The sequence below is a fragment of the Paraburkholderia ginsengiterrae genome (assembly GCF_001645125.1).
Classification (GTDB): Bacteria; Pseudomonadota; Gammaproteobacteria; order Burkholderiales; family Burkholderiaceae; genus Paraburkholderia; species Paraburkholderia ginsengiterrae.
The window spans coordinates 172,443-215,618 of record NZ_LXKA01000011.1 but is presented as its reverse complement, the minus strand read 5'-3'; the positions used below and the strand labels follow the sequence as shown (position 1 = coordinate 215,618).

The following is a 43,176-nucleotide window of genomic DNA, read 5'->3' as shown; positions in this document are numbered from 1 at the left end:
CCAGATGATCCAGATACGCGTCAAATTCGTCGACATCCTCTCTCATTCCGGTCGCCCGAAGTCTTTATTATTTAATACTACCAGGTATCACTCCACAGTAAATAGCTTTTGTGACACAGTAAGATTAGCGAACTGGAGCGCAATAGACCCATTTATCCCTGACGGACACAACTGTTGTTCAATCGTGGTCATTTACCCAAAGGGCTTGTTTGCACACGACCGGCTTGACTACCGCGGTCTACGGTTCGCAGTCTGTTAGCCGAATGGAAAAGGATCATTTCCAGGCGGACGCGTTGTCCCGGTAGTTGTGGTGATATTGTCCAGATTATGAATGGAATGGACTAGTACGCGACCTTTGTTAGTAAGAAAGTGGACCCGTCTCATTGAATGAGATGAATCCATTGCGCGGCAGCGATACGTGATTGAACCGGTTCGAACGACTGTGGGAAAAACCATTGGGCGATTGGACCAGGTTCTTTCGCGGCGCATCCGTGATCTTCGCGAGCACTGCGCGTGAGAGGAAGACTTCCCGATCCAATAGCCCATTGAACGCTGGTAGCGTCGCGGACTCTTATGAACCCCGCCAAGCAACGGACAACTGGAACGGCAGAACCGAAGCTCGCACACTCGCCGGAGCCGGTTTCCGCACGGGAGGCAGACACTTCTGTACAGACAACGTCCAAAGAAGCCGACTTGCCACTTCGCCTTGCTATCGGCCTGATCGGAATGCTGCTGGCGTCGCTGCTGGCAATATTGAACGAACAGGTCACTGCGGTGGCGCTGGCCGATATTCGCGGCGCGTTCTCGATTGGAAATGACGATGGGACCTGGCTGACCACTCTATTCGAGGCTACGAACGTAGCCACGATGGTATTCGCTCCGTGGTTTGGGGTGACGCTCACGCTGAAGCGATTTACGATTGGCGCCGTGCTGGCCGTGATGTTCCTTGGATTTCTTTGCCCCTTTGCGCCGAACCTGCTTACGCTATATGTGTTGCGTACGCTGCAGGGCGTAGCCTGCGGATGTCTGCCGCCGATGTTGATCATCGTGGCGCTTCGATATCTTCCCCCGAAAGTCAAGTTATATGGACTCGCGGGATACGCACTCACCGCGACCTTCGGACCGGCGCTCGGCACGCCTCTCGCAGCCTTATGGACGGAATACGTCAGCTGGCGAATGGCATTCTGGCAAATCGTGCCGCTTGGCATCGTATGCTGCGTGGCGATCCAGCAGGGTCTTCCGCCAGATCCGCTCAAACTGGAACGGTTCCGTTCATTTAACTGGAGCGGATTCATACTGGGATACCCCGCTATCGCCATGCTCGTCATTGGTCTTCTGCAGGGCGATCGCCTTGATTGGCTGAATTCCACGTTTATCTCCACGATGTTTTGTGGCGGAGCGCTGTTGTTTGTGGCGTTCCTTATCAACGAGTGGTTTCATCCACTGCCGTTTTTCAAGCTTCAACTGCTTGCCCGCCGAAACTTCGCGCACGGGCTTCTGACGCTGGTAGGCGCCGTTACGCTGCTGGTTGGCGTCGCCGCTATACCCGGCCAATATCTCGCCCAAATCCACGGTTACAGGCCGCTGCAAACCACGCCGCTGTCTTTGCTCGTTGCCATTCCCCTATTGATTGCGCTACCTGCGACCGCCGCCGTCCTGAACCTCCGGCAGGTCGACCACCGCTGGGTCATGGCCATTGGACTTTGCCTGATGGCCACCACGTGCTTTTTGGGGAGTTTCATGACCTCCGAGTGGGTGCGCGAGAATTTTTACTGGCTTCAGTCGTTACAGATCGTTGCACAACCCATGGTGATCATGGGGATCCTGATGGGTGTCACGACAGGCCTGGCCCCAACGGATGGGCCGTTTGCCTCGGCCATGTTCAATACGGTCAAAACATTTACGGGTGCTGCGGCAACCGCTCTCATTGAAGGGCTGGGTACTACGCGCGATCATTTTCATTCGAGCATGCTCGTGGACCACTTAGGCAACAACGCGCTGGTGACGGGCCAAAGCATCGGCGCAATTGATGATCTCGGCGAACTCGCGCACCGGATCCACGAGCAGGCCGTAGTACTGACATCGGCGGATCTCTATCGCGTGATGGCCGGCATCGCCGTCGCCTTTCTTTTCGTTGTTCCGGTGTTACCCGTGCGTATTTATCCGCCATGGTGCACTACGTCGCCCTCTTCCCGCTAAGCGATGGTATCTATGTCATTTGTCACTCGAATTCCTCCCAAAACAATTCGTCTTGCCGCGTATGTGGTCATACTTGGCGTGGCTGTATGGGCTTGCATCAAGCTATTTTCCGCCCCGAATAGCGAGACCACAAACGATGCCTATGTGACGGCCGATTTCACGCTGATAGCGCCCCGTGTTCCCGGCCAGCTTTCAGAGGTACTCGTCGAGGACAACCAGCAGGTAAAAACCGGCCAGCTTTTGGTGCGTATCGACGACCGCGATTTCCGCGCCGCATTGATGAGCGCACAAGCCGACGTCGCGGCAGCCAGGGCTTCGGTTGCGAACTACGACGCCGAGATCGCGCGGCAACCTGCGCTTGTCGACGAGGCGCGCGCCACGCTACGGGCAGATGACGCGACGATTGAGTTTGCGCGAGAGAATGCCTTGCGCTACCAGAATCTCTCGGTATCGGGCGCAGGAACAACGCAGGAGAAACAACATGCTTCGAGCGCGCTTGCCGAGGAACTCGCGCAGCAGGCCCACAATCGGGCTGTACTTGTTGCGACTGAACAGAACCTCGAAGTTCTGCGTACCGAGCGCGACAAGGCGGCAGGCACGTTGGCCCACGCCGAGGCCGTACTCGATCAGGCGAAACTCAACCTGTCCTATACGGAGATCCGCGCGCCCATCGACGGCAAGGTTGGACGACGCTCGGCGCGGGTCGGCGCATACGTTACAACGGGCACGCCACTGCTCGCGATTGTCCCGCTTTCGGAGGCGTATGTCCTTGCCAACTTCCAGGAAAACCAGCTCACCAACATGCGCCCCAGGCAGACCGTGCGCATCACGGTCGACAGCTTGCCGGGCGTCGTGATCCAGGGACACGTCGATAGTCTTGCCCCGGCTACAGGATTGAGCTTCGCGCCTATCGCGCCCGACAACGCAACGGGCAACTTCACCAAGGTCGTCCAGCGCGTCCCTGTCAAGATCACAATCGACCCGGGACAGCAGGCTGCGTCCGAGTTGAGCGTGGGGTTGTCGGTCGAAACAGAGGTCGCCGTTGGCAAGCGCGCCGATACGCGAATCGCAGGAGCCGACGCGAAATGAATGCGAGTGAATTCTCCATCCGCACGCCAGCGCTCGCAGTATCGCTCTGTTTCGCGCTCACGGGCTGTCTGGTCGGCCCGAACTTCGAACGTCCGCAGACGAGTACGCCTGACGTATTTAACCGCACTCAGACTGCGCAAGCATCGAGCAAACCAGTTGAATCCGAATTCGGTCAAGAATGGTGGACCCTGTTTAATGACCCGGTACTGGACTCACTGGAACAACAACTCGCCGATGCGAACCTCGACGTAGCGGCGGCGTCGGCACGTCTGCGGCAAAGCCGCGCGGAGCAACGCATCGCCGGAGCAGAGGAATATCCAACACTGGACGGCAATGCCTCGTATCACCGCGAGCGCGGAAGTCCGAACGGCATCCTCTCGTTGCTTGGCGTCACCCCGACGGGAAGTGAGCCGCAGTCAGCATCGGGCACCGCGCCGCTCGGTGTGGCGCCAATACCAGGGTCCAAAGGCTCGCCACCTTTCAACCTCTATCAGTTCGGTTTCGATGCATCCTGGGAACTCGACATCTGGGGACGGGTTCGACGCGGTGTCGAGGCCGCGACCGCTCTGTCCGATGCCTCATACGAGGACCGCAACGCAGTGCTTTTGTCGGCGCGCGCTGAACTCGCGCGAGACTACATTCAGTTGCGTGACACGCAGGCTTTGCTTCAGATCGCACGACAGAACCTGGAAATCGCCCGTGACGCAACGAAGCTTACGGAGAATCGGGTACGTGAAGGCGTCACTACGAATCTGGACGTGGACAACGCTTCCGCACAGGCTGAGTCGATTGAGAGCCTGATCCCGACGCTCGAATCGCGTTCCGAGACCACGATCAATGCGATCGGCATACTGCTGGCGAAGGAACCTGGTGCGTTACAACAGATGCTCGCCGAGCCCCGTGATGTTCCGGCACTGCCTGACCAGGTGCCCATCGGGCTTCCGTCTGAACTGGTGCAGCGCCGCCCCGACATCCGCAAAGCGGAGGATCAACTGCACGCAGCCACGGCGGCGATCGGAATGGCAAAGGCCGACTTCTACCCACGCATATCGCTGAACGGCAGCGCCGGTTTTCAGAGCCTGCAACTGTCGAATCTCGCCGGCTGGGAGTCCGGCCAGTATGTCGTGGGACCATCAATCACGCTTCCAATCTTCCAGGGCGGACGCCTCATTGGGACGCTTCATTTGCGCGAGGCACAACAGCAGGAGGCTGCGATTGTCTACAAACGTACCGTACTAGACGCCTGGCGGGAAGTGGACGACGCGCTCGTCGTCTATGACGCTGAACAGCGGCGTCGCGATCGCCTGAAAACGGTCGTGAGCCTGAACCAGAGTGCGCTCTCCATCGCGCGGCAACGATACAAGGAGGGCGCGGTCGACTTCCTCAACGTACTCAACGTGCAGAAACAGTTGCTCGATGCGCAAAGCAACCTTGAGCAAAGTAAGGCCGACGCCGCCGTCACCCTGATCACGCTATGCAAGGTGCTCGGCGGCGGGTGGGAATCAACCTACGCCAGACAGGACAGCCTTCATTGACGCGGCATTCTGCGGCAAGCGACGCGGAGCCTGCATCCTTGCGCTCACCGCAGCGACCGGAAGCTCACGCGAAGCTCTTCCGAGAAGGTCTGCGGCTGCTCCCAGGCCGCAAAATGCCCGCCTTTGGGAAGGCGGTTATAGTGAATCAGCTTCGGATACGCCTTCGCTGTCCAGCTTTGCGGGGCGGCGTAGATTTCATCTGGAAACACGCTGACGGCCACCGGGATAGCAACGTGCTTGGGAGCAAAGAAGTTGAGCTTGTTTTCCCAATACAAACGAGCCGAAGAAATTCCCGTGTTCGTGAGCCAATAGAGCGTCACGTTGTCGAGAACATCATCTCGCGTAAGCCCCTCCGACTGACCGTCAAACACGCGTGCGATAAGTGCCTGGCTGGCGGCATCGTGGTCGAGCATCCACGCGGCGAGGCCGACAGGTGAATCTTCAATTCCGTACAGCGTCTGCGGGCGGTTCGTCATCTCCTGGGCGTAGCCAAGGCCGTGCTTGTAGAAATAGTCGAGCTGATCGTACGCGTGCTTCTCATCAGCTGAGAGGCCTGCTGGCACCGGGTCGCCGAACTTGAGTGCATTTGCAACGTTGTCCGGTACGGTGGCCGGCATGTTGGTGTGAATGCCGAGCAGTTCCGGTGGCGCCAGGAGGGCCATCTGCTCAGTGACGGCATTCCCCCAATCGCCGCCTTGCGCAACATATCGTGTGTATCCGAGCCGTTTCATCAGTACGACCCAGGCGCGTGCAACGCGGGCAGGATCCCATCCCGTCATGGTCGGCTTGCCTGAAAACCCGTAGCCCGGGAGAGATGGAATCACGACATCGAAGGCGTCCGACGCAGTCCCGCCATGGCCCGTAGGATTGGTCAACGGATCGATGATCTTCAACTGCTCAATGATCGAGCCAGGCCACCCGTGCGTGATGATAACCGGCAACGCATTTTCGCTTTTCGAACGAACGTGGATGAAATGAATGTCGAGCCCATCGATCTCGGTGACGAATTGCGGCAGAGCGTTCAGCCTCGCCTCCACTTTGCGCCAGTCATAGTCGGTCGCCCAATAACGTGCGAGCTTTTGCATTGTCGCGAGCTGCACGCCTTGCGATGCATCGGTTACCGTTTCCCGCTCGGGCCACCTGGTCGCCTTGATACGCCTCTTCAAATCGATGAGTTGCGATTCCGGCGCGTGCACACGTAGTGGCCGAATAGCGGTCTTGTCACCGCCGCTCGACGGCGCGACTTCAGTGACGGCTTGATTCGTTTCCGCGAAAGCGAGTTGACTCAACGAGCCTGCAATAGCGGCCGCCGCTGCCACGCCAATAAAGCGACGGCGCGATGGGGTCTGGGGAAGAATATCGTCAGACATACAAGTTCCTGTTAGTAAAGGTGGAGCGATGAGTGCGGCAGCAACCCAACATCCTGGGGCAATCACTTTCACGATTGTCCAATTGAGCCGACTATAGAGGCAGCCAGTTGGCAAGCCTCACATCGTCACCGCCTCGACCGACCGCAAACCGCAGTCCGCAGTAGCTGTATTGATTGTGCGGAAGCAAGCCATCTGGGTAAACGCCCAGGTTAGAACAACAGTTGTGTCGGTCGCGAACAAATCCGTCGCGCTCGACGTTTCTATTCCAGAGCAAATCCCTCGGGCGTGCGTCTGATGGAACTTGGGTTGCAGAAAAGGCCTGATGTGGAGATTCATCTCGACCGGTACACCGGCGAGGTAAATCAACCGGACAAGTAATCCACGCGCTTCGCACCTGGCAGCACAGGCCCCGCCAGCGAGCGAGGCTTCTTCTTTCCCGGTCAGCAGTCGCTGTGCTTCGGGATAGTGCCGCCACCATTACCGCAGCCAGCGATGCCACCGGCGCCCCGCGACACGCTTGACGCCTATTCGGCTCATCCGGGGCAGCACTTCATTCCTCAGCCAGCGCAGCCATCTGCCGCCAGGCTCATGTCGGCGACTGCGTGCCGGCCTGCTCAGCGATGATATGGTTGGCATACCAGTCCGGCCAGTTTTCGTCATGCTGTCCGGACACTTTCTCAAACTCGCCATGCGCGGCCGCGGCCCGTCGTAGCGCCCCTGCGAACTCGATCGCCGAAGTGAACGTCGTGGCCTGCGTGTCCGTCCTTCCAGGGAGTCGAGTGGTCACCTCCTGGAAGACCCAGCCATTTCCGTCAGGATCTCTGAACGAAGCGAAAGAACCATAGCTGCGCCGCGCCGGATGCGGGCCGCTCACGCGTTCTTCCTCACCCGCATGGTGGAAAAGGCCGCCGGCGTCATGAAAGACTTCGCTCACGTCGATGGCCCGCTCGACAAGCTCTGCGCGCGCTTCGTCTATATCAGACACAATGAGATGGAGTCCCTGCGCCGAGCCTGGCTCTGCCGTTGTGACGCCCTTGCCGAAGAGAATCGAGCATTGCGAGCCCGGGGGCGTGAAATGCACAACCCGAAACTGGTCATCCTTTGCGATATCGACGTCGAGCCTCCAACCTAGCCCAACGTAGAACTGCTTGGCGCGATCGACGTCAGAGACGGGGATGACCACGACCTCAAGCTTCATGTCGGCCGTCCGCGCTGTTCCAACCGCTGTTTTGGCTTCGTTACGTGTCTGTGCATTGCTCACGTCATGCTCCTTGTGTTTTGATCATCCGGGGTTGCAACTGGATGGAATATTTCTAGCGCTGAGAACTCAATCTCGCGCTCAGTCAGATGCTCATTCGGGATTTGCCTCTCCAGAATGCCACCTGGGAGAACAGGTGGACAATCGACTGGCGGGCAAAACATTCTTTACCCGATGGAAAAGGCTTGCAGAAAAAGCCGTCTTCGTGGCGGGCCACCTTCAGACCGCGATCGTCGTCGACGAGCGGTGCCCCCTTCTTCGGCGCCAGGCGCTGTTCGGCCGTCATGACGGCCGCGAAGTACGCGTGGCCGCCCGCCGCGCCTGATTTGTTCCTCCGGATCACAAGTGTTTGTCCGCCCCGGGTATTCGAACTCGACGCCAAAGCGCCTAGATTAGACCCCTATCGGAGCCACGGGCCCGATCGGCAACAGAGCCCACTCAATTGATTCGGAGGTTCTATATGAGCACGTCACAAAAGGTCATCGTCGTTACCGGTGCGTCGCAAGGCATCGGCGCAGAAGTCGTCAAGGCTTTCCGCAAGCTCGACTATCGCGTGGTCGCCACCGCGCGCAGCATCAAGCCGTCGGAGGATCCCAACATCCTGACCGTGGTCGGCGACATCGCCGACCCCGAAACCGCCCGGCGCGTGATCAGCGAGGGCGTGGCGCGCTTTGGCCGCATCGACACGCTCGTCAACAACGCCGGCGTCTTCGTCGCCAAGCCTTTTACCCGCTACACCGCGGAAGACTATGCGGCAGTCATAGGCGTGAACCTGAACGGCTTCTTCTACATCACGCAGCTCGCCATCGCTGAAATGGAGAAGCATTCCAGCGGCCACGTCGTCAGCATCACCACCACCCTGGCCGACCACGCGATCGACGGCGTGCCGTCGGTACTCGCCTCGCTCACCAAGGGCGGCCTGAACGCGGCAACAAAGTCCCTTGCGATTGAATACGCAAAACGCGGCATTCGTGCCAACGCGGTCGCGCCGGGCATCATCAAGTCGCCGATGCACGCGGCGGAAACGCATGCGGCACTCGGCGCGCTCCATCCGATGGGTCATATGGGTGAAATGAGCGATATCGTCAACGCGATCGTGTATCTCGACTCCGCCCCGTTCGTCACCGGCGAGATCCTGCACGTCGACGGCGGCCAGAACGCCGGGCATTAAACGCGACCAGGCAATACCAGCCATATCAGGCACCATCCCGCACGACCGGACGCCGCCGCTAGCTGGCGGCCGGTTCGTCAACTACGATCAAGGAGAACACCATGCCAATCGTCACGATCCAGGTGACCCGCGAGGGCACCAGGCCGGGCGTCGACTCGGTCACCGCAGAAGAGAAAGCCGAACTCATCAAGGGCGTCAGCCACCTGCTGCTCGACGTGCTGAAAAAGCCGCTCGACGCAACCTTTGTGGTCATCCAGGAGGTGGAAACGGAGAACTGGGGCTGGGGTGGTCTACCGACTGACGTATATCGCAAGCAGCGAGGGTTGAAGTAGGGGCGTTTCGATACCACACCACGCGGCAGGATCTCGTCGATCCGCGCTAGCAGTCGCGCCTTCCAGGAGAATATCTACAGCTGGTTTGTCAGCAACGGTTCAATCGCGTTCAAGGCCGATTCGAGGATCGTCGCACGGGCATTGACCGGTGCAGGTTTCGAAGGTCGCGGATGAAAGATGCAGACCCCGCGCCTGATCCGTTGCCCGCTCAACGTGCATATCCCTGATACGCCACCTCGACGGTGCTCCCCGCGCACCACGCCTTAGCCGTTCGAGGTAGGTTCTATCGCCGGACCGTCGGCGTTTAGCGCGCTATCCGTCCAGTCGCGCAAGAATTCGATCCATGTTTTGATCTTCGCGTCGAGATACTGACGCGACGCATACAGCGCGAAAACATTCTGCGCTTGCAGCTGATAGTCCGGTAGCACGCGTTTCAGCGAGCCCGAGCGCAGCAGGGACCGCACCGTGAACGTCGGTAACGCGGCAATGCCCATTCCTTCCAGCGCCGCAACCGCCATGGCATCAGGGACGTTCACCTTGAAGCGGCCATCTGGCAGCATGAATTCGTGCTCTCCGCTCACATCTTCCAGAAGCCAGCGGTCCGCCGGAAAAATCGGCACGGCGACCTGAAGACAGGTGTGATTCGATAAATCGTCAACTGTCTGCGGCACACCGTGTATCTCGAGATACTTTGGAGACGCGCACAGAATACTGTAGAACGTGCCGAGCCGCCGTGAGATGTAGGCCGAGTCGGGTAGCGCCCCCGGGGTGACCCTCAAGGCCACGTCGTAGCCCTCTTCCAGCAGGTCGGGAACGTTCTGCGAGAGCGTGAGATCCACGGTCACTGCGGGATAACGCTCCTGATAGGCCGCAACCGCGGGGACCACATAGTTTTGCCCCAGGCTCGACAACGCGTGGACTCGCAGCGCTCCCACCGGCTTCGCATGCGCGTTCGATGCCTCAGCCTCTGCCTCCGCAACCGACGCGGTAATCGCGTAGCACCGTTGCAGATACCGCTCGCCTGCCTCTGTCAGTGCGAGACGCCGCGTCGTGCGGTTGAGCAGGCGGGTGCGCAAATGAGTTTCGAGTTCGGAAATCGACCGGGACACATAGCCAGTTGTGGTACCCAGTTGATTGGCAGCCGCCGTAAAGCTTCCCGCCTCGGCCACTTCGACGAAAATCTTCATGTTGCGGAACGTGTCCATTATCTCCGCCTCGGCATCTTGCCTGGATTCGACATGCTGTCCCTGACGCTTCATTCACAGCATAGCCCGAACCAGGTCCGGATTCTGCTGCGCCATCCTCCTGGCAATCCGTGCTCCGTGCATTGCGCCCTTGCTGGCCGGAGTCATCCCCGATTGTTTCCGCGTTAGAACAGGTTTCCCGAAAAGACTCCTTTGGGTAAAAGATGAAGATCGAGACAGATGCCTGATTCAAAGACAATCCTGTTCCCTCCCGGCACGCCGCCACGCCTGTTAGTGTGGTCCCGAAACCTGAAGTGCCAGAATGTCTGAGATCGCCTGTCCCGCCACGCCACGACCGGCCGATGCTGGCGGTGTCTCAGGCCGCGGCCAGGCCTCCGTCGATCAGATAGATAGCGAACGAAAAGGTGATGACGGACAGCACTGTGCTCGCGAGGATCGAGGTAGCGGCCTCACTACGGTATGCGCCCGCTTCGTTGGCGAACATCGCGGGAATCGTCGCTGACGGCAGTGCGCAAAGCAGGTTCAGCGAGTCGTTCAGCACAGGAGGAAGCTTGACCGCGAGCAGCGAGCACAGGATGCCGATCGCTGGTGCCCACATCAGCGGCCGTCGCACTGCAGCCGAAATGCTCGAGACGCACGCCTTAGCGCCACCGCCCTCACCGCTCGCGATCGCAAGCAGCATCGTCGTAAGCGGGATCATTACGAGGCTGGCAATCAGATTGAGCACCAGCACCGCATACAGGCTCGACGGTCCGAACATGGCCTGCAGAATCGGAATACCCATGAATGCACCATCCGGGTAGCCGCACACGAAACCCTTCAGCGTGGCGGCTTTCAGTTCACGATAGCGGTACCAACCGGTCGCAAAAGCAAGCGCGTACATGCCCATTATCGCGATGAACGTCGCGACGACAAACCGGACATCGAGCAGTTGCGAGCGCGGCGTGCCAGCCATGCCCGCCGGCAGAAGCGCGGGAAAAATCCAGTTCAGCACGAGCTTACTGATCAGCAGGCTGTCGGAATAGTTGAGCTTGCCACGTTTGCCTGCTATGAAGCCGAGCACAATGACAAAGGCGACGGGCACGAGAGGCCCCAGGATATGGTCCAGCATTTGAGTTGCTACTCCCAGGCGTCGACCTGCATGCCCCGCCGCATGTGCCGGCAGAGACGCTGCTACAGATTGCGAGGAACGCGGCACCGCCGCGCCCAGGCACTCACCGATGCTGCGCGTTCATCTCAGACGAAAATCGCGGATCACATCGGCATCCGGTTCAAGCCCAAGTCCCGGACCTCACGGAACGGCCATCGTGCCGTTCTTCGGGATGATCGCTTCACCGTAGAGCTGCGCCTCGCGGTCGAAATACCGCCACTCGACCATCGCACCTGGGCCGCCCAGTGCCGCACTTGCATGCACGTTTGCCAGCGGCCCCGGGCCGTCATAAAACGAGTGCACCATCACCGTGACGTTATGGGCGTTGGCCAGCGCGAAGACCTTGCGCAGTTCGGTCAGGCCGCCCATTTTGGCGGAGCTCGGCTGAATGAAGTCGACGGCCCCCGCCTCGAGAAGATGCTGAAAATCCGTCAGCGTCGAGGCGTTCTCGCCGGCGGCCACCGGATTACCGCCCTGCTGTCGAACCTGCGCCAGCCCTGAGTAGTTCTCGGGTGGCCATCTCGACGTCATCCCCGGCCGCTTCGCGCGCCGCACGGATACAGTCGATATCGATCTCATGCAGCTTGAGATGCCGAAAGCCGCTATCCAGCGCACGTCTGAGTTTTCCCTGACCAGCTCAGGATCGGAGTAACGGATCAGGCTTGCGTAAGCGGGCAGCGAAACGGCTTCGCTGCCGCCGAGGAGCTGGTGCACCGGCTGCCCCACAACCCTGCCGGCAATATCCCACAACGCGATGTCGATGGCCGAGAGGCCGTAGATGAAGGCTCCGCTGCGCCCGAAGACATGGAATTTCTTCTGCAGATCGAGCATCCGCTTCTCAAGCTGCGTGGCATCGCGGCCGATCATTTCAGGCGCGAGGATCGAGTCGATCACCACCTTCACCGCCGGAATGGCGGTAAATCCAAACGACTCCCCCCAGCCGACGACGCCCGTATCGGTGGTGACCTTCACGATCAGCGAGTCGACGGTTTCCAAACCCGCTTTACCCCACACTGCCGCGCCGGACCTGCCGCCCGCCGGTATAGCTTGAGGCGCAATGACACCAGGAAAAACCGTGCGCAATATCTGGCGATGAGGGCGAGCATTGCTTACCATACGGAAAGGATCAGCGTCAGCTTACCGTGACGAACTTTTCGAAGATCGAGCGATGAAACACGACAACGTTGGGGCGGGAAGTGAATCATTGCCGGGCTCGGTCGTTTATGTGGTCGACGACGACGAGTCAATTCGAGGCTCGCTAACCTCTCTGCTGATGTCGGTCGGAATTCACGTGCGGGCGTTCGAATCGGCCGACGATTTTCTAGCCGCGGAGATGCCGGACGTGCCGAGTTGTCTCATTCTTGACGTCCGGCTGCGAGGCGCGAGCGGCCTTACCCTGCAGCAGGAGCCATTCAAGGAAAGTGTTCACTTTCCGATCATATTTCTGACCGGGCACGGTGACATTGAGATGTCCGTCAAGGCAATGAAGGCGGGCGCTTTCGATTTCATGACAAAGCCGTTCAAGGATCAGGATCTGATCGATACGATCGCCGCAGCCCTGAAAAAGGATGGCGAATTGAAGCGTCAGGAAAGGATCGTTGCGGGCATCCGTCAAACATACGATTCGCTGACAGCGCGCGAGCGGGAAGTGATCAGGTTGGTCGCCGATGGACTGTTGAACAAGCAGATCGCCGACCTCCTGTGTCTTAGCGAGGTGACGGTCAAGATCCATCGGGCGCAAGCGATGCACAAGCTGAATGCGCGCTCAGTGCCCGATGTCGTCAGGAAGTTGCAGCAGGTGCAGCCTCTCCACCAGGGCGCCAGATAGAAGTTTCTGCATTCGCTGCGCTGTGGCCGTCATCTTCAGCGCTGGGATCGATCCCGGCTCATACGAACTGTCACCAAAATCATTCGAAGGTCTTATTGTCTCCTTGTCCGTGGGCCTGTAATTTGTCTAGAGGATTCGAGCTTTCCGAATCCTTTCGACGGCCTGCGAACTCTCGATGAAATCAAAGCGCTCTTCTGCAGTTATTGGGGTGGTGGACGATGACGAATCCGTCCGGATGGCGATATCCAGTTCGCTTCGATCGGCAAACTGGAAGGTCATTGCCTATTCGTCCGCCAGCCATCTTCTAGACGATACGCGGCGGTCGGAACTGAAGCTTGTTGTCGCGGATATCCACATGCCGGGCATGGACGGTTTTGCGCTGCTTGAGTCGATCAAGCTATCGAAGCACCCAGTTCCCGTCATTTTCATTACAGCCTATGAGACGCAGGAGCTTCTCGAGCGAGTCAATGCCGGCGGAGCCGCCGGTTTCTTCTCAAAGCCAGTGGACGACGCGCGACTGCTCGCGCTGATTGGCGAAATACTTTTGAAGTAAGCTAACCGAAGGTCCCTCGCGCTGGCCTGGGCGAGACCTGCGAAGGGGCCGTCATGCCGCCGCTTGCTCAAAGCATCCGAACGTATTAGACGAACATGCGACTGCACAACGCATCACATCACATCGGACGATAGAATCGCGCGGCGTTCGCGCTTACCCTTCAATCGTTGGACGAGGGACTCCTGGCTCATTCTGGCACCGTCTCAGACAGCGTGCGAGCCGCCGCGGACATGCAACTTTGGCTACACGCGCAGAGGGGCGGTTGAGTTTTCGTCATCTTTGGCAGTTCTGAGCGGCTGGATACTCCCTTCATCAATTTGCCTGTGGGGTGCGAGATGGATCAGCTTTACATGATGCGTGCATTCATTGCGGCCGCGCGGTATCAAAGTTTTAGCAAGGCCGCCGAATCCTTGAATGTGACCACCGGGTCAATATCGAAAGCGATCGCCAAGCTCGAGGGATGCATTCAGACAAGGGTCTTGCTCAGGACAACAAGGTCCGTCTCTTTGACAGAAGCGGCACAACCGTACTATCTGATCTGCTGCCGTTTGCTTGAAGAGCTCGATGAGGCAAACCGTCGCATTTCGCAAGAGCAAGAAGTCAACGGCGGAAGGCTGCGGCTTGTCGTGCACCCCATGCTGGTGAGCGAAACGTTCTCCCGCCTGGTGCGGCGCTATCGCGCCATTGCGCCCAATGTGAGTCTCGTTGTTTCCGTTCAGGATGGCGCCACGAATCTGTATGACGGCCGGTTCGATATAGCGATTCTTCCGCCTCATCTTGTGGAGCAATCCGCCGTGATTCGCCGGATGCTATTCAGGTCGCCGCGCATTCTAGTCGCTTCACCCGCTTATCTGCAGCAATACGGTACGCCAGAAACCGCTTCGAAGCTCGCCAGTCACTTTCTGCTGGTCGACCCCGAGTCGAGGAAGAAGAGCGCGGATTTCATCGATCTGTATGAGGGTGGCCGACGCGTGAGCGTATCCCCCATGTCGTCGATGGATGGTAACGAAGTGCTGCTGCGGGCGGCGGCGCTAACCGGGACCGGTATCGCCACGTTACCTGAATCCATGGTTCGCGAAGATATCGACATGGGACATCTCTTGCACATCCTGCCGGAATGCACGACATCGGACAGCAACGTTGAAATATGTCTCTTCTATTCGCACCGGGAACTGCTTCCGGCGAGGTTCAGGACATTCGTCGATTTCTGCGCCGAGTTTTTCAGAGCGCCCGCCCGACCCTTTGCCCATGATGCGATCAGGGTTCCCCAACCAAACAATCGTCATGAAGAAGTCGCAACGATGTCATGACGGTCTATTTCGCGATCGCCTGATCGTTGCCGGGATGCGATACGTTGCCTTGCGCAGGCAACGTGAACTGAAAGATGGCGCCCCCGGGAGAGTTCGACGTCACCCATAACCGTCCTCCGTGACTTTCCACGATCGAGCGGCAGATTGGCAGTCCCATCCCAAGGCCGTTGGGTTTGGTCGTAAAAAATGCCTCAAAGACGCCTTCCAGATGCCCGGCGTCAACGCCCGGTCCCGAATCCTGCACGGTAACGCAGAGTTCGTTGTCGTCGGTCTTGCCGGTTCGGATCAAAAGCGTTCGCGCGCCGACCGTCGTTGCGCTCATCGCCTCAAGGGCGTTGATGATCAGATTGAGCATCACCTGCTGCAGTTGTACCCGATCGCCATGTATCTGCGGCAGTCCTTCAACAAGCTGTACAGCGAGCTCGACGCCGGACTTGTCGGCTTCGCCTCGCATGAACGCGATCAGTTCAAGAATCGCTTCATTGATGTCGAGGCCATCTTTTCGCAGCGGTTCTTTTCTAAAGAAGGCGCGGGTTCGGTCGACGATGTTATTGGCGCGGCCGCTATCCGCGACAATCCGGTTGAGCGCCTGACGCACTTCGTCGAGATTGGGCGGCCGCGCCGCCAGCCAGCGCAAGGCCGCACTGGCATAGGCAGCCATTGCAGTGATTGGCTGCTTCACTTCGTGGGCAATCGATGCCGATAGTTGGCCCATCGTTGCCACGCGATTTGAATGCGCCAGTACCATCTGGAGTTCGAGATATCGTCGTTCGCTGTCGCGTACTTCCTGTTGCGCCCGCTTCTGGTCGGTCAGGTCGAGTATAAAAGCGACACCCTGCCCCTCGCGGTCGCCGAACGCAGCCGCGCCGACCAGCACTGGCACCCGGCGGCCGTCCTTGCGGAAGTATTCTTTCTCAAACGGTTTGGCGCTTCCGGTGGCCTTCAATTCCACCCTCGCCAGTTCGTCGCGGCTATGCCACTCAGGCGGAGTCAGATCGGGCCACCGGATACGCCCTGAGAGGAGATCCTCCCGGCTGTAATCCACAATGCGCAGAAAAGCATCGTTGGCTTCGATGACGTTGCCTTCAAAGTCCCAAATGTGGATCCCGATGATGTTGGAGTCCACCAGGCGCCGAACCCTTGCCTCGCGCTCCTGAAGATCAGCATAAAGCCGGGTGTTCTCCAGCGAAATAGCCGCCTGTGATGCCAGCAAGTCGAGCAGCGCGGAGCGGCGCGCCGTGAAAACGTGCGAAGTGGCTGTGTTCTCGAGATAAAGCAGGCCGCTGAGTTTGCCCTGTCTGACAAGAGGCAGACAGAACACAGACCGGGTCGTCCCGCGCGACAGATAGTTGTCTTCAGAGAACAGACTGGACGCCAGGGCATCGTCGATGATGACGCTCTTTTGCGTGTGGATCACGTAACGCAGGAGGTCGGCAGGGACGGCGGAATGGGCAACCGGTCCCCGGTTCAACTCGATCCCGTCGCCGTTGATGCGCGCCTCCGCCTCGATCCGGTAGCCGTCGGGCTGCTCCGGCACGATTAACAGGCCCCGATCAGCGCCTGCGGTCTGCAGCGCTATCGTCATCAGGCGCTCGATCAGGCCGGTCACCTCGATCTCGCTGGAAAGCGCCTGAGACGCCTTGAGCAGCGTTGCGGCGTCGAACTGCCGCCAATCGAAGCTGAGTGTCGATGCAGGTTTGCTCCCGTCCTGATCGGCGAGGCGGGGGAATTGCCCGTCGAGTTGCGCGACTTTGCCGTCGGCTCCCCACAGCGCGAAGCAATGACGCGCATTGTGTAAATACGCATCGGCGTTCGTCCTGAGACCACAGCCTAGATAGAAGCGCCCGGCAAGTTCGCTGGCAATGCCTTCGTGGTGTAGAAAGCCGTTTTCGCGAGCGGAGTGCGCCGCCTGTTCGTAAAGGCGCATGGCGTCGAGATCGCGGCCCTCCAGACGCGCGAGTTCCGCGCGGACAAGCGCGTAGCGGTTGTGATAGTTCTCCGGACAGTGCCCGGCCCACATTTCGAACTTCTTGAGTTTCGCTGCAAGAATGTGCCCGTAGGCTTGCTGCTGTTCCGCGGATGCCTCCGGATAGAGCGCCGTCAAAGTGAGCACATGAAAGAAGTGGTAGGTCGCTTCGATTGACAGTGCCATGACAGAACTGAGGACCGCCTCCGCCCGGTCCGCAGCCTTCAATGCGTCGGCATACCGGCCATCAAGGAAGGCAAGCATCACCTTGATGATGTGATAGACGCCGATCGCACAGCCGAAGTTTGATTTGATGATTGCCTCGAAGCAGGCTGCTTCGTCGAATGTATCGTCGTTCAGCTTCAACGTTTCGGTCGTTTTGCCCCGGAGACTGGCGACGAATTGCTGCTCGATCCGGACCAACTCGTAGACCGCGTCGTTGTGACTGTCCCGCGCGAGGGCAGCGTACTTTTCCGATAGCGTCTGCACGTCGTCGAGGACGGCCCCTTTCTCGATTGTCTGCCAAATCGCGTTGAATGCGAGGTTGCCTGCAAAAACGAGGTCGCCCACTTCCAGGCACGCGGCGGTCGCCCGTTCGAGAACCGGCAGATTATTCGCAATGTGGCACCGCCAGAAATTGACATGGGCGCCATACAGGTGAAGCAGCTTTCCATACAAGCGCCGATTGCCAAACTTTTCGTTCAGCTTTAGCGACATTTCTGAAAATTGCACCGCAGTGGGGATATCGCCGAGACGGGAGACCAGCATTAACGCGTAATTGCCGTATGCAAAACTGGAGTTGTCGGTATTGCCGCGCTGCAAGGAGAGGTTGACCGCCTTGAGGGTGAAGAGCGGGTAGAACGCGGGCCGCGCCGCAAAGGCGCAGGGCATCGCCTGAATCAGAAGGTTGACGATCGCACGGGTCGCAGGATCCGTCGCTACCGGCGCCTCGACCAGTTCGCCGATGGGACGCCCGGCCTGATTGATGCGAATGTCCCGCAATCCGCCGTCGACCGCCGCCTGGATGTCCTGATCGGTCTCGGGAAAGATGATGCCGAACTCGCGGAGCGCTGTGAGCGCGACAGTGAAGCTCTCGTCATATCGTCCGGCGAGCTGATACAACTCCATTCGCAGGCTGAAGACTTTCGCACGGTCGAGATTGGAGCGCGCCCTGGCGAGCATCATGTCGGCCAGAGCGTCGGCTTTCACAAAATCGCCAGCAATATATTCGCACTCCGAAAACGCCAGATAGAGGTCGAACGTGCTGTCGTAGCGCTGCGTCCACGCGTCGGGCGACAGCAGCGCGACGCCCTGCGCCAGATAGCTGCGAGCGGCCGCGTAGGCCGCCGAACTCATGGCGCGCCTGCCTGCGATGAGGTTCAACGCAACGACCTGCTCACGCTCCGCCCCCGACACGATCAGCACCGCGCCGCAATTGAGATGGTTGACGATGTCGAAGATGACACCTTCAAGCGCTTCTGGCGCGGTCCGCGACACGAGCGCCCGGCCGATCCGCAGATGAGCGGGGGCGCGCTCGTCGGCGGGTATGAGCGCGTAGGCGGCCTCCTGCACGCGATCGTGTGCGAATTCATAGGCGTTGGCCACACGAAAAACGAGGCCCGTCCGCACGGCTTCCCACAGGTTCGCGTGCACCGTCTTTTCAGATCCGCCCTGAACCGACGTCAGTGCGGTGACTTTGGCGACGCTGCCGAGGCACGCCAACTGCCCCAACGCGTCGCGCGTCAGAGGAGGCAACCTGCTCAGCTTCGCGGCCATCAGATCGGCGACGTTCTCGGTAAAACCCTTCGCATGAATGCGCGGCAGATCCCAGCACCACATCGCGGCGCGTTGGTCGAAAGTGAGCAGATCTTCATCGGCGAGCGCCGTCAGAAACTGGATCGTGAAGAATGGATTGCCGCCCGTCTTCTCGTGCACCAGTTGCCCGAGCGGCCCGACCGTCGCGCCGTCGCAGTGAAGCGAATCAGCCACGAGTTGCGTGACGCTATCCGGCGTGAGCGGAGCGAGCGCTATCTGCTGCACCTTCCCTTCGGCGTGGCTGATCGACTCCAGCGTGCGCGCAAACGGGTGCGATGCATCCACCTCGTTGTCCCGGTAGGCGCCGACCAGCAGAACGTGCTTCACGGCCGGATGCGTGACGAGGTGTGCGAGCAGGTCGAGCGTCGCCGTATCGACCCATTGCAGATCGTCGATAAACAGCGCGAGCGGATGCCCAGGTCGTGCGAACACGCCGAGAAAACGTCGAAATACGATCTGGAAGCGGTTTTGCGCATCCTTCGGCGGGAGAACGGGCGCGGGCGGCTGCTCGCCGATGATGAGCGCAAGCTCGGGGATCAGATTCACAATCAGCTGACCGTTGGGCCCTAGCGCCTCCATGAGCGCGTTCCGCCACGGCTCGACCTCCGCGTCGCTCTTGCTCAACAGGTTGCGTACGAGCGTCTGGAAGGCCTGTGCAAATGGCACATAAGGGATATCACGTTTGTACTGGTCGAACTTGCCGGACGCGAACAGGCCGCGTGGCGGCACCAGCACGCTGTGCAACTCGTTGACGACCGACGACTTGCCAATACCCGGATCGCCCGAGATAAGCACCAGTTCGATCACCCCGCTGCGCACGACACGATCGAACGCTGTAACAAGAGCTTCAATCTGTGCCTCGCGTCCGTACAGTTTTTCGGGGATCAGCAGCCGGTCGGACGCGTCGTGCGCACCCAGCGGGAACGGGTCGATGCGGTGGTGCGCCTCCCATGCCACAAGGCACGACCGGAGGTCAGCCTCGACACCCGCGGCGGTCTGGTAACGGTTCTCAGCCGCTTTTGCGAGTAGCTTCAGAACGATGCCCTCGACCACCGCCGGAATACCGTCGACGCGCTCTCCTGGCGGCGTCGGCCTGCGAGCGATATGGCAATGAATCCATTCCATCGCGTCCGACGCCGTGAACGGCAGCGACCCGGTGAGCATCTCGTACAGCGTGACGCCGAGCGAGTAGAGATCGCTGCGCGTGTCGATCGAGCGGTTCATGCGGCCCGTCTGCTCGGGCGCCATATACGCGAAGGTCCCGGCAACGATCTCCGGCGGCACGGGCGGCTGATGTTCGTGCTGCAGTTGCGAGGCGATGCCGAAGCCGGTGAGCCGCACGTTGCCGTTTCCGTCGACAAGCACATTCGCCGGCTTGATGTCTTTGTGAACGAGACCGCAGCGGTGAACGTGGTAGACCACCCTCGCCAGATTGACGGCGATGCGCAAAAAACGCGTGAGCTCCAGCGGACGGCCGAGTAAGCGATGCAGGGGCTCGCCACCGTCGTCGTCAAGAACGAGCATGGGCGGCTCTCTGCGCCGGTAGAGCGCGAGGGGACGAGCCGCCCAGCTGGAATCGAGCATCGCGGCTAATCCATATTCGTGCTCGAGGCGTGTAATGGCCTGCGAGGCCGTGCGCCTGGCGACGAGCGCCAGCACCGAGACGGGGTGGCTGGGTCTCCGAGCGCGATATAGTGAGAAGTCGCCGTCATCGTGCAGCGGCTCTAACTCATATCCGGTGAGATCCACCATGGACTCCCCTGTCATGCTGCGAATTCAGAGATTATTTTCCACGCCTCTCACCTTTTCGGCTATCGCTTACATCGCCGGTAAGTGATTTCTCTGAGCAATGGTGAGGTACTGGACGAAACAAACTTGCATTGATCTGCATTATTTGTTGTCACGCCGCTGCTGGCGACGGATCGCCCATGATGCGGGAGGCGAAGCCTCCCATCCCACTTGTTGGATCGCCGCCGGCACTTTGCGCGTACCGACCGCAGGTCGACGCGTCCTGGTTATATACCAGACCTTCTGCCCGTACAAGGGGATCTGTAGCTACTACGAAATCGGCGAGACCCGAACCGCGATCTGGACTTATCCAGATGCTTTTTTGGAGACGAGCGGCCTTTTCACCGGCGCTGTCCATGGAGAACCGTCACACCCGAATCGGGGGAAAATCTGGCCGCACCGCTACATCTGCCCCCTGAGTGCCCCCCGCTCACTTCGATCGTGACGAGGCGGCCGTCGTGGGACCGCCTCCGGATACGGTTCACGTTTCACTATTATCTACTTCGCGGAATAAAACCGGGGCTGCCGGTCTTCGTAACTTCGTTGAACCTCTGCCTGGTCTGAATCCGGTTGATCTCGTCGAATGCGTCTGCCGGGAGGGCAGAGATGTTGAAATTCTCCTGCGCCCGGGTCGCAGTCTTGGGCGTTGTAAGCAAAGCTGTGCCGCGTTGCACCGCCCAGGCGAGCAGCACCTGTGCTGGCGTTTTTCCAACTCGCGCGGCAATCTGCGAGATGACCGGGTCATCGAGCGGCCCTGGCCTTATTCCGTGACCCAATGGCGCAAAAGCCAAAAACACTATCTCCCTCTCCTTGCAGAATTCCAGAAGTTCCGTTTCTGGAAGATAAGGATGTGCTTCGATCTGGACCACGGCCGGCTTGATTCTTGCCGATTCGTAGAGGGGCAGCATTTCGTTCAGGCTAATGTCAGACAGTCCGATGGCCCGGCATCTTCCATGGTCGACGAGATCTTCCATCGCCCTCCACGTGTCGAGCAAAGTCACACCTTTGTCGTAGAGGACATCTCCATTTTCGTCGCGCGGATCCTGCTCATCTCCTGGTTGAAATGCAAACGGCGTATGAATGAGATAAAGATCCAGATAGTCCAGCCCAAGTCTTTCAAGACTTGCCTCGAATGCCGGTTCGACACGCTCGGGCCGATGATTTGAATTCCATAGCTTGCTGGTCACAAAGATTTCTTCGCGCGCGATCCCTCCGACTGCAAGTCCTACCTGCACAGCCTCGCCCACCTCACGCTCGTTCCGATATCGCTCGGCACAATCGAAGTGTCGATATCCGGCTTCCAGCGCCCATCTGGTGGCGCTTGTCGTCGTGGCCGCATCGGAAATCAGCGTGCCAAATCCGACTGCGGGCATACGGCCGCCTCCGTGATTAAGCACCATCCTTCTCCCCCGAAAATCGGAAGACTCAATCATGACGACACCTCCGCACTATCTCGTGCTCAGCGATGAAGGACCGACGCTTGAGCGGGCGATTGTGACGCCAGGTCCATGGATCTATGCGCACCCGAAATGCTTCGCGGCGCTACTAGTGATTGTGGCCATGCTCATCGCCACTAGGCCCGACCTGATATTCCTCGTCGGTAACCTTCTCCATCCAAACGACGCTCACGCCATCCAGAGCTTCCTGAACTCCGATGTGGGTCATGGAGGTAGTAGCGGATGCTCCGTGCCAATGCTTTTGACCCGGCGGGCACCAGATCACGTCGCCAGCACGAATTTCGACGATGGGTTCACCTTCGCACTGAGTCCATCCACAGCCTGCGGTGACGATAAGCGTCTGCCCGAGAGGATGAGTATGCCAGGCGCTCCGTGCGCCAGGTTCAAACGTCACGCTCACCACTGACACGCGCGCCGGCTCTGGAGGAAAGTTCAACGGGTCGATGCGAACAGCACCCGTAAATTGCGCTTCAGGGCCTCTCATTGAAGGTTCCGAGCCTACACGCTTGAGATTCACGGTCGATCCTGTTCAGTATCGGGACATTACCCGGCACTTCTAGTCGGAAAAGCCAGGAGCGTCGCCTGGAAACTTAAGAGTAGTCTATAGGCAGGTGCGCTCGGCGATAAGTTGACGACGCGGTGCATTTGCGATCCACCACGGCGACACATCAGACTCCGTCGAGGACGCCGACGTGACCCGCGAAGGAGTCGGAATGCAGATGTGCACCGGCCTCGTATCGCCCGACCGAGATGTGCTCCAGCAAACCCGAGAACGCTTTGCTACCGTAGAAGGCATCCCAACGCATGCAACTCGCAACGATGCGTAAACTCCCGACCTATTGGCGATGAGACTACGACTGGCGCAAGGTTGAAGCGAAGCTCAATGCCCCGCCGCAATTCGTGACGAACATCCACTGGGTGGACATCGTTATATACGCTAACGCGGCGGACGACGACTAGCCGTACCAATGCTCAACTACCAATAATCTGATTCAGGACGGTTGCACGATGACCGATAGCAACCGTCCCTCGCGCCTATCGGCGCTCAGCGGCTATACATTGCATTCCAGTCGGCAGCCGACACGCGGCTACCCGACTGCGATGTGCTGCTGGACACGCCACCGTAACTGCTCGCCGATGCATCGCGCGCCGCCACGCTCGCTTCGGCTGCCTGGATTGCATCAGGATAGTGCGTCGCATCGCCGTCACCGACGTGAAAACCCACACTCTCAAGTTGCGCGAGTTCTGCGCGGACCTGCGCACGTGTCGTGTGCGCCGTCGATTGAGCGAACGACGCAACTGGAATCACCAGAGCGCTGGCAAAAATTGCTGCACGGATAATTGATTTCATGGCAAACACCTCGATTAATGTTGGATGGCCTGCAACAAACTCAGTTGTTTGATGCCGTGAATGAAGTCTATGCTTCAATGTTGTCAGGGTTAACCCAAGATTGAACAAGAGATCGTTTACCGGGAGCGCTTGAATGCGGGCATCGACTGGCCGGCAATACGCGAATGCGCGTCCAAACTACATCAATCGCGATCTGATCGCACCGCCTGCGTGCAATCGATCGACATTGTCCTTCTGCGCTAGCATCATCACCACAACCCGGAGGCTCAAATGACCGCGAAACCACTAACGCTTGGCATCGATCACATCGGCTTGACCGTTCGCGATTTGAACCTCACTCGCGACTTTTTCATCAGTTGTTTGGGATGGACGCAAATCGGAGAGAAGCCGGAATATCCGGCTGCATTCGTGTCTGACGGGCGGGTGATGCTGACGCTGTGGGAGGTGCAGAATCAATCGGGCCGCGTGGAATTCGACCGCAAAACTAACGTGGGCCTGCATCACCTGGCCTTGCGCGTCGGCAGTGGAGCAGCGCTCGAGGACGTATTCTCAAAGGTGTCCAAATGGCCCGGTGTTGAAGTTCAATTTGCACCCGAAACCCTGGGGGCTGGCCCAAAGCGGCACACGATGATTTTTGAACCGGGCGGGATTCGGCTCGAGTTCGACTTCGATCCGCGAGTCTCGGCCGCCTGAGCGCGCACACGTTGCGCGTTCGAAAGTAACGCGCAACGTCTCCGTCGTGATGCGCGATACCGCGCAGCAGGCTCAGTGCGGTAACCGGTCCGCGACCTTCGCTACGCCCGCGGCAGCGCACACCTCATCCTTGTCGCCGCCGGGTGCGCCCCCGATACCGAGCGCGCCCACCATCTCTCCGTTTACCTTGAACGCTACTGCGCCCGGCAACGCCATGACGTTGTGCACGGTCGCGAGTTGCGGCGCGTACGGACTCGTCTTCATCAATTCGAAAAAGCCACTCGACCTGTCGAAGCCGAATTCCGGCCCTAGCGTCACGACGGTGAACGCTTTACGCATGCTCGATTCAGCAGTGTGTACCGTGCTCCTGTCACCGCGCAGTACCACTTGCGGCAACCCATCCATATCGAGCACCGTGGCACTCACCCAATAATGCTTCGCTTCGCACACGCGAATCGCTTCTTTCGCCGCATCGAGAGCGACGTCGAGCGGCAATATGTAGTGGTAGCCGGACGTCTGCGGTTCTTGTGCCTGAATTACTGGCGGCAGTAGCTACGCCACGCATAGTGACGCGATCAGAAAAAAACGTTTCATGATCACACCGTGCGGCGCCGCGACGGGCCGTTGTAATAGATCGGTAAGGGGCAGTAGTGCGCACAGAAACCGACACGCTCGCCGTGCACCCTGCCCGTTTCGACGTTGACTACCCGCGCCCTATCGCGCATGGGTTCGACACACACGCCCGACGGCCTGTCGATCTGAACAACTTCCAGCGTGAGCATTTCGCGCAATGCTAGAACCCGGTACGGGTTTGCTACGAAAACCCTGCAACATTGATATCTGTCAACGCCGATCTCGGGAGTTTGCACCGGGGCGTTGAACCAACAGCCGTTGGTGCAATCATCGGACGACGCCCGCGTCGGTGCGCAGATCAAATACAGCGTCTCGTCGGGCACTTTAGGTCTTACTGGGCAGGCACCTGCTTTCCGTAGGTGGATGCCCGCAATAGTGCTATCGCACTGCGCTCGCCTGGCAGCGTTACCCAAACCACGCTCGGGTTCAGGTCCGACAACGTCACGGCCCCGCTTCGCCGTATTCACCTTCGATGTCCTAGCCAAGCAGATACCTGACGAATGGCGTGAGCCACGGTCACGCTGATCCATTCGGACTACCTGGCTGTCCGCAGCTGAAGTGGAAACCGTTGCGCTCCGCAAACATTCGTGAGCATGGTGCGCGAGCGGCCAGTTTCGCCGCGCGCAACGCAGGGAAATGCGTCGTCCGCCGCCCGAAACGGGCGTCATATCGTTTAAAAGGAAGCATCAGTTTTTGCAGCGGGCACTGCACCCGCCTGGGATTCAGTCCGTCGCCAGGGCGACAGCAAAAACCCGCAAACCCAAGCCAGGCTTGGTGGGCCGGGTGGGAGTCGAACCCACGGTGTCCTTTCGGAGGCGGATTATGAGTCCGCTGCCTGCAACCAGCACGGCGTCCGGCCCAAGAAAAAGACCCGGTCTGAAAGCCGGGTCGATTCATCGATTGGCCGACATAGTACACGAAAAAAGGGCTTCCGCAACCGCTTCGCTACTGCGAAACAATTGGAAAGCCCCTTCGAACCACTACATCGGTGTCAATCGGCCACCAGCCTCGATCAATTCCCTTCGAGGAACGACTTCAGCTTGTCCGAACGGCTCGGATGACGCAGCTTGCGCAGCGCCTTGGCCTCGATCTGACGGATCCGCTCACGCGTCACGTCGAACTGCTTGCCGACTTCTTCGAGCGTGTGATCGGTGCTCATCTCGATACCGAAACGCATGCGCAGCACCTTCGCTTCGCGCGGCGTCAACGAGTCGAGCACGTCCTTCACGACGTCGCGCATGCTGGCATGCAACGCGGCGTCTGCCGGAGCGACCGTGTTGTTGTCTTCGATGAAGTCGCCCAGATGCGAATCGTCGTCGTCACCGATCGGCGTTTCCATCGAGATCGGCTCCTTCGCGATCTTCATGATCTTGCGGATCTTGTCTTCCGGCATTTCCATCTTTTCAGCCAGCGTTGCCGGATCCGGCTCGAGACCGGTTTCCTGCAGAATCTGACGCGAGATGCGGTTCATCTTGTTGATCGTTTCGATCATGTGAACCGGAATCCGGATCGTGCGCGCCTGGTCCGCGATCGAACGCGTAATGGCCTGACGGATCCACCACGTAGCGTACGTGGAGAACTTGTAGCCACGACGATATTCGAACTTGTCCACCGCCTTCATCAGGCCGATATTGCCTTCCTGAATCAGGTCGAGGAACTGCAGACCACGGTTCGTGTACTTCTTCGCAATCGAGATCACGAGACGCAAATTCGCCTCGGTCATTTCACGCTTCGCCTGCCGCGCCTTCAGTTCGCCCGCCGCCATCTGACGGTTGGTTTCCTTGAGGTCCTTCAGCGGCAGCACCACGCGCGCCTGCAGATCCAGCAGACGTTGCTGCTGTTCGCGGATCGCCGGAATATTGCGCGTGAGAATCGCGCTATACGCGTGACCCTCGCCAACGATCTTGTCGGCCCACTCGAGATCCGTTTCGCTGCCCGGGAAGCGCGCGATAAATTCCGCACGCGGCATGCCGCACTTGTCGACCACCGTATGCAGAATCTGACGCTCGACCTGGCGCACTTCGTCCACCTGCGAACGCAGCGTGTCGCACAGACGCTCCACGGTACGCGCGGTGAAGCGGATCGTCATCAGCTCGTTCTGGATCGTTTCCTGCGCCTTCAGGTACGACTTGGACTTGTAGCCTTCCTTCTCGAAAGCGCGACGCATCTTGTCGAACCATTCGCTGATCATGGCGAATTTTTCGAGCGACGCACGCTTGAGCGCTTCCATCTGCGCCGCGTTGGCCGTGGCTTGCGCCGCGCCGTCGTCTTCTTCCTCGTCTTCTTCGCCCTCTTCCTCGGTGTCCTCGTCTTCGCTCTCGATCGCTTCCGCTTCCTGTGCGGAGAAGCCGTCCGCGTCTTCCGCGTTGGCGTCGATCAGGCCGTCGACGAGTTCGTCGATCCGGATTTCCTCATTCGCGACACGCTCGGCCATGGCGAGGATATCGGCGATCGTGGTCGGGCACGCGGAGATAGCCATCACCATGTGCTTCAAGCCGTCTTCGATCCGCTTGGCGATTTCGATTTCGCCTTCACGCGTAAGCAGCTCGACCGTGCCCATTTCACGCATGTACATGCGGACCGGGTCGGTAGTGCGGCCAAACTCGGAGTCGACCGTGGACAGCGCAACTTCCGCTTCTTCTTCCACTTCGTCGTCGGACGAGGCGGCCGGCGCGTTGTCGTTCAGCAGCAGCGTTTCGGCGTCCGGCGCCTGCTCGTACACCGCCACGCCCATGTCGTTGAACGTGCTGATAATGCCTTCGATCGCCTCGGTCTCGGTGAAGTTGTCCGGGAGGTGGTCGTTGATTTCAGCGTACGTGAGGAAGCCGCGCTCCTTGCCGAGCTTGATCAGCGCGCGCAGTTTGGAGCGGCGCTCCTCGAGTTCCTCGACCGTGCCGGGCTGCGAGGACGCGAAAGCGTCTTTCAGCAGCGCTTTTTCCTTGGCACGGCGGTCGCGAGCCTTGACCTTTTCCACCTTGGCGGGAGCGGCCGCAGGGTTTTCTTCGCTTTGGGTTGCGTCGTCATCGACGGGTACTTCATTCAGCTTTTTCGTCATGGAGTTCGCCGTACCGGCTGTAGTCTCGACTCGCGGCTGGTGGACGCCAGCCGGTTGAACCGTGGATACTGGAACCTCGCGCACTGCCGCATCGTCCTGCGCGGCAGCCGCTTCCCTTGCGCTACTGACACCCGCCTCCTTCGTGGCCGGTGGTGATACCGCTTTCGCCGCCCTGACCGGCTCCGCTCGCGCAGCCGAAGTGGTCGGGGATTTCTTCCCGGCAACCGGCGCGACACTGACAGCAGACGTTTTTCTGGCGGAAGAAACTAACTTGGCCTCGGTGACCTTTCGGGTCGGCTCCGTGGAGCGTGTGCCTGCCGCCTTATTTCCGCCTGTAGTCTTTGCCATCGCATCGCCCGCCTTTTGGCATTTAGCCTTTGCTTGGAAAACCCTTAAAAAACAAACCGCTGGAAACCTTTTATTATAGCACCCAGGCTCCCGGCCTCCCGGTTACAGACCCAGCTGACGCTTCATGTCAGCCCGCTTCCGATTGAGCTCCGACAGCTCCGCAAACTCCTCCGGCGTGTGCCGGGATTGCCGCGAAAGTTGCTCGAGACGATCGCAATAAGCGTCATACCGCATCTTCAGAATGGCTGCCTTCAGCTCTTCTCCGACGATCCGTTCCTGCTCGCGCCGTTCCTCTATGACGGTCGCATCCTCCGGGTCCTTCAGCAGCAAATCCCGGACGTTTTCATCATAGTCTAGAATTTTGCGAAAGATTTCCTCGAAAGTTGGGGCGTTAGCGCCGTTTCGCAATAGATCGGACAACAGCTGAAACTCCGCCGAGTCGCCCAGCGCACGCGCATGCGTCGTCACTTCCTCGAACAGTTCCCCGTGCCGCGTGACCGTCAGGAGCGCCTGCTCGGCCTCTTCGTCGAGCACGGCCACCGTGCGCGGATGCATCACCAGGTTGCGCAGCGTCTTTTCCTCGATCCCGGTCACACTGCGCCGATCCTTGCGGGCCGGGGCCGCGCGGGCCGCCGCCGCGATGCGCGCGTCGACCTCGCAAAGCGCGGCGACTTCCTCGAACGGCACGTCGAGCCGGTCGGCGAACATATGCATGATCTGCGCGCGCAGCGCGTTGGCCGGCAGTGCCTGCAACAGCGGCTTGGCGTCGAACAGCGCGCGGGCCCTGCCTTCCGGCTGATCCAGTTCCTTGCCGGTCAGCACCTCGTTCAGCATGAACTGCGACAGCGGCATGGCCCGCTCGACCTGTTCGGCGAACGCTTCGGTGCCGAATTCACGCACGTAGCTGTCCGGATCGTGCTCGGACGGCAGGAACAGGAACCGGATGGTCCGGTTGTCCGCCGCGTGCGGCAAACAGGCGTCCAGCGCACGGCGCGCGGCGCGCCGGCCGGCCGAATCGCCGTCGAAACTGAAAATGACCGTGTCGGTCTGGCGCATCAGCTTCTGCACGTGAATCGGCGTGCAGGCCGTGCCGAGCGTGGCGACCGCGTTCTGGAACCCCAATTGGGCCAGGGCGACCACGTCCATGTAGCCTTCCACGACCAGCACGTAGTGCTGCTCGCGAATCGCCAAACGCGCCTCGAACAGCCCGTACAGCTCGCTGCCCTTGTTAAATAGCGGCGTTTCGGGCGAATTCAAATATTTGGGCTCGCCGCTGTCCAGTACGCGGCCGCCAAAGCCGATCACCTGCCCCTTCACATTGCGTATCGGGAACATGATCCGCTCGCGAAAGCGGTCGTAGCGGCGGTTCTGGCCCTGTGCATCGGACTTTTCGCTGACGATCACCAGACCTGATTCGACCAGCGAATCGTCCCGGTAGTTCGAAAATGCCGCTTCGAGGTTTTGCCAGCCATCCGGCGCATATCCGAGCCCGAAACGGGCCGCGATCTCGCCGGTCAAGCCCCGTTTCTTCAGGTACTGGATCGCGGTCGGCGCGCCGCGCAGTTGCTTGCGATAAAAGTCGCAGGCTGTCTGCATCACGTCGGAAAGCGCCGTGGTAACCGCCTTGGATGCCGCCGGCGCATAGCCGCCGCCTGACGAACCACCGCCATATCCTGGCGAAGGTTCGTTTGGCACGGTCAAGCCAACCGACTGCGCCAGCTCGTTGACCGCCTCCGGAAACGACGAGCCGACGTGCTCCATCAAGAACCCGATGGCCGTACCATGCGCACCGCAGCCGAAGCAGTGATAGAACTGTTTAGTCGGACTAACCGTAAACGAGGGGCTTTTTTCGTTGTGGAACGGGCACAGCCCCATGAAGTTCGCGCCGCCCTTTTTCAACTGCACATACCGGCCGACCACGTCGACAATATCGACGCGGTTGAGCAGATCCTGCAGGAATGACGGTGGAATCACAGTAAATCACGCTACCTAAAAAGCTCGGCGCGGCCCGCAGTGTCGAACGACGGCACGCGCCGCGCGGAAATACAGGAATTTACTTCGAGAGCGCCGCTTTGACTTGCGCCGAGACGGCAGTCATGTCGGCACGGCCGGCCAGCTTCGGCTTGAGCACGCCCATCACCTTGCCCATGTCCTGCGGGCCGGCAGCGCCCGTTTGCGCGACAGCGGCCTGCACTTCGGCAACGATCTCCGCTTCGGACATCTGTTCCGGCATATAGGCAGACAAGATCGCCATTTCGGCCTTTTCCTTGTCGGCCAGATCCGTGCGGCCAGCCGCTTCGAACTGGCTGATCGAGTCCTTGCGCTGCTTGATCATCTTGTCGACGACCGCGGTGATCGCGGCGTCGTCGAGTGTGACGCGCTCGTCGACTTCGCGTTGCTTGATAGCGGCGAGCAGCAGGCGGACCGTGCCGAGACGCTCGGTCTCACGTGCCCGCATGGCAGCTTTCATATCGTCGTTGATCCGGTCCTTGAGACTCATCACTCACCTGAATGCGTTGGGATTTGAAAAACCGGCGAGGCTCACCGCATCAACACGAATGCCCGCTTGGGAACAGCTTCCTCAAGCGGGTTGGCGCAATGTGCGTAGTGGATGCGACCCTGCCGGCTGGCCCGATGGGCCGTGTTTTGAATGTTGCCGCTCCGTTGAACGGGCACCGCGGCAACGCCAGAATCAGTAGAACTTCTTAGGTAGCATCTGGCCACGCAGACGCTTGAAATGACGCTTCACCGCTGCCGCCTTCTTACGCTTGCGTTCAGCCGTAGGCTTTTCGTAAAACTCGCGAGCGCGAAGTTCCGTCAGCAAGCCGTTTTTCTCCATGGTGCGCTTGAAACGGCGCATGGCGACTTCAAACGGCTCGTTGTCTTTTACGCGGATGGTCGTCATTTTTCAATAACGGAACTTTGTAAAGGTTCAGGAGTATAGCAGAGCTTTCTCACAAAGCCAGTGTGCCGTCAAGCCCCCAGAACGTACTCCGCGGCGGCCTCTCCGGCCGCCACGCCCGAGGCCCACGCCCATTGGAAATTGTAGCCGCCGAGCCACCCCGTGACGTCGACCGCCTCGCCGATAAAGTACAGCCCGGGCGCCCGGGCGCTCATCATCGTCGTGGACGACAGGTCGCGCGTGTCGACGCCGCCGCGCGTCACTTCGGCCTTGCGATAGCCTTCGGTGCCGTTCGGGGTGAGCGTCCAGCGCGACAGCGCCTCACCGACGCGACGCAGGGTCTTGTCCGGCAAATCGGCTACGCGGGCGTCGGCGGGAATCTGGTGGGTGTCCAGCCAGACGTGGGCGAGCCGCTGCGGCACCCACTCCGACAGCAGATTGGCGATCTGGCGTTTCGTGCCGGTTTTCGCTTCCAGCAAAGCCGCCGTGGCGTCCTGCTCCGGCAGCAGGTTGACGTGGATCGGCTCGCCCGGCTGCCAGTAGCTTGATATCTGCAGGACACCTGGACCGGACAGGCCGCGATGGGTCAACAGCAGATCTTCGTTGAAGTCGGCCCCGGTCTTCTTGTTGCCGGTCGCGAGTTGCACTTCGAGCGACACGCCCGATAGCGCCGCGAACGGCTCCCAGTCGGCTGCCGCAAAGGTCAGAGGGACCAGCGCGGGACGGGTGTCGATCAGCTTGTGGCCAAACTGCTTGGCGAGGCGATAGGCAAAATCGGTCGCGCCGATCTTGGGGATCGACAGGCCGCCGGTCGCGATCACCAGCGCACGGGCGGTGATCGGGCCCGACTGCGTATCCAGTGTGTACCGCCCTTCGTCGCTGCGCCGCACCTGCTCGACCGCCAGAGGCGTGCGCCAGGCCACGCGGCCGGCGTCACACTCGTGCTTCAGCACATTGATGACTGCGTCGCTCGACTGGTCGCAAAACAGCTGGCCTTTGTGCTTCTCGTGCCACGTCACATGATGGCGCTTGAGCAGCGCCATGAAGTCGCGCGGCGTATAGCGCGCGAGCGCCGAGCGGCAGAAATGAGGATTGGCCGACAGATAATTCGCCGGCCCGGCGTACAGATTCGTGAAATTGCAGCGGCCGCCGCCGGAGATGCGGATTTTCTCCGCGAGGCGCTGCGAGTGGTCGATCAGCACCACGCGACGGCCGATCTGCCCGGCCACGGCCGCGCACATCATGCCGGCCGCGCCTGCGCCGATTACCGCGATATCGAAGGATTCCATGGGGCCGCATTGTACCTGCGCCTCGGCGGCGCTTTGCCCGCGCTGCTATACTTTCAGGCTTGCCTCTTCAATTTCCGAAGCCGGCGCGCCGTTACTCGCGCGTCGGCTCACGACCACCCATCATGCTCGTTCTCGGCATCGAAAGCTCCTGCGACGAAACCGGTCTCGCGCTCTACGACACGGAGCGCGGCCTGCTCGCGCACGCGCTGCATTCGCAAATTGCGATGCATCGGGAGTACGGCGGCGTGGTGCCGGAACTGGCGTCGCGCGATCACATCCGGCGGGCGCTGCCGCTGCTCGAAGAGGTGATGGAGCGTGCCGGCTCAGTCCGCTCCGACATCGACGCGATCGCCTACACGCAAGGGCCGGGGCTCGCGGGCGCGCTACTGGTGGGCGCGAGCGTCGCCAATTCGCTGGCCATGGCGTGGGACAAGCCGACCATCGGCATCCATCACCTTGAAGGGCATTTGCTGTCGCCGCTGCTGGTGGATGAGCCGCCGCCTTTTCCGTTTGTCGCGCTGCTGGTATCCGGCGGCCATACGCAATTGATGCGCGTGACGGACGTGGGCGTCTACGAGACGCTCGGCGAAACGCTCGACGACGCGGCCGGAGAGGCGTTCGACAAAACCGCCAAGCTGCTCGGCCTCGGTTATCCGGGCGGCCCGGAAGTCTCCCGCATGGCTGAATTCGGCACACCCGGCGCGGTCGTCCTGCCACGCCCGATGCTGCATTCCGGCGACCTCGATTTCAGCTTCAGCGGCCTGAAGACAGCGGTCCTCACGCACGCGAAAAAGCTCGGCGGCGCGAATATCTGCGAGCAGGCGAAAGCCGATCTGGCGCGTGGTTTCGTCGATGCGGCAGTGGACGTGCTGGCCACGAAGTCATTGGCTGCGTTGAAGAAAACGAAGCTCAACCGATTGGTCGTGGCGGGCGGTGTCGGTGCGAACCGGCAATTGCGCGAGGCGCTTTCCGCGGCCGCGCAGAAGCGTAATTTCTACGTGCACTATCCGGATCTGTCACTGTGCACGGACAACGGCGCGATGATCGCGCTGGCCGGCGCCCTGCGGCTGAAACGCTGGCCCGATCAAGCGGGCAAAGACTATGCGTTCACAGTGAAGCCGCGCTGGGATCTGACCTCCCTCGCACGCTGAGTTTCACCGTGTTGGGCCGTAAAAAAACCGCTTCTCGAAGCGGTTTTTTTTCATGCATTCAGCGAGCGCCGGTATCAGGCCACCCGCTTGTCCCGCTCGATCACCGCATACGCGCTGTGATTGTGGATCGACTCGAAGTTCTCGGCTTCGAGCACATAGGCAACCACCCGCTCGTCCGCATTCAGACGCTGCGCGACGTCGCGCACCAGGTCCTCGACGAACTTCGGGTTCTCATACGCGCGCTCGGTGACGAACTTTTCGTCCGGACGCTTGAGCATGCCCCACAGTTCGCACGAAGCTTCTTCCTCGGCGATACGGATCAGCTCTTCCACCGCAATCTCGCCCGCCAGTTCGGCGTTGATCGTGACGTGCGAACGCTGATTGTGCGCGCCGTACTGCGAGATTTTCTTCGAGCACGGGCAAAGGCTCGTGACCGGCACCAGCACCTTCAGGAACAGCCGCGTCGCGCCATTGCGGATCTCGCCCGTCAGCGTGACTTCGTAGTCGAGCAGGCTCTGCACGCCCGAAACCGGCGCGGTCTTGTTCACGAAGTAAGGGAACGACACTTCGATGCGGCCCGCCTCGGCTTCGAGCTTCTCGAGCATCGCGGCGAGCATGGTGCGGAACGTAGCCGGTTCGAGCGGCGCCTTGTTCTCTTCGAGCAGTGCAACGAAACGCGACATGTGCGTGCCCTTCTGCTCAGCCGGCAGATGCACGTCGAGATTCCACGTACCGACCGAAGGCTGCACCTCGCCGCCTTGTGTGCGCACCGTCAACGGATGACGCACGGCCTTCACGCCAACCCGCTGAATCGGGATCTGACGCGTGTCGGGCGTGCTTTGCACGTCGGGCATCACAAAGGCGGGGTTCATCTGATTCATTATCTTGTCCTTTCAGGAAAACGCCGGGCTGCCCCAAAGGGTTCGCGCTCCCGCGAATGCGCTGTCGCGCAGCGACAGGTTCGGGCGCTCTCGGCGGCCGCGCGGATCAACGCACGCAACGGCGAACGCCGGCCCCTGCCGGCGTTGGATGATGGGCCTGAAGGCCCATCGATTCAAGTTGAAGATTGCTATGGCCGCCATAGCACCGCGACGGCCCGGCAAGCGGCAACGCGTTACGCGACGCGCTTCACCGACGACTGAGCGCCGACTGCGCCGCTCGACAGAAAGCGTTCGCGGATCGACTTCGTGATACCCGCTGCGTCGAGACCGCACGCAGCCAGCAGCTTGGCCGGATCCCCGTGATCGATGAACCGGTCGGGGAGGCCCAATTGCAGCACGGGCCGCATTACGCCACTTTCAAGCAGGGCTTCGACGCACGCTGAACCCGCGCCGCCCATCACACAGCCTTCTTCGACCGTGACGATGGCGTCGTGCGTTTCGGCCAGGTGACGAACCAGATCGGCGTCCAGCGGCTTCACGAAGCGCATGTTCGCAACCGTGGCGTCCAGTTGCTCGGCAGCCGCCAGCGACGGCGCCACCATCGTGCCGAAAGCCAGGATCGCAATGCGCTTGCCAGCCGGCTGCGACGTTTCGCGACGCACCTCGCCCTTGCCGAGCGGCAGCGCCGCCATCTGCTTGACCGTTGCCACACCCGTGCCGGCGCCACGCGGATAGCGCACGGCCGTCGGATTCGGCTGCTGCAAGGCGGTGTACAACATCTGGCGGCACTCGTTTTCGTCCGCGGGCGCCATCACCGTCATGTTCGGGATGCAGCGCATGAACGCCAGGTCGTAAGCACCCGCGTGCGTCGCGCCGTCCGCGCCGACCAGACCCGCGCGGTCGATCGCGAACACCACCGGCAGGTTCTGCAGCGCGACGTCGTGGATCAGCTGGTCGTAAGCGCGTTGCAGGAAGGTCGAGTAGATCGCGACCACCGGCTTCATGCCTTCCGCCGCCAGGCCGCCGGCGAACGTTACCGCGTGCTGTTCGGCAATGCCCACGTCGAAATAGCGATCCGGGTAGCGCTTCTCGAACTCGACCATGCCCGAGCCTTCACGCATGGCCGGCGTGATACCGACCACGCGTGCGTCCAGTTCGGCGGCGTCGCACAGCCATTCGCCGAACACCTGCGTGTAGGTCTTCTTCGACGGCGTGGTTGCCGGCTTGATGCCTTCTGCCGGATTGAACTTGCCCGGGCCGTGGTACAGCACCGGATCTGCCTCGGCCAGCTTGTAGCCCTGGCCCTTCTTCGTCACGACGTGAAGGAATTGCGGACCGCGCAGTTCCTTGATGTTCTGCAACGTGGGGATCAGCGAATCGAGGTCGTGGCCGTCGATCGGACCGATGTAGTTGAAGCCGAACTCTTCGAAGAGCGTGGCCGGCACGATCATGCCCTTCGCGTGCTCTTCGAGCTTGCGGGCGAGATCGAGCATAGGCGGTGCGACGCGCAGCACGCGCTCGACGCCCGCGCGCGCGGCGGCGTAGAAGCGGCCGGACATCAGACGCGCCAGATGGCGGTTCAGCGCGCCGACCGGCGGCGAAATCGACATGTCGTTGTCGTTCAGGATGACCAGCAGCGGCACGTCGTCTTCGACACCGGCGTTGTTCATCGCTTCGAAGGCCATGCCGGCCGTCATCGCGCCATCGCCGATCACGGCGATGCCCATGCGGTTGTCACCCTGCAGCTTGCTCGCGACCGCCATGCCGAGCGCGGCCGAAATCGAGGTGCTGGAATGCGCGGTGCCGAAGGTGTCGTATTCGGACTCGTCACGCTTCGGGAATCCCGAGATGCCGCCGAGCTGACGCAGCGTATGCATCTGCTCGCGGCGGCCCGTCAGGATCTTGTGCGGATAGGTTTGATGGCCGACGTCCCAGACGATCCGGTCGTGCGGCGTGTCGAACACATAATGCAGAGCAATGGTCAACTCGACCGTGCCGAGGTTGGACGAAAGATGGCCGCCTGTCTGCGACACGCTGTCGAGCACGAAGGCACGCAACTCGTCAGCAAGCGGTTGCAATTGGCGGCGATCGAGGCGGCGCAGAGCTGCCGGGTCGTCTATAGTTTTCAGCAAGTCGTACATCGTCGTTCCATTGTAGGAAAACTTACGCGCCCGCACTTCATACATGCACCTCGTCAAGAAGGTGCGCGGCGGCGGGCTTTCGCGTTCAGCTAACCCGGTTCACCACCAGGTCGGCCAATTCGGCAAGACGCTGCGCCCGTGCGCCGAACGGCGCCAAGGCAGCGTGCGCGTCGCTGCGCAGCTGGGCTGCGAGCGCGCGCGACGCGTCGAGCCCAATGATCGACACGTAGGTCGGCTTGCCGTCCTTCGCGTCCTTACCCGCCGTTTTGCCGAGCGTCGCGGAATCGGTCGTGACGTCGAGAATGTCGTCGACGACCTGAAACGCGAGGCCGACAGCAGCCGAATACGCGTCCAGCGAACGCATCGCGACCGCGTCCGGCGTTTCGCCCGCCAGCGCGCCCATGCGCACCGCGGCACGCAGCAGGGCGCCGGTTTTCATCCGGTGCATGGTTTCGAGCTGCGGGCGCGTCAGTGTGTGGCCGACGCTCGCCAGATCGATGGCCTGCCCGCCGCACATGCCGATCGAGCCGCTCGCGAGCGCCAGTTCACGCACGAGTGAAGCCTGCTGGCCCGGGGCCAGAACATCCGACGTCAACGCGACGAACGCCTGCGATTGCAGCGCGTCGCCAACCAGCAACGCCGTCGCCTCGTCATACTTGACGTGCACCGTAGGCTTGCCACGGCGCAGCGCGTCGTCGTCCATGCACGGCATGTCGTCGTGGACCAGCGAGTACACGTGGATCATTTCCAGCGCCGCCGAGGCCGCATCGAGGCACTCGGCGCGCGCGCCGGTCAGCTCGCCGGCCGCATGGCACAGCAGCGGGCGAACCCGCTTGCCGCCGCCCAGCACCGCATAGCGCATGGCCTCATGCAGGGTGGCGGGCTCGGTCGTCTCGGCCGGCAAGTAATGTTCGAGTGCCGTTTCGACGCGCTCGAGCACCGAGCGCATCCATTGTTCGAATGTCATAGGTCGTCCCCGCTTTCAGTAGCGGCTGTGCCTGCGGTATTCATGGGCAGCGGCTTGAGCGTCTCGCCGTCGAGCACGCGCACCTGCTGCTCAACCTTCTCGAGCTGCTGCTGGCAAAACGCCACGAGGGCCGCACCGCGCCGGTAGGCGGTGAGCGACTCCTCGAGACTGAGATTGCCGCCTTCCATGCGTGCAACCAGTCCTTCCAGCTCCGCCTGAGCGGCCTCGTAGTTCTCGGGCAGCGGCGTGGTGTCGACGCCTTCGGCTGGCGTGGCAGCAGGTTCTTTCGACGCGGTCTTCGCCATGAATAGTCGCAAAATTAAAACAAGTCGGACATTCTACGGCAAAAGCAACTTTTCCGATCTGCTCGCCGCTCTACGCCCCGTCCTCGCCCGTTGCGCAGCCCTAGCAGTCTCGCAGAAAAAAAACGATCAGTCTGCGGCGAAAAAGTCGAACTTTCCAAACTTTTTTGACCCAAATCAGACACTTAAGCGCCCCCAGGGAGGGGAAACTGATATACTAGCGGGCTCCCTAAATCGAATCTATCGATGGTTGGGTTGTTCACTGCTTTCATCTTCACGGGAGTGGGAATGTCCAATCTGAGCAATGCATTGCAGTTGCGGTCTGTCCACAGCCAGCTGCCAGTCACGGCTTACTTTGACGAAGCGCTTCTAACGCGCGAAATCGACACCCTTTTCAAGAAAGGTCCTCGTTACATCGGCCACGATCTCATGGTGCCCGAAGCGGGGGATTATTTTGCTTTGCCGAGCGAGAGAGAAGGGCGTGTGCTCGTCCGTAACCAGCAGTCGCAAGTCGAACTGCTGTCGAACGTGTGCCGCCACCGGCAAGCCATCATGCTCAACGGCCGCGGCCAGACGGAGAATATCGTCTGCCCCCTGCACCGCTGGACGTACGACCTGAACGGCCAGCTCTTGGGCGCACCGCATTTCGCCGACAACCCCTGCCTGAATCTCGGCGCCACGCCGCTGCAGAACTGGCAAGGCCTGCTGTTCGAAGCGCAGGGGCGCGATGTCGCGCGCGATCTGGCACGCCTCGGCACGAAAGAGCACTTCGATTTTTCGGGCTTCATGTTCGATCATGTCGAAGTGCACGAGTGCAACTACAACTGGAAGACCTTTATCGAGGTCTATCTGGAGGACTACCACGTCGCGCCGTTCCACCCGGGCCTCGGCAGCTTCGTCAATTGCGACGACCTGACGTGGGAATTCGGCGACTGGTATAGCGTCCAGACAGTTGGCGTGCACAAGGATCTGGAGCAGCCGGGCAGCCCGACGTACCGCAAGTGGCACGACGCAGTGCTGCGCTTCCGCGACGGCAATCCGCCGGAATTCGGCGCGATCTGGATGGTGTACTACCCGGGCATCATGATCGAGTGGTATCCGCACGTGCTGGTCGTGTCGTGGCTGATTCCGCGCGGCCCGCAGAAAACCACCAACGTGGTCGAGTTCTATTACCCTGAGGAAATCGCGCTGTTCGAGCGCGAGTTCGTCGAAGCCGAGCGCGCCGCCTACATGGAAACGGCCCGCGAAGACGACGAGATCGCCGAACGCATGGACGCCGGCCGCCGCGCGCTGATGAATCGCGGCGAATCCCAGGTCGGCCCGTACCAAAGCCCGATGGAAGACGGCATGCAACACTTCCACGAGTTCCTGCGGCGCGAACTGGGCACGATCTGATTGGTGCCCGCGAGAGCTGGGCAGCATCAACACATGGAAAGACGGGCTTCGGCCCGTCTTTTTTTGTTTAGACTATCGGAATAGGTCGGCCATTCGCTCGACAGGAGACATCATGCCCCACACTCACTACACCACTCTGATCTCCGCGACCAATCTCGCGGAACGGCTCGCCGTCGCGCCGGGCAGCGTGTTCGTGATCGACTGCCGTTTCGACCTGGCCGACACCGACGCGGGCGAAAAAGCCTACCTGGCCGGGCATCTGCCGGGGGCGCACTACCTGCACCTTGACCGCGACCTGTCGGGGCCCAAGAACGGGACGAACGGGCGTCATCCGCTGCCGGATCGCGCGCGGCTGGTCGAAACACTGGAGTCGCGCGGCCTCAAACAGGGGCAGCAAGTGATCGCCTACGACGCGCAAGGCGGCATGTACGCCGCCCGCGCCTGGTGGCTGCTGCGCTGGCTCGGCCACGACGCGGTCGCCCTGCTCGACGGCGGCCTGCAGGCATGGGAAACGGCGGGTCAACGGCTGACGCAGGACGCGCCGGCCCAGAATAACGGCGACTTCAACGCAGCCGCGCCGCTGTCCGTCACGGTCGACGCCCAGACGGTCGAACGCAATCTCAGTACGAAGGAGCGGGTCGTGCTCGACGCGCGCGCTGCCGATCGCTATCGCGGCGAAAACGAGACGCTCGATCGCGTCGGCGGCCACATTCCGGGCGCGCTCAATCGCTACTTCAAGGACAATCTCACGGCCGACAACCGCTTCAAGTCGGCCCATACACTGCGCGAGGAATTCCACGCGCTACTGGGCGATACGTCGCCGGAACACGTGGTGCTGCAATGCGGCTCGGGCGTGACGGCGTGTGTGAACGCGCTGGCTATGGAAGTTGCCGGCCTGCACGGCGCCGCGCTGTATGCGGGATCGTGGAGCGAATGGAGTTCCGATCCGAAGCGGCCGGTCGCGACCGGCCCGAATCCGTAAGCGCAAGCCCAGTCTCACGGATAGCAGACATGCCGTTGCCGCCTTGAAGCGGCAACGGCATTTTTTCGACCTGCGCCGTTGCGGATGCAACCTTCTGCATCGGCGCAGTAACGCGCGTTAATGCAGCTTGACCCGCGGCAGCGTGGTACGCCGCAACCAGTGTGCGAAGGTATCGAGCACCATGCGCGCGTAGCCGTGCAGCGCGGCAATATGCAGCCGGTACAGGGACATGTACATGAATCGCGCGAACAGACCTTCAATCAGCATGTTGCCGCCGATCACCCCGCCCATCAGATTCCCAACCGCACTGAAGTGTCCGAGCGACACCAGCGAGCCGAAATCGCGATAAGCGAATTCCGGCAGCGGCTTGCCGTCGAGCCGCGCCGCCAGCGCTTTCATCAGAAAACTTGCCTGCTGATGGGCGGCCTGCGCGCGCGGCGGCACGTTACGCTCGTTACCCGGCCACGGGCAAGCCGCGCAATCGCCGAGCGCAAAGACGTTGTCGTCGATTTCGGTTTGCAGCGTCAGGCGCACGTTGAGCTGGCCAAGCCGATTGACGGGCAGGCCGTCGAGCTGGCTCAGGATAGCTGGCGCCTTGATGCCCGCCGCCCACACCGTCAGGTCGGCACGCACCGTTTTACCGCTGGCCGTGCGGATGATGCCCGGCGCGACCTCGGCCACCGTTTCGCCGATCATCAGCTTCACGCCGAGCTTGGTGAGCAATTCGGCGGTAGCTGTCGACACACGCTCCTGCAAGGCCGGCAGAATGCGCGGCCCCGCTTCGATCAGCACAATGCCGACGTCATGCCGCGGATCGAGCTTATGCAGACCGTACGCGGACAGCACCTGCGCCGTGTTGCGCAATTCCGCCGACAACTCCACCCCCGTCGCGCCGCCTCCGACGATCGCCACCTGAATGCGCGGCTCGCTGGAGGGTGCCGCGCCCGGCGTTGATTCGACAGGCTCGTGGACCTGATGCTCGGCGCGCATGCAGGCCGCGATCAGGCGTTTGCGGAAACGCTCCGCCTGGCCCACGGTGTCGAGTGCGAGGGAATATTCCGGCGCGCCTTTCACTCCGAAAAAAGCGGTCGTGCTGCCGATCGCGATGATCAGCGTGTCGTATTCGAGCTCGCGCTCGGGGAGCAATTCGGCGCCGTCGTCGTCGAGCACCGTACCCAGCGTGAGCCGCTTGTTCGCGCGGTCCAGCCCGGTCAGTTCTCCCTGTTGAAACTCGAAGCCATGCCAGCGCGCCTGCGCCGCGTATTCGAGTTCCTGCGTGAACGGGTCCATACTGCCGGCCGCCACTTCATGCAGCAGCGGCTTCCAGATATGAGTCGGATTGCGATCGACGAGCGTGACTTGCGCCTGCACACCACTCTTATTCTTGTGGGGTGCATAACGATCGCCCAGACGCGTCGCCAACTCCAGCCCCCCCGCGCCCCCCCCAACGACGATAAAACGATGCATTGAACTCTCCGTGATTGCCGATGGTAATGCGTCGCGACGGGGCGCATGAGCTAACACGCGAGCGCGCCGTCTTTCAGCGATTGTCCGTTAGCAGGACGGATTGTCACAAGCCGCCAAATCACATGTGTGACATGCGCGCGACGTTATCGCGCGCCGTCACACGCACGTCAATGCGCTTCTTCCCAGTTCAGGCCCGCGCCTACTTCGGCGACCAGCGGCACTTTCAGGTCGGCGACACCGCACATCAACTCGGGCAAGCGCTTGCGTACTTCGGACAACTCTCCGTCCGGCACTTCGAGAATCAGTTCGTCGTGCACCTGCATGATCATGCGCGTGCCGATCTTCGACTCTTCGATCCAGTCCTGTACCGCGATCATGGAGAGCTTGATCAGGTCGGCGGCCGTGCCCTGCATGGGCGCGTTAATCGCGGCTCGCTCGGCGGCCTGACGGCGCGGACCGTTGCCACCATTGATCTCCGGCAGCCACAGGCGGCGGCCGAATACCGTTTCGACGTAACCCTTGGCCTTCGCGCTCACACGCGTTTCGTCCATATAGCGCGCGACGCCCGGATAACGTGCGAAGTAGCGGTCGATATAGAGCTTGGCGGCATCACGCGTAATGCCGAGGTTCGAGGCAAGACCAAACGAACTCATGCCGTAGATCAGCCCGAAATTGATGACCTTCGCCACGCGCCGCTGATCGCTCGAGACTTCGAGCGGCGTTACGCTGAAGATCTCCGCCGCAGTCGCGCGGTGAATGTCTTCGCCTTGCGAGAACGCGCGCAGCAATGATTCGTCGCCGGAAATGTGCGCCATGATGCGCAATTCGATCTGCGAATAATCCGCGGAGACCAGCTTGTGCCCCGGCGGTGCAATAAACGCTTCGCGAATACGGCGGCCTTCGCCGGTACGCACGGGAATGTTCTGCAGGTTCGGATCGTTCGACGCGAGACGCCCGGTAACCGCCACGGCCTGCGCGTAGTTCGTGTGGACGCGGCCCGTCGTGGCGTTGACCATGCGCGGCAGCTTGTCCGTATAGGTCGACTTCAGCTTCGACAAGCCACGATGTTCGAGCAGGATCTTCGGCAGCGGATAGTCTTCGGCGAGCTTTTGCAGCACTTCTTCGTCGGTGGACGGGGCGCCGCTCGGAGTCTTCTTGATCACCGGCAATTCAAGCTTCTCGAAGAAGATCTGGCCGATCTGCTTCGGCGAGCCGAGATTGAATTCACCGCCGGCCAGCTCGTACGCTTCGCCTTCCAGCTGGATTAGCCGCGTGGCGATTTCACTGCTTTGCCGGCGCAGCTTTTCCGCATCGATCAGCACGCCCGTGCGCTCCATCTTGCGCAGCACGCGCGAGGTGGGGATTTCGATATCGCGGTACACGTATTCGAGCGTTTTCTCCGCGGCCACTTGCGGGTACAGGACCTGATGCAGTTGCAACGTGATGTCGGCGTCTTCCGCCGCATACTCCGAGGCCTTGTCCAACGCGACTTCGTCGAAACCGATCTGACTCGCGCCCTTGCCCGCCACGTCTTCGTACTTGATCGTCTTCACGCCGAGATGGCGCAGCGCGAGGCTGTCCATGTCATGCGTG

37 protein-coding genes, 1 tRNA gene and 2 pseudogenes (1 of these 40 cut by a window edge) are annotated in these 43,176 nt (G+C 60.7%); 15 read left to right on the top strand and 25 right to left on the bottom strand.

From position 1 onward, the window contains the following. The first annotated feature begins 573 nt into the window (after positions 1–573). Genes A6V37_RS01010 through A6V37_RS01000 form a run of 3 tightly spaced genes read left to right on the top strand, consistent with a single transcriptional unit; the run spans position 574 to position 4,823 of the window. On the top strand, positions 574–2,199 hold the full coding sequence (locus A6V37_RS01010; RefSeq protein WP_064270982.1) for an MFS transporter: 1,626 nt from the start codon (positions 574–576) through the stop codon (positions 2,197–2,199). Positions 2,200–2,211: 12 nt separating this feature from the next. Further along, positions 2,212–3,288, top strand: coding sequence for an HlyD family secretion protein (locus A6V37_RS01005; RefSeq protein ID WP_064270984.1), 1,077 nt, complete (start codon positions 2,212–2,214; stop codon positions 3,286–3,288). Further along, entirely contained in the window at positions 3,285–4,823 is a 1,539-nt protein-coding gene (locus A6V37_RS01000) for an efflux transporter outer membrane subunit (protein ID WP_064270986.1), read from the top strand. The genes A6V37_RS01005 and A6V37_RS01000 overlap by 4 nt, the downstream gene beginning before the upstream one ends. 44 nt (positions 4,824–4,867) lie before the next feature. On the opposite strand, the gene A6V37_RS00995 is transcribed toward A6V37_RS01000, so the two are convergent. Next, positions 4,868–6,193 carry an epoxide hydrolase family protein gene (locus A6V37_RS00995; protein ID WP_064270988.1) on the bottom strand — a complete coding sequence of 442 codons (1,326 nt, stop codon included), beginning with the start codon at positions 6,191–6,193 and terminating at the stop codon, positions 4,868–4,870. A 586-nt stretch (positions 6,194–6,779) separates the two neighbouring features. Then, a complete protein-coding gene (locus tag A6V37_RS00985; RefSeq protein ID WP_242665923.1) occupies positions 6,780–7,454 on the bottom strand; it encodes a VOC family protein in 675 nt (224 codons plus the stop codon). Between the two features lie 133 nt (positions 7,455–7,587). Between A6V37_RS00985 and A6V37_RS40370 the strand changes: the two genes are divergently transcribed. The 3 genes from A6V37_RS40370 to A6V37_RS00970 all read left to right on the top strand — a co-directional run bounded on the left by A6V37_RS40370 (position 7,588) and on the right by A6V37_RS00970 (position 8,954). Then, positions 7,588–7,776, top strand: coding sequence for a hypothetical protein (locus tag A6V37_RS40370; protein WP_157447840.1), 189 nt, complete (start codon positions 7,588–7,590; stop codon positions 7,774–7,776). A 135-nt stretch (positions 7,777–7,911) separates the two neighbouring features. Beyond that, positions 7,912–8,622, top strand: a complete 711-nt coding sequence (locus tag A6V37_RS00975) for an SDR family NAD(P)-dependent oxidoreductase (protein WP_064270992.1) — start codon at positions 7,912–7,914, stop codon at positions 8,620–8,622. Between the two features lie 101 nt (positions 8,623–8,723). Continuing rightward, on the top strand, positions 8,724–8,954 hold the full coding sequence (locus A6V37_RS00970) for a tautomerase family protein (protein WP_064270993.1): 231 nt from the start codon (positions 8,724–8,726) through the stop codon (positions 8,952–8,954). Positions 8,955–9,028: 74 nt separating this feature from the next. Here A6V37_RS00970 and A6V37_RS43075 read toward each other — a convergent pair whose 3' ends face one another. From A6V37_RS43075 to A6V37_RS00955, 4 genes are all read right to left on the bottom strand, one after another. Then, positions 9,029–9,211: a DUF3331 domain-containing protein gene (locus A6V37_RS43075; protein WP_425262267.1), complete on the bottom strand. Its 183-nt coding sequence runs from the start codon at positions 9,209–9,211 to the stop codon at positions 9,029–9,031. 6 nt (positions 9,212–9,217) lie between these two features. Beyond that, on the bottom strand, positions 9,218–10,159 hold the full coding sequence (locus tag A6V37_RS00965; RefSeq protein WP_064270994.1) for a LysR family transcriptional regulator: 942 nt from the start codon (positions 10,157–10,159) through the stop codon (positions 9,218–9,220). Between the two features lie 355 nt (positions 10,160–10,514). Beyond that, the gene (locus A6V37_RS00960; protein ID WP_064270995.1) at positions 10,515–11,270 is read right to left on the bottom strand and encodes an AEC family transporter; all 756 of its coding nucleotides are present in this window, start codon (positions 11,268–11,270) and stop codon (positions 10,515–10,517) included. Positions 11,271–11,450: 180 nt separating this feature from the next. Further along, positions 11,451–12,305, bottom strand: a complete 855-nt coding sequence (locus A6V37_RS00955) for a mandelate racemase/muconate lactonizing enzyme family protein (RefSeq protein WP_242665924.1) — start codon at positions 12,303–12,305, stop codon at positions 11,451–11,453. Between the two features lie 172 nt (positions 12,306–12,477). Between A6V37_RS00955 and A6V37_RS00950 the strand changes: the two genes are divergently transcribed. From A6V37_RS00950 to A6V37_RS00940, 3 genes are all read left to right on the top strand, one after another. Then, positions 12,478–13,137 carry a response regulator transcription factor gene (locus tag A6V37_RS00950; protein WP_064270996.1) on the top strand — a complete coding sequence of 220 codons (660 nt, stop codon included), beginning with the start codon at positions 12,478–12,480 and terminating at the stop codon, positions 13,135–13,137. A 175-nt stretch (positions 13,138–13,312) separates the two neighbouring features. Further along, complete coding sequence (locus A6V37_RS00945; protein WP_064270997.1) at positions 13,313–13,690, top strand: response regulator; 378 nt, start codon at positions 13,313–13,315, stop codon at positions 13,688–13,690. A gap of 335 nt (positions 13,691–14,025) precedes the next feature. Further along, entirely contained in the window at positions 14,026–15,000 is a 975-nt protein-coding gene (locus A6V37_RS00940) for a LysR family transcriptional regulator (RefSeq protein WP_064270998.1), read from the top strand. A gap of 4 nt (positions 15,001–15,004) precedes the next feature. Here the strand turns inward: A6V37_RS00940 and A6V37_RS00935 are convergent, their stop codons facing one another. Further along, a complete protein-coding gene (locus tag A6V37_RS00935; RefSeq protein ID WP_341272031.1) occupies positions 15,005–18,955 on the bottom strand; it encodes a trifunctional serine/threonine-protein kinase/ATP-binding protein/sensor histidine kinase in 3,951 nt (1,316 codons plus the stop codon). Positions 18,956–19,147: 192 nt separating this feature from the next. After that, a pseudogene (locus A6V37_RS42985) lies at positions 19,148–20,365 on the bottom strand (serine/threonine protein kinase); the annotation flags it as partial. Between the two features lie 265 nt (positions 20,366–20,630). On the opposite strand from A6V37_RS42985, the gene A6V37_RS43070 reads away from it, so the two are divergent. Then, positions 20,631–21,014, top strand: coding sequence for a DUF427 domain-containing protein (locus A6V37_RS43070; RefSeq protein WP_075643390.1), 384 nt, complete (start codon positions 20,631–20,633; stop codon positions 21,012–21,014). A gap of 49 nt (positions 21,015–21,063) precedes the next feature. Here the strand turns inward: A6V37_RS43070 and A6V37_RS00930 are convergent, their stop codons facing one another. Both A6V37_RS00930 and A6V37_RS38620 read right to left on the bottom strand, forming a co-directional pair. Further along, entirely contained in the window at positions 21,064–22,002 is a 939-nt protein-coding gene (locus tag A6V37_RS00930; RefSeq protein ID WP_064270999.1) for an aldo/keto reductase, read from the bottom strand. A gap of 112 nt (positions 22,003–22,114) precedes the next feature. Beyond that, positions 22,115–22,543, bottom strand: a complete 429-nt coding sequence (locus tag A6V37_RS38620) for a (R)-mandelonitrile lyase (protein ID WP_064271000.1) — start codon at positions 22,541–22,543, stop codon at positions 22,115–22,117. Positions 22,544–22,887: 344 nt separating this feature from the next. On the opposite strand from A6V37_RS38620, the pseudogene A6V37_RS41975 reads away from it, so the two are divergent. Beyond that, positions 22,888–22,986: pseudogene (locus A6V37_RS41975) on the top strand (hypothetical protein); the annotation flags it as partial. An 85-nt stretch (positions 22,987–23,071) separates the two neighbouring features. Here the strand turns inward: A6V37_RS41975 and A6V37_RS00920 are convergent. Beyond that, positions 23,072–23,377 (bottom strand): DUF4148 domain-containing protein, encoded by a 306-nt coding sequence (locus tag A6V37_RS00920; protein WP_064271001.1) that lies wholly within the window; start codon positions 23,375–23,377, stop codon positions 23,072–23,074. Between the two features lie 270 nt (positions 23,378–23,647). On the opposite strand from A6V37_RS00920, the gene A6V37_RS00915 reads away from it, so the two are divergent. After that, positions 23,648–24,070 (top strand): VOC family protein, encoded by a 423-nt coding sequence (locus tag A6V37_RS00915; protein WP_064271002.1) that lies wholly within the window; start codon positions 23,648–23,650, stop codon positions 24,068–24,070. 72 nt (positions 24,071–24,142) lie between these two features. On the opposite strand, the gene A6V37_RS00910 is transcribed toward A6V37_RS00915, so the two are convergent. The 8 genes from A6V37_RS00910 to A6V37_RS00875 all read right to left on the bottom strand — a co-directional run bounded on the left by A6V37_RS00910 (position 24,143) and on the right by A6V37_RS00875 (position 32,297). Next, a complete protein-coding gene (locus A6V37_RS00910; protein WP_242665925.1) occupies positions 24,143–24,565 on the bottom strand; it encodes a GlcG/HbpS family heme-binding protein in 423 nt (140 codons plus the stop codon). A gap of 101 nt (positions 24,566–24,666) precedes the next feature. After that, on the bottom strand, positions 24,667–24,852 hold the full coding sequence (locus A6V37_RS00905) for a hypothetical protein (RefSeq protein ID WP_064271003.1): 186 nt from the start codon (positions 24,850–24,852) through the stop codon (positions 24,667–24,669). Positions 24,853–25,475: 623 nt separating this feature from the next. Further along, positions 25,476–25,563: transfer RNA gene (locus A6V37_RS00900), tRNA-Ile, on the bottom strand. A 152-nt stretch (positions 25,564–25,715) separates the two neighbouring features. Beyond that, the gene (gene rpoD, locus A6V37_RS00895; protein ID WP_075643389.1) at positions 25,716–28,106 is read right to left on the bottom strand and encodes an RNA polymerase sigma factor RpoD; all 2,391 of its coding nucleotides are present in this window, start codon (positions 28,104–28,106) and stop codon (positions 25,716–25,718) included. 102 nt (positions 28,107–28,208) lie between these two features. Beyond that, the gene (gene dnaG / locus A6V37_RS00890) at positions 28,209–30,080 is read right to left on the bottom strand and encodes a DNA primase (protein ID WP_064271005.1); all 1,872 of its coding nucleotides are present in this window, start codon (positions 30,078–30,080) and stop codon (positions 28,209–28,211) included. 79 nt (positions 30,081–30,159) lie between these two features. Then, entirely contained in the window at positions 30,160–30,606 is a 447-nt protein-coding gene (locus tag A6V37_RS00885) for a GatB/YqeY domain-containing protein (protein ID WP_064271006.1), read from the bottom strand. A 192-nt stretch (positions 30,607–30,798) separates the two neighbouring features. Beyond that, positions 30,799–31,011: a 30S ribosomal protein S21 gene (rpsU, locus tag A6V37_RS00880; protein WP_028196180.1), complete on the bottom strand. Its 213-nt coding sequence runs from the start codon at positions 31,009–31,011 to the stop codon at positions 30,799–30,801. A gap of 68 nt (positions 31,012–31,079) precedes the next feature. Beyond that, the gene (locus A6V37_RS00875; RefSeq protein ID WP_064271007.1) at positions 31,080–32,297 is read right to left on the bottom strand and encodes a BaiN/RdsA family NAD(P)/FAD-dependent oxidoreductase; all 1,218 of its coding nucleotides are present in this window, start codon (positions 32,295–32,297) and stop codon (positions 31,080–31,082) included. A gap of 122 nt (positions 32,298–32,419) precedes the next feature. On the opposite strand from A6V37_RS00875, the gene tsaD reads away from it, so the two are divergent. Beyond that, entirely contained in the window at positions 32,420–33,448 is a 1,029-nt protein-coding gene (gene tsaD / locus A6V37_RS00870) for a tRNA (adenosine(37)-N6)-threonylcarbamoyltransferase complex transferase subunit TsaD (RefSeq protein WP_064271008.1), read from the top strand. Positions 33,449–33,522: 74 nt separating this feature from the next. Here tsaD and folE2 read toward each other — a convergent pair whose 3' ends face one another. From folE2 to A6V37_RS00850, 4 genes are all read right to left on the bottom strand, one after another. Next, positions 33,523–34,329, bottom strand: a complete 807-nt coding sequence (gene folE2 / locus A6V37_RS00865; RefSeq protein ID WP_064271009.1) for a GTP cyclohydrolase FolE2 — start codon at positions 34,327–34,329, stop codon at positions 33,523–33,525. A gap of 233 nt (positions 34,330–34,562) precedes the next feature. Next, complete coding sequence (gene dxs, locus A6V37_RS00860; RefSeq protein ID WP_064271010.1) at positions 34,563–36,470, bottom strand: 1-deoxy-D-xylulose-5-phosphate synthase; 1,908 nt, start codon at positions 36,468–36,470, stop codon at positions 34,563–34,565. 85 nt (positions 36,471–36,555) lie between these two features. After that, a complete protein-coding gene (locus A6V37_RS00855) occupies positions 36,556–37,437 on the bottom strand; it encodes a polyprenyl synthetase family protein (protein WP_064271011.1) in 882 nt (293 codons plus the stop codon). Further along, positions 37,434–37,742, bottom strand: a complete 309-nt coding sequence (locus A6V37_RS00850) for an exodeoxyribonuclease VII small subunit (protein WP_064271012.1) — start codon at positions 37,740–37,742, stop codon at positions 37,434–37,436. The genes A6V37_RS00855 and A6V37_RS00850 overlap by 4 nt, the downstream gene beginning before the upstream one ends. Before the next feature lie 285 nt (positions 37,743–38,027). On the opposite strand from A6V37_RS00850, the gene A6V37_RS00845 reads away from it, so the two are divergent. Both A6V37_RS00845 and A6V37_RS00840 read left to right on the top strand, forming a co-directional pair. After that, positions 38,028–39,134, top strand: a complete 1,107-nt coding sequence (locus tag A6V37_RS00845; protein WP_064271013.1) for an aromatic ring-hydroxylating oxygenase subunit alpha — start codon at positions 38,028–38,030, stop codon at positions 39,132–39,134. A gap of 112 nt (positions 39,135–39,246) precedes the next feature. Next, on the top strand, positions 39,247–40,116 hold the full coding sequence (locus A6V37_RS00840) for a sulfurtransferase (RefSeq protein WP_064271014.1): 870 nt from the start codon (positions 39,247–39,249) through the stop codon (positions 40,114–40,116). Between the two features lie 117 nt (positions 40,117–40,233). Here the strand turns inward: A6V37_RS00840 and A6V37_RS00835 are convergent, their stop codons facing one another. Together A6V37_RS00835 and polA are read right to left on the bottom strand one after the other, a co-directional pair. Further along, positions 40,234–41,583 carry an NAD(P)/FAD-dependent oxidoreductase gene (locus A6V37_RS00835; protein WP_064271015.1) on the bottom strand — a complete coding sequence of 450 codons (1,350 nt, stop codon included), beginning with the start codon at positions 41,581–41,583 and terminating at the stop codon, positions 40,234–40,236. A gap of 167 nt (positions 41,584–41,750) precedes the next feature. After that, positions 41,751–43,176: the 3' portion of a DNA polymerase I gene (polA, locus tag A6V37_RS00830; RefSeq protein ID WP_064271016.1), read on the bottom strand. Its footprint extends 1,325 nt past the window's final position; 1,426 of the gene's 2,751 nt are visible here — the last part of the coding sequence; its start codon lies off the right edge, out of view; it ends in the stop codon at positions 41,751–41,753.

Bases quoted from the DNA above. Each gene is read 5' to 3' on its own strand.
- A6V37_RS00965 (WP_064270994.1), bottom strand. From the start codon at position 10,159: ATGGACACGTTCCGCAACATGAAGATTTTCGTCGAAGTGGCCGAGGCG.
- A6V37_RS00950 (WP_064270996.1), top strand. From the start codon at position 12,478: ATGAAACACGACAACGTTGGGGCGGGAAGTGAATCATTGCCGGGCTCG.
- A6V37_RS00885 (WP_064271006.1), bottom strand. From the start codon at position 30,606: ATGAGTCTCAAGGACCGGATCAACGACGATATGAAAGCTGCCATGCGG.
- tsaD (WP_064271008.1), top strand. From the start codon at position 32,420: ATGCTCGTTCTCGGCATCGAAAGCTCCTGCGACGAAACCGGTCTCGCG.
- A6V37_RS00940 (WP_064270998.1), top strand. From the start codon at position 14,026: ATGGATCAGCTTTACATGATGCGTGCATTCATTGCGGCCGCGCGGTAT.
- folE2 (WP_064271009.1), bottom strand. From the start codon at position 34,329: ATGAATCAGATGAACCCCGCCTTTGTGATGCCCGACGTGCAAAGCACG.
- A6V37_RS01000 (WP_064270986.1), top strand. From the start codon at position 3,285: ATGAATGCGAGTGAATTCTCCATCCGCACGCCAGCGCTCGCAGTATCG.
- rpsU (WP_028196180.1), bottom strand. From the start codon at position 31,011: ATGACGACCATCCGCGTAAAAGACAACGAGCCGTTTGAAGTCGCCATG.
- A6V37_RS01010 (WP_064270982.1), top strand. From the start codon at position 574: ATGAACCCCGCCAAGCAACGGACAACTGGAACGGCAGAACCGAAGCTC.
- A6V37_RS00915 (WP_064271002.1), top strand. From the start codon at position 23,648: ATGACCGCGAAACCACTAACGCTTGGCATCGATCACATCGGCTTGACC.
- A6V37_RS00905 (WP_064271003.1), bottom strand. From the start codon at position 24,852: ATGCTCACGCTGGAAGTTGTTCAGATCGACAGGCCGTCGGGCGTGTGT.
- A6V37_RS00835 (WP_064271015.1), bottom strand. From the start codon at position 41,583: ATGCATCGTTTTATCGTCGTTGGGGGGGGCGCGGGGGGGCTGGAGTTG.
- A6V37_RS00845 (WP_064271013.1), top strand. From the start codon at position 38,028: ATGTCCAATCTGAGCAATGCATTGCAGTTGCGGTCTGTCCACAGCCAG.
- A6V37_RS00930 (WP_064270999.1), bottom strand. From the start codon at position 22,002: ATGATTGAGTCTTCCGATTTTCGGGGGAGAAGGATGGTGCTTAATCAC.
- A6V37_RS00945 (WP_064270997.1), top strand. From the start codon at position 13,313: ATGAAATCAAAGCGCTCTTCTGCAGTTATTGGGGTGGTGGACGATGAC.
- A6V37_RS00995 (WP_064270988.1), bottom strand. From the start codon at position 6,193: ATGTCTGACGATATTCTTCCCCAGACCCCATCGCGCCGTCGCTTTATT.
- A6V37_RS01005 (WP_064270984.1), top strand. From the start codon at position 2,212: ATGTCATTTGTCACTCGAATTCCTCCCAAAACAATTCGTCTTGCCGCG.
- A6V37_RS00840 (WP_064271014.1), top strand. From the start codon at position 39,247: ATGCCCCACACTCACTACACCACTCTGATCTCCGCGACCAATCTCGCG.
- A6V37_RS00960 (WP_064270995.1), bottom strand. From the start codon at position 11,270: ATGCTGGACCATATCCTGGGGCCTCTCGTGCCCGTCGCCTTTGTCATT.
- A6V37_RS00875 (WP_064271007.1), bottom strand. From the start codon at position 32,297: ATGGAATCCTTCGATATCGCGGTAATCGGCGCAGGCGCGGCCGGCATG.
- A6V37_RS00970 (WP_064270993.1), top strand. From the start codon at position 8,724: ATGCCAATCGTCACGATCCAGGTGACCCGCGAGGGCACCAGGCCGGGC.
- dxs (WP_064271010.1), bottom strand. From the start codon at position 36,470: ATGTACGACTTGCTGAAAACTATAGACGACCCGGCAGCTCTGCGCCGC.
- A6V37_RS00850 (WP_064271012.1), bottom strand. From the start codon at position 37,742: ATGGCGAAGACCGCGTCGAAAGAACCTGCTGCCACGCCAGCCGAAGGC.
- rpoD (WP_075643389.1), bottom strand. From the start codon at position 28,106: ATGGCAAAGACTACAGGCGGAAATAAGGCGGCAGGCACACGCTCCACG.
- A6V37_RS00975 (WP_064270992.1), top strand. From the start codon at position 7,912: ATGAGCACGTCACAAAAGGTCATCGTCGTTACCGGTGCGTCGCAAGGC.
- A6V37_RS00855 (WP_064271011.1), bottom strand. From the start codon at position 37,437: ATGACATTCGAACAATGGATGCGCTCGGTGCTCGAGCGCGTCGAAACG.
- A6V37_RS00920 (WP_064271001.1), bottom strand. From the start codon at position 23,377: ATGAAATCAATTATCCGTGCAGCAATTTTTGCCAGCGCTCTGGTGATT.
- A6V37_RS43070 (WP_075643390.1), top strand. From the start codon at position 20,631: ATGGTGAGGTACTGGACGAAACAAACTTGCATTGATCTGCATTATTTG.